General features: G+C 69.0%; 44 protein-coding genes and 2 pseudogenes (1 of these 46 running past the window's edge). 20 read left to right on the top strand and 26 right to left on the bottom strand.

The features are described from left to right. Positions 1-377: the end of a prolyl oligopeptidase family serine peptidase gene (locus ACWGJY_RS15530; RefSeq protein WP_453261318.1), read on the top strand. 1,813 nt of this gene lie to the left of the window's left edge; 377 of the gene's 2,190 nt are visible here — the last part of the coding sequence; its start codon lies off the left edge, out of view; its stop codon occupies positions 375-377. A gap of 48 nt (positions 378-425) precedes the next feature. On the opposite strand, the gene ACWGJY_RS15525 is transcribed toward ACWGJY_RS15530, so the two are convergent. After that, positions 426-1,550 (bottom strand): hypothetical protein, encoded by a 1,125-nt coding sequence (locus ACWGJY_RS15525; RefSeq protein ID WP_453261317.1) that lies wholly within the window; start codon positions 1,548-1,550, stop codon positions 426-428. A gap of 485 nt (positions 1,551-2,035) precedes the next feature. Between ACWGJY_RS15525 and ACWGJY_RS15520 the strand changes: the two genes are divergently transcribed. The 5 genes from ACWGJY_RS15520 (at position 2,036) to ACWGJY_RS15500 (ending at position 8,310) form a co-directional block, all read left to right on the top strand. Beyond that, entirely contained in the window at positions 2,036-3,070 is a 1,035-nt protein-coding gene (locus ACWGJY_RS15520) for an ABC transporter permease (protein ID WP_453261316.1), read from the top strand. A gap of 106 nt (positions 3,071-3,176) precedes the next feature. Beyond that, entirely contained in the window at positions 3,177-4,973 is a 1,797-nt protein-coding gene (locus tag ACWGJY_RS15515; protein WP_453261315.1) for an ABC transporter substrate-binding protein, read from the top strand. 140 nt (positions 4,974-5,113) lie between these two features. Continuing rightward, positions 5,114-6,085: an ABC transporter permease gene (locus ACWGJY_RS15510; protein WP_453261314.1), complete on the top strand. Its 972-nt coding sequence runs from the start codon at positions 5,114-5,116 to the stop codon at positions 6,083-6,085. 11 nt (positions 6,086-6,096) lie between these two features. Further along, positions 6,097-7,158, top strand: a complete 1,062-nt coding sequence (locus tag ACWGJY_RS15505) for an ABC transporter ATP-binding protein (RefSeq protein ID WP_453261313.1) — start codon at positions 6,097-6,099, stop codon at positions 7,156-7,158. A gap of 12 nt (positions 7,159-7,170) precedes the next feature. Continuing rightward, the gene (locus ACWGJY_RS15500; RefSeq protein ID WP_453261312.1) at positions 7,171-8,310 is read left to right on the top strand and encodes an ABC transporter ATP-binding protein; all 1,140 of its coding nucleotides are present in this window, start codon (positions 7,171-7,173) and stop codon (positions 8,308-8,310) included. Positions 8,311-8,377: 67 nt separating this feature from the next. Here ACWGJY_RS15500 and ACWGJY_RS15495 read toward each other — a convergent pair whose 3' ends face one another. The 7 genes from ACWGJY_RS15495 to ACWGJY_RS15465 form a co-directional block, all read right to left on the bottom strand. Continuing rightward, a complete protein-coding gene (locus ACWGJY_RS15495; protein ID WP_453261311.1) occupies positions 8,378-9,442 on the bottom strand; it encodes an ABC transporter ATP-binding protein in 1,065 nt (354 codons plus the stop codon). Continuing rightward, positions 9,429-10,472, bottom strand: a complete 1,044-nt coding sequence (locus ACWGJY_RS15490; protein ID WP_453261310.1) for an ABC transporter ATP-binding protein — start codon at positions 10,470-10,472, stop codon at positions 9,429-9,431. Before ACWGJY_RS15490 ends, ACWGJY_RS15495 begins: the two co-directional genes overlap by 14 nt. Positions 10,473-10,483: 11 nt before the next feature. Then, positions 10,484-11,464: an ABC transporter permease gene (locus tag ACWGJY_RS15485; RefSeq protein ID WP_453261309.1), complete on the bottom strand. Its 981-nt coding sequence runs from the start codon at positions 11,462-11,464 to the stop codon at positions 10,484-10,486. Next, a complete protein-coding gene (locus ACWGJY_RS15480; RefSeq protein ID WP_453261308.1) occupies positions 11,457-12,380 on the bottom strand; it encodes an ABC transporter permease in 924 nt (307 codons plus the stop codon). Before ACWGJY_RS15480 ends, ACWGJY_RS15485 begins: the two co-directional genes overlap by 8 nt. 27 nt (positions 12,381-12,407) lie before the next feature. Beyond that, the gene (locus tag ACWGJY_RS15475) at positions 12,408-14,027 is read right to left on the bottom strand and encodes a peptide ABC transporter substrate-binding protein (RefSeq protein ID WP_453261307.1); all 1,620 of its coding nucleotides are present in this window, start codon (positions 14,025-14,027) and stop codon (positions 12,408-12,410) included. A 357-nt stretch (positions 14,028-14,384) separates the two neighbouring features. Next, entirely contained in the window at positions 14,385-16,289 is a 1,905-nt protein-coding gene (gene typA / locus ACWGJY_RS15470) for a translational GTPase TypA (RefSeq protein ID WP_453261306.1), read from the bottom strand. Positions 16,290-16,476: 187 nt separating this feature from the next. After that, complete coding sequence (locus ACWGJY_RS15465; protein WP_453261305.1) at positions 16,477-18,870, bottom strand: ABC transporter family substrate-binding protein; 2,394 nt, start codon at positions 18,868-18,870, stop codon at positions 16,477-16,479. Between the two features lie 406 nt (positions 18,871-19,276). Between ACWGJY_RS15465 and ACWGJY_RS15460 the strand changes: the two genes are divergently transcribed. The 4 genes from ACWGJY_RS15460 to ACWGJY_RS15445 all read left to right on the top strand — a co-directional run bounded on the left by ACWGJY_RS15460 (position 19,277) and on the right by ACWGJY_RS15445 (position 23,281). Then, positions 19,277-19,576 (top strand): hypothetical protein, encoded by a 300-nt coding sequence (locus ACWGJY_RS15460; RefSeq protein WP_453261304.1) that lies wholly within the window; start codon positions 19,277-19,279, stop codon positions 19,574-19,576. A gap of 105 nt (positions 19,577-19,681) precedes the next feature. Further along, positions 19,682-20,509 (top strand): hypothetical protein, encoded by an 828-nt coding sequence (locus ACWGJY_RS15455; RefSeq protein WP_453261303.1) that lies wholly within the window; start codon positions 19,682-19,684, stop codon positions 20,507-20,509. 34 nt (positions 20,510-20,543) lie between these two features. Then, a complete protein-coding gene (locus tag ACWGJY_RS15450) occupies positions 20,544-22,487 on the top strand; it encodes a fumarate reductase/succinate dehydrogenase flavoprotein subunit (RefSeq protein ID WP_453261302.1) in 1,944 nt (647 codons plus the stop codon). After that, positions 22,484-23,281, top strand: a complete 798-nt coding sequence (locus ACWGJY_RS15445) for a succinate dehydrogenase/fumarate reductase iron-sulfur subunit (RefSeq protein WP_453261301.1) — start codon at positions 22,484-22,486, stop codon at positions 23,279-23,281. Before ACWGJY_RS15450 ends, ACWGJY_RS15445 begins: the two co-directional genes overlap by 4 nt. A gap of 108 nt (positions 23,282-23,389) precedes the next feature. Here ACWGJY_RS15445 and ACWGJY_RS15440 read toward each other — a convergent pair whose 3' ends face one another. The 6 genes from ACWGJY_RS15440 to ACWGJY_RS15415 form a co-directional block, all read right to left on the bottom strand. Next, positions 23,390-26,065 (bottom strand): SpoIIE family protein phosphatase, encoded by a 2,676-nt coding sequence (locus ACWGJY_RS15440; RefSeq protein WP_453261372.1) that lies wholly within the window; start codon positions 26,063-26,065, stop codon positions 23,390-23,392. 171 nt (positions 26,066-26,236) lie between these two features. Beyond that, the gene (locus tag ACWGJY_RS15435; protein ID WP_453261371.1) at positions 26,237-26,698 is read right to left on the bottom strand and encodes an ATP-binding protein; all 462 of its coding nucleotides are present in this window, start codon (positions 26,696-26,698) and stop codon (positions 26,237-26,239) included. A gap of 377 nt (positions 26,699-27,075) precedes the next feature. Next, positions 27,076-27,498, bottom strand: a complete 423-nt coding sequence (locus tag ACWGJY_RS15430) for a (deoxy)nucleoside triphosphate pyrophosphohydrolase (protein ID WP_453261300.1) — start codon at positions 27,496-27,498, stop codon at positions 27,076-27,078. Between the two features lie 51 nt (positions 27,499-27,549). Then, a complete protein-coding gene (locus ACWGJY_RS15425) occupies positions 27,550-27,729 on the bottom strand; it encodes an SPOR domain-containing protein (protein WP_453261299.1) in 180 nt (59 codons plus the stop codon). A 229-nt stretch (positions 27,730-27,958) separates the two neighbouring features. Continuing rightward, the gene (locus ACWGJY_RS15420; protein ID WP_453261298.1) at positions 27,959-29,641 is read right to left on the bottom strand and encodes an APC family permease; all 1,683 of its coding nucleotides are present in this window, start codon (positions 29,639-29,641) and stop codon (positions 27,959-27,961) included. Between the two features lie 246 nt (positions 29,642-29,887). Then, positions 29,888-30,640, bottom strand: coding sequence for a GntR family transcriptional regulator (locus ACWGJY_RS15415; RefSeq protein ID WP_453261297.1), 753 nt, complete (start codon positions 30,638-30,640; stop codon positions 29,888-29,890). 331 nt (positions 30,641-30,971) lie between these two features. Here ACWGJY_RS15415 and ACWGJY_RS15410 point away from each other — a divergent pair, with 331 nt between their 5' ends. The 3 genes from ACWGJY_RS15410 (at position 30,972) to ACWGJY_RS15400 (ending at position 33,283) form a co-directional block, all read left to right on the top strand. Further along, the gene (locus ACWGJY_RS15410; protein WP_453261296.1) at positions 30,972-31,718 is read left to right on the top strand and encodes a PIG-L deacetylase family protein; all 747 of its coding nucleotides are present in this window, start codon (positions 30,972-30,974) and stop codon (positions 31,716-31,718) included. Between the two features lie 187 nt (positions 31,719-31,905). After that, positions 31,906-32,061: a hypothetical protein gene (locus tag ACWGJY_RS15405; protein WP_453261295.1), complete on the top strand. Its 156-nt coding sequence runs from the start codon at positions 31,906-31,908 to the stop codon at positions 32,059-32,061. A 649-nt stretch (positions 32,062-32,710) separates the two neighbouring features. Continuing rightward, complete coding sequence (locus ACWGJY_RS15400) at positions 32,711-33,283, top strand: carbonic anhydrase (RefSeq protein ID WP_453261294.1); 573 nt, start codon at positions 32,711-32,713, stop codon at positions 33,281-33,283. A 753-nt stretch (positions 33,284-34,036) separates the two neighbouring features. Here the strand turns inward: ACWGJY_RS15400 and ACWGJY_RS15395 are convergent. The 6 genes from ACWGJY_RS15395 to ACWGJY_RS15370 form a co-directional block, all read right to left on the bottom strand. Next, the gene (locus ACWGJY_RS15395) at positions 34,037-36,100 is read right to left on the bottom strand and encodes an AIPR family protein (protein ID WP_453261293.1); all 2,064 of its coding nucleotides are present in this window, start codon (positions 36,098-36,100) and stop codon (positions 34,037-34,039) included. An 81-nt stretch (positions 36,101-36,181) separates the two neighbouring features. Then, a complete protein-coding gene (locus tag ACWGJY_RS15390) occupies positions 36,182-37,534 on the bottom strand; it encodes a hypothetical protein (protein ID WP_453261292.1) in 1,353 nt (450 codons plus the stop codon). Between the two features lie 315 nt (positions 37,535-37,849). Then, on the bottom strand, positions 37,850-38,581 hold the full coding sequence (locus tag ACWGJY_RS15385; RefSeq protein WP_453261291.1) for a hypothetical protein: 732 nt from the start codon (positions 38,579-38,581) through the stop codon (positions 37,850-37,852). A gap of 424 nt (positions 38,582-39,005) precedes the next feature. After that, positions 39,006-40,595: a type I restriction-modification system subunit M gene (locus ACWGJY_RS15380; protein WP_453261370.1), complete on the bottom strand. Its 1,590-nt coding sequence runs from the start codon at positions 40,593-40,595 to the stop codon at positions 39,006-39,008. A 26-nt stretch (positions 40,596-40,621) separates the two neighbouring features. After that, a complete protein-coding gene (locus ACWGJY_RS15375; protein ID WP_453261290.1) occupies positions 40,622-42,061 on the bottom strand; it encodes a restriction endonuclease subunit S in 1,440 nt (479 codons plus the stop codon). Beyond that, positions 42,058-45,660, bottom strand: a complete 3,603-nt coding sequence (locus ACWGJY_RS15370) for a DEAD/DEAH box helicase family protein (protein WP_453261289.1) — start codon at positions 45,658-45,660, stop codon at positions 42,058-42,060. The genes ACWGJY_RS15375 and ACWGJY_RS15370 overlap by 4 nt, the downstream gene beginning before the upstream one ends. Positions 45,661-45,888: 228 nt before the next feature. Here ACWGJY_RS15370 and ACWGJY_RS15365 point away from each other — a divergent pair. Then, positions 45,889-46,027: pseudogene (locus ACWGJY_RS15365) on the top strand (response regulator transcription factor); the annotation flags it as partial. Positions 46,028-46,093: 66 nt separating this feature from the next. Here the strand turns inward: ACWGJY_RS15365 and ACWGJY_RS15360 are convergent. The 3 genes from ACWGJY_RS15360 to ychF all read right to left on the bottom strand — a co-directional run bounded on the left by ACWGJY_RS15360 (position 46,094) and on the right by ychF (position 48,191). Beyond that, positions 46,094-46,507, bottom strand: coding sequence for a DNA-binding protein (locus ACWGJY_RS15360; RefSeq protein ID WP_453261288.1), 414 nt, complete (start codon positions 46,505-46,507; stop codon positions 46,094-46,096). Further along, positions 46,489-46,773: a hypothetical protein gene (locus ACWGJY_RS15355; protein WP_328330855.1), complete on the bottom strand. Its 285-nt coding sequence runs from the start codon at positions 46,771-46,773 to the stop codon at positions 46,489-46,491. Before ACWGJY_RS15355 ends, ACWGJY_RS15360 begins: the two co-directional genes overlap by 19 nt. A gap of 329 nt (positions 46,774-47,102) precedes the next feature. Further along, a complete protein-coding gene (gene ychF, locus ACWGJY_RS15350) occupies positions 47,103-48,191 on the bottom strand; it encodes a redox-regulated ATPase YchF (protein WP_453261287.1) in 1,089 nt (362 codons plus the stop codon). A gap of 346 nt (positions 48,192-48,537) precedes the next feature. Here ychF and ACWGJY_RS15345 point away from each other — a divergent pair. Next, a pseudogene (locus ACWGJY_RS15345) lies at positions 48,538-49,059 on the top strand (DUF6542 domain-containing protein); the annotation flags it as partial. Positions 49,060-49,117: 58 nt separating this feature from the next. Here ACWGJY_RS15345 and ppgK read toward each other — a convergent pair. Together ppgK and ACWGJY_RS15335 are read right to left on the bottom strand one after the other, a co-directional pair. Next, complete coding sequence (gene ppgK, locus ACWGJY_RS15340) at positions 49,118-50,011, bottom strand: polyphosphate--glucose phosphotransferase (RefSeq protein ID WP_453261286.1); 894 nt, start codon at positions 50,009-50,011, stop codon at positions 49,118-49,120. 95 nt (positions 50,012-50,106) lie between these two features. Beyond that, positions 50,107-51,138, bottom strand: a complete 1,032-nt coding sequence (locus tag ACWGJY_RS15335) for a 4-hydroxy-3-methylbut-2-enyl diphosphate reductase (RefSeq protein WP_453261285.1) — start codon at positions 51,136-51,138, stop codon at positions 50,107-50,109. An 83-nt stretch (positions 51,139-51,221) separates the two neighbouring features. Between ACWGJY_RS15335 and ACWGJY_RS15330 the strand changes: the two genes are divergently transcribed. From ACWGJY_RS15330 to ACWGJY_RS15315, 4 genes are all read left to right on the top strand, one after another. Continuing rightward, complete coding sequence (locus ACWGJY_RS15330; RefSeq protein WP_453261284.1) at positions 51,222-52,697, top strand: APC family permease; 1,476 nt, start codon at positions 51,222-51,224, stop codon at positions 52,695-52,697. 328 nt (positions 52,698-53,025) lie between these two features. Continuing rightward, positions 53,026-54,261 carry an exodeoxyribonuclease VII large subunit gene (gene xseA, locus ACWGJY_RS15325; RefSeq protein ID WP_453261283.1) on the top strand — a complete coding sequence of 412 codons (1,236 nt, stop codon included), beginning with the start codon at positions 53,026-53,028 and terminating at the stop codon, positions 54,259-54,261. A 29-nt stretch (positions 54,262-54,290) separates the two neighbouring features. Continuing rightward, positions 54,291-54,587: an exodeoxyribonuclease VII small subunit gene (locus ACWGJY_RS15320; RefSeq protein ID WP_453261282.1), complete on the top strand. Its 297-nt coding sequence runs from the start codon at positions 54,291-54,293 to the stop codon at positions 54,585-54,587. Positions 54,588-54,888: 301 nt separating this feature from the next. Next, positions 54,889-55,482 carry a malonic semialdehyde reductase gene (locus ACWGJY_RS15315; RefSeq protein WP_453261281.1) on the top strand — a complete coding sequence of 198 codons (594 nt, stop codon included), beginning with the start codon at positions 54,889-54,891 and terminating at the stop codon, positions 55,480-55,482. A 232-nt stretch (positions 55,483-55,714) separates the two neighbouring features. Here ACWGJY_RS15315 and ACWGJY_RS15310 read toward each other — a convergent pair whose 3' ends face one another. Further along, complete coding sequence (locus ACWGJY_RS15310; RefSeq protein ID WP_453261369.1) at positions 55,715-56,251, bottom strand: DUF4245 domain-containing protein; 537 nt, start codon at positions 56,249-56,251, stop codon at positions 55,715-55,717. A 235-nt stretch (positions 56,252-56,486) separates the two neighbouring features. Here ACWGJY_RS15310 and glpX point away from each other — a divergent pair, with 235 nt between their 5' ends. After that, complete coding sequence (gene glpX, locus ACWGJY_RS15305; protein WP_453261280.1) at positions 56,487-57,518, top strand: class II fructose-bisphosphatase; 1,032 nt, start codon at positions 56,487-56,489, stop codon at positions 57,516-57,518. Positions 57,519-57,671 lie beyond the last annotated feature (153 nt).

Raw genomic sequence — 57,671 nt, 5'->3', positions numbered from 1 at the left:
ATGTCTTCCATACCGCGGTGGTCGGCGCGCCGGTGACCGATCTGCGGCTGTACGACACCCATTACCAGGAGCGGTATCTCGGCCACCCGGACGAGGAACCGGCGGCCTATGCGGCGAACTCGCTGATCACGGACGAGGGACTGTCCGGGGCGGTGGAGCCGCACCGGCCGATGCTGATCGTGCACGGCCTCGCGGACGACAACGTGGTGGTGGCGCACTCGCTGCGGCTGTCCTCGGCGCTGCTGGCGGCGGGCCGTGGGCACGAGGTGCTGCCGCTCTCCGGGGTGACGCACATGGCCTCGCAGGAACAGGTGGCCGAAAACCTGCTGCTGCTCCAGGTCGACTTCCTCAAGCGGTCGCTGGGGATGCCTTCCTGAGGACCACACGGGCCGCAGGACGTAGCGCCTCGGGCCCGGGAGGCCGTCTCACCAGCCGGGCGGAAGCCTGGATGGCGGGGGCGGGGCGTGCGGCGGTCGCGCCTCGCCCGGGGCGGAGCCGTACGCCAGCACACCGTCCGCGTCATGGGAGACGTCCGGTACGCCGGGGCGGGCCGCCACGAAGAGCACGGCCGGCCCGGCGGCCGTCAGGAAGGCCGCGGTGCCCGCCGCCGGCCACGCCTGGGCGGGCAGCTCGGCGAGGGGGCCGGACTCCCCGGTGCGTACGGCGAAGACGAGCGCCACGGCCCCGTGCACCAGCAGCAGTGCCGCGGCGGTCATCGCCGCGGGCCTGGCCCAGGCCGCCCGGCGCAGCACCGCGGCCGCGGCCCCCAGCGCCAGCAGCGCGAGCGACGCCGCCTGCCAGTGCGCCGGGGGCTGCAACAGGGCGCGGAAGACGGACGCATCCCCGAGCAGCCCCTTGCGGTAGACGTCCCCGCCGAGTTGCCCGCACCGGTGGATCTCCCAGCCGGTCAGGGCGACGCCGGCGGCGCCCAGGAGGACGGCGGCCGTGACGGCCGGCCCTTTGTACGGCCGGCCGGGCCGCTCCGGTTCCGCTCCGTACGGTGCCGCGTGGACCACTCCGTACGCCGACGACGCCCCCCGGGGCAGCCCGCGGGCGGCGTGCCCGGTGCGCCGGCCCGTCCGGCCGCCGGGCTGACGGCCCGCCACGACCACCACGATGAGTGCGACGGCCAGGGCCAGCTGGGCCAGGACGGTCAGCCGCGCCCGCGCGGTGAGCCCGCTGTCCAGCCCCTGGAGCCGGCCCGCGCCCAGCATCCACACCAGCGGGACCCTCAGCAGTGCGGTGGCGGCAGCCAGCGACAGCAGCGCGCCCGCGGCCACGGACGAGGTGACGGCGCGGCGCAGTGCGGCGACCCCGACGGCGAGGGCGCCGAGCGCCAGCAGCGGATCGAGCGCCGAGGTGGCCCAGACGGTGAACTCCCGCGGCCGGCGGCCCTCGCCCAGCCAGGCCCACCACACATCCGTGGCGTGCCGGGCCATGGTCAGATCCCTGATGATCCAGCCCGCGGCGAGCACCGCGAGCAGCAGGCAGAGCAGTGCGCCGATGCCGCGGGCGCCGCGGGTGAGAACGCCGTCCCGCACTGTGGACACGGCCAGCCTCCCGTCCGTGTCAATGTACCCGGGTGGTCCAGGGCGGCCCCGTACCGGGGTGCCCACCGCAGGTCTACTCCAGTCCCGGCGCGGGGACAACAGACCCGCCAAGAGCGGGGAGGGAAAGCGCCCCGGCACGGCAACCGGCCGGGACGCCGCCTGGCGTCCCGGCCGGTCTACGGCACCCGCACGGCCGTACGTTGTTCATCATGGCGCGTCCGTATATCGGTGTTGCGACAGTGAAGTTGCCTTCACGTTAAAGCGATTGGTGACGATATGTCCCCCATGCCGTATATCCCGCCCACCTGTCAAGCACGCCATGGCGTCAACTTGCGCAATGTTCGCTCAAGAAGTAGACGACCTGTTCACGAGCACACCCGATCCCCTTGACTCCGCCATAAATCACTTGCGAAAGTCCGCTCATCCAGCGGTGCAATCGGTGCCGCTTCACGTTCCTAGAGAACTCGGCGCGGGGGCACTTCGCGATGACTAGTCCATCCCAGACCGCGGGGACCACGACCGACACCCCAGGTGTTGACCCCGACGGCCTGAAGAAGGAAAAGAAGGGCAAGGACGGGGAGCTTGTCGGCCGTTCCCCCGGCCAGCTGATGTGGACGCGTTTCAAACGCGACCGCACCGGCATGATCTGCGCGATCGTCGTGCTCGCCTTCTTCGTCATCGCGGCGCTGGCCCCGGTGATCAGTGCGCTGTACGGCAAGGACCCGTACACGCTCTACGGCAGCAACAATCCCAACCTCCTCGATGAATTCGGATACCCGGCGGGCGCCAACGGCGGAATCTCCCCCGAGTACTGGTTCGGCATCGAGCCGCAGCTGGGCCGCGATGTGTTCATGCGGCTGATCTACGGCATGCGCATGTCGCTCGGCATCTCGGTCGCGGTGACCATCCTGACCGTGATCACCGGCATCATCATCGGTATCACCGCCGGCTTCATCGGCGGCAAGACCGACTACTTCCTCAGCCGGGTGATCGACTTCCTGCTGGCCTTCCCGAGCCAGCTGACCTTTGTGGCCTTCATGCCGGTCGTGGTGGCGCTCTTCGTGCCGCCAGGCGACGAGACCCCGACCTATGTGCGGGTCTGTGCGCTGATCATCGTGCAGTGGTCCCTGGGCTGGATGGGTCTGGCACGGCTGCTCCGAGGGCAGGTGCTCTCCCTGCGGGAGCGGGAGTTCGTCGAGGCCGCGAAGGTCACCGGCGCCTCGCCCTGGCGGATCATCCGTAAGGAGCTGCTGCCGAACGTCGTCACTCCGGTGCTGGTGCAGGGCACCTACATGCTCCCCCTCTTCGTGACCGCGGAGGCGGGCCTGTCCTTCCTGGGCGTCGGCATCGTCGAGCCGACCCCCGACTGGGGTGCGCTGTTCCAGGCAGGCGGGCGCTTCTACGAGAACGACCCCACGTTCCTGCTCATCCCCGCCGTGGCCATGGTGATCTTCGTGCTCTGCTTCAACTTGCTCGGAGACTCGGTACGCGACGCCTTCGACCCCAAGTCCGGGCGCTGATCGTCCACTTGAGGGGGCTTGCTGTCACCCCCGCCGACCGGGCCTGTCCCGGGATGCATCGGACAGCACATCTGAACCTCAACTGACAGGCAGGTGCTTGGAACTCATGAGCCTTTCCACCCGCAGAGCAAGCGCGGTGATCGCGGCCCTGGCGGCCGGTTCACTCGCGCTCACCGGCTGCAGCGGCGGCAGCGGATCCAACAAGGACAAGGCGCAGACGGACGCGGACGCCGCGGCCCAGGCCAAGTCGATCCCGATGGGCACGGTCGCCGACTCCACCGGTCCGGCGGTCGCCGTCAAGGGCGCACGCAACGGCGGCACCGTCCGCGTGTACCAGCGTGACAGCTTCAACCACCTGGACCCGGGCCAGATGTACGTCAGCGACATGAAGGCGCTGTCGCAGCTGATCTTCCGCGGGCTGACCGCCTTCAAGCAGGACGACAAGGGCAACGCCACGGTGGTGGGCGACCTCGCCACCGACGCCGGCCAGATGTCCGACGGCGGCAAGACCTGGAAGTACACGCTCAAGGACGGCATCAAGTTCGAGGACGGCACGCCGATCACCTCGAAGGACATCCGCCACAGCATCGAGCGGCTGTACTCCAAGTTCATCACCGACGGTCCCACCTATGTGCAGACCTGGCTGTCGGGCGTCGGCACCACGTACCGCAAGGCGCTGCCGGAAGGTCCGTACAAGGGCGACCACCTGCCCAAGAGCGTGCTGGACACGCCGGATGCGAAAACCATCATCTTCCACTTCAAGAAGCCGAACTCGCAGCTGCCGTATGCGCTGACGATGCCCGGCTACAGCGCGGTTCCGGACAGCGCGAAGGACACCAAGGACGCCTACGACGTCAAGCCGGTGACCTCGGGCCCGTACAAGATCGCGTCGTTCAAGTCCGGCAAGTCCATGCAGCTGGTGCGCAACAAGAACTGGGACGCGAAGACGGACTCGGTCCGCCACCAGTACCCGGACGGCTTCAACATCACCTTCAACCACCAGGCGTCGGACTCCACCAAGCGCCTGATGGCCGACCAGGGTGAGGCCAAGAACGCGGTGAGCTTCACCAACGCGGTCGACCCCACGCTGACGAAGAACGTGCTGGACAACCCGAGCGCGAGCAAGCGCCTGGTGCAGGGCTACCAGCCCTTCGTCTGGCAGATGAACTTCAACATGGACCGCCTCAAGGACAAGAAGATCCGCGACGCGATCACCTATGCGCTGCCGGACCAGCAGCTCGTCCGGCTCAACGGCGGCAGCTACGGCGGTGAGATCGCCGGCGGTCTGCTCGCCCCGACCGTGGCGGGCTACAAGAAGGGCTACGACCCCTACGGCAAGCTCTCGCACCCCAACGGCGACCCGGAGAAGGCCAAGAAGCTCCTCAAGGAGGCCGGCAAGACGGGCATGAAGCTCGTCTACGCCTACTCCAACACCGAGTCGCGCCAGAAGGAAGCCGTCGCCATCGAGGACGCGCTGACCAAGGCCGGCTTCAACGTGCAGAAGAAGGAGGTCGACGCGGCCTCCTGGTACGAGCAGATGGGCAAGGTCGACAACGGCTTCGACATCTACATGACCGGCTGGGGCCAGGACTGGCCGGACGCCTCGACGGTCATCCCGCCCTCGTACGACGGCACCACCATCCAGGACGGCTCGTCCAACTACTCCCACGTCAACGACAAGCACGTGAACTCCGAGATCGCCCGGATCTCGCAGATCACCGACGTCAAGAAGGCGACCGAGGAGTGGCAGAAGCTGCACCAGTACATCGTGGAGAAGATCAACCCGGCCGCGCCGGCCTTCTACACCAAGGTGCTCCAGCTGTACGGCTCGAACGTCGGCGGCGCCCGCTACAACCTGGATGTCAGCTACCTCGACCCGAACACGCTGTACCTGAAGAAGTAGCAGCAGTGGTGGCTCACCGGGCCACCACCCGACGAAGGCACTCCGGACGGCGCGCACACGGCGGAACGCGCGCCCTCCGGGGCCTTCCCATCCACCCCTCACGCCCACTGCCGCCGCCGTCCTGAGAGCAGCGAACTGCCATGCTTCAATTCCTACTTCGCCGGACGTTCGGCGCTGTTGTCATCCTTTTCCTGCTCAGCGCCTTCACCTTCTTCATGTTCTTCGGTGCCGGTGACCCGGCAACGATGTCCTGCGGAAAGAACTGCACCGCGGACAACATTGCGCTGATCCATCAGAACCTCGGCCTCGACAAGCCGCTGACGACGCAGTACTGGGACTTCCTCGTCGGCATCTTCGCCGGCCGCGACTACTCCATCGGCCACTGCAGCGCCCCGTGCTTCGGCTACTCCTTCGCCACCAAGCAGGACGTGTGGTCGACGCTGCTCGACCGGCTGCCCACCACCGCTTCGCTGGCCATCGGCGGCGCCGCGGTGTTCCTGACCGTGGGTCTGGGCACCGGCCTGCTGGCCGCCTACAAGCGCGGCTCGGTCCTGGACAAGGCGCTCACCTCGATCTCGATGGTGCTGAGCTCGGCGCAGATCTACATCCTCGGTCCGATCGCGCTCGGCCTGTTCGTCTACAGCGGTCTCATGGACTCCCCCAAATACGTGGACTTCGCCTCGAACCCCGCCGGGTGGTTCATGGGCCTGCTGATCCCCTGGATCGTGATGTCGACGATCTTCACCGCGCAGTACACCCGTATGTCCCGCTCGACGATGATCGAGCAGCTCCAGGAGGAACACGTCCGGACGGCCAAGGCCAAGGGCATGTCCCGCTCGTACGTCTTCCTGCGCTACGCGTGGCGCGGTTCGCTGATCCCCATCGTGACCATCCTCGGCATGGACCTGAGCTCGCTGTTCGGCGGCGCGATGATCACCGAGTTCACCTTCCAGCTGGCGGGCATCGGCCGCCTGGCGATCGACTCCGTCACCACCCTCGATCTGCCCATGGTCATGGGCGTGCTGATCTTCAGCGCCGCCCTGATCCTGATGTTCAACATCATCGTGGACGCCTGCTACGCGTTCATCGACCCGCGCGTGCGTCTGGCCTAGGAGAACCACCAGTGACCACACTCACCAAACCCGAGGGTGCGCCGGCCCCGACCGGATCTGATGCGTTTCTCTCCGTTCGTGACCTGCACGTGCGGTTCTCCACCGAGGACGGCATCGTCAAGGCGGTCGACGGTCTCTCCTTCGATCTGGAACGCGGCAAGACGCTCGGCATCGTCGGCGAATCGGGCTCCGGCAAGTCGGTGACCAACCTCGCCGTCCTGGGGCTGCACGACCCGAAGGCCACCGAGATCGGTGGAGAAATCGTGCTGGACGGCCAGGAGTTGACCGGAGCCAGGGAGAAGACCCTGGAGAAGCTCCGCGGCAACAAGATGGCCATGATCTTCCAGGACGCGCTGACCGCCCTGTCGCCGTACTACACGATCGGCCGGCAGATCGCCGAGCCGTTCATGAAGCACACCGGCGCCACCAAGCGCGAGGGCCGGCTGCGCGCCATCGAGATGCTGACCAAGGTCGGTATCCCGCAGCCCGATCTGCGGGTGGACGACTACCCGCACCAGTTCTCCGGCGGTATGCGCCAGCGCGCCATGATCGCCATGGCGCTGGTCTGCAACCCCCAGCTGCTGATCGCCGACGAGCCGACCACCGCTCTGGACGTCACGGTCCAGGCGCAGATCCTCGACCTCCTCAAGGACCTGCAGCAGGAGTTCGGCTCCGCGATCATCCTGATCACCCATGACCTCGGAGTGGTCGCCAACACCGCGGACGACCTGCTGGTGATGTACGCGGGCCGGGCGGTGGAGCGGGGCTCCGTCAAGGAGATCCTCACGCAGCCCCGGCACCCGTACACCTGGGGCCTGTTGAGCTCCATGCCGCGGCTGTCCTCGGACGTCAACGAGGCACTGCACCCGATCCCCGGTTCGCCGCCGAGCCTGCTCAACCCGCCCTCCGGCTGCGCCTTCCACCCGCGCTGCGCCTTCGTGCAGGAGGCCGGCGGTGCCCGCTGCACCGACGAGCGGCCGCTGCTGGAGCTGGGGCGCGCCGCCGCGTGCCATCTGAGCGCCGAGCAGAAGCAGACCCTCTTCACCGAGCAGATCAAGCCCCGGCTGGGCTAGGGAGCGACCACCATGACTGACCACGTCACCCTCCCGGCGCCTCGTGACGCCGCGCCCTCCCCGGGCGAGCCGCTGCTCACCGCCGAGGGCCTGACCAAGCACTTTCCGATCTACGGCGGTTTCCCGTTCAAGCGGAGAGTCGGTGCGGTCCAGGCGGTCGACGGCGTCGACCTGACCGTGCATGCCGGCGAGAGCTTCGGCCTGGTCGGTGAGTCGGGCTGCGGCAAGTCCACCACCGGACGGCTGCTGACCCGGCTCATGGAGCCGACCTCCGGCAAGATCACCTACGCGGGCCGGGACATCACCCACTCCGGCCGCAAGGAACTGGCGCCGATCCGCTCCGAGATCCAGATGATCTTCCAGGACCCGTACGCCTCGCTGAACCCGCGGCAGACGGTCGGCACCATCATCGGTGGCCCGATGGAGATCAACGGGATCAACCCGCCCGGTGGCCGGGAGAAGCGGATCCGGGAGCTCCTGGAGACCGTGGGTCTCAACCCGGAGCACTACAACCGCTTCCCGCACGAGTTCTCCGGCGGCCAGCGCCAGCGCATCGGGGTGGCCCGCGCGCTCGCCCTGGAGCCAAAGCTGATCATCGCGGACGAGCCGGTCTCCGCACTCGACGTCTCGATCCAGGCGCAGGTCGTCAACCTGCTCCAGAAGCTCCAGCGCGAGCTGGGCATCGCGTTCCTGTTCATCGCCCACGACCTGGCGATCGTGCGGCACTTCAGCGAGCGCGTCGCAGTGATGTACCTCGGCAAGATCGTCGAGGTCGGATCCCGCGACGAGATCTACCACCGGCCGCGCCACCCGTACACCCATGCCCTGCTCTCGGCGGTGCCCGAGGCCAAGCTGGTGGAGAGCGAGGAGGAGGACCGCGAGCGCATCCGCCTCGCCGGTGACGTCCCCTCCCCCGTCAACCCGCCCTCCGGCTGCCGGTTCCGTACGCGGTGCTGGAAGGCACAGGACAAGTGCGCGACCGAGGAGCCGCCGCTCGTCCAGCTCACCGGGAACAAGGCCGGTCACCTCACGGCCTGTCACTTCCCCGAGGAGCCCACGACCGCGGCCCGGGACGAGGACATCGTCCTCGACCCGGCGCTGGCGGCCATGGAGGACATCGAGCCGGCCGGCGAGGCCGGTAGGACCGACTAGCCGGTCCCCTCGCCGCCGGCCGGAGCCGGAGCCCGCTTCCCCTGGGGGAGGCGGGCTCCGGCTTCTCTCATTCGCTCGGTACCACCTGCCGCTCCCGGGCGAAGTGACACGCCGAGGCATGCGCGGCCGGCCCCTGCGTCTGCCGGAATTCCGCGGGCACTTCCAGTGGCGGCACCACGTCCGCGCACAGCTGCCGGGCCTTCCAGCAGCGGGTGCGGAAGCGGCAGCCGGAGGGCGGGTGGGCGGGCGAGGGGACATCGCCGGCCAGCAGGATGCGGTCGCGGTGGGTGCGGGCGTCCGGGTCGGGGACGGGCACGGCGGACAGCAGGGCCTGGGTGTACGGGTGGGTGGGGTGTGCGTAGATCTGCTCCTCGGTGCCGATCTCGGCGAGCCGGCCCAGGTACATCACCGCGACCCGGTCGGAGATATGCCGTACGACGGACAGATCGTGGGCGATGAAGACGTACGACAGGTCGAACTCGTCCTGCAACTGCTCCAGGAGATTGACCACTTGAGCCTGCACGGAGACATCCAGCGCGGAGACCGGCTCGTCGGCGACGATGATCTCCGGGCGCAGCGCAAGGCCGCGGGCGATACCGATGCGCTGGCGCTGTCCGCCGGAGAACTGGTGCGGATAGCGGTTGATGTACTCGGGGTTGAGCCCCACCACATCCAGGAGTTCCTGGACCTTTCTGCGGCGGTCTCCCTTGGGGGCCACTTCGGGGTGGATCTCGTACGGCTCGCCGATGATGTCGCCGACGGTCATCCGGGGGTTCAGGGAGGTGTAGGGGTCCTGGAACACCATCTGGATGTTGCGCCGTACGGCCTTCAACGCCCGGCCGGAGAGGGTGCTGATGTCCTCGCCGCGGTAGCGGATCTGACCGGCCGTCGGCCGTTCGAGGCCGACCAGCAGCTTGGCAACGGTGGACTTGCCGCAGCCCGATTCGCCGACGATGCCGAGCGTTTCGCCCTTGTGGAGGCCGAAGGAGACCCTGTCGACGGCCCGGACCGCGCCGATCTGTTTCCTGACGACCACGCCCCGGGTGAGCGGGAAGTGCTTGACCAGGTCCCGGACCTCCAGGAGCGGTACCGGCGTACCGGCCGCCGGCCCCCCACCGTCACCGCGCGCCACCGAGGGTCTCCTTCCAGAAGTGGCAGGCGCTGGCCCTGCCGGGTCCGGCTTCGTAGAGCGGCGGGAGATCGCTGCGGCAGATGTCCTGGGCCATCGGGCAGCGCGGATGGAAGGGGCAGCCCGGTGGAATGGCGGTCAGATTGGGCGGCAGGCCCTTGATCGCGTACAGCCGCTGTCCCTTCTGGTCGAGCCGCGGGATGGAGTCCAGCAGACCGCGGGTGTACGGGTGCGCGGGCGCTTTGTAGAGCTGGTGGACGGGGGCGGTCTCGACGATCCGGCCCGCGTACATCACCGCGATGGTGTCGGCGACATCGGCGACCACCCCGAGGTCATGGGTGATCAGGATCAGGCCCATGGTGAGTTCGCGCTGCAGCTCCGCGAGCAGGTCCATCACCTGCGCCTGGACGGTGACATCCAGCGCCGTGGTCGGCTCGTCCGCGATGATCAGGTCGGGGCCGAGGGCCAGCGCCATCGCGATCATGATGCGCTGGCGCATTCCGCCGGAGAACTGGTGCGGATAGTCGCCCACCCGCTCCCGGGCCGCGGGGATGCCGACCCGCTCCATCAGCTCCAGGGCCCTGCCACGGGCCTCCTTACGGGACATCCCCTCGTGGACCTGGAACATCTCCCCGAGCTGTGCGCCGACGGTGAGGACCGGGTTCAGCGAGGACAGTGCGTCCTGGAAGATCATCGCCATCTTCGCGCCGCGGACCCTGCGCCGCTCGTCCTTGCGCAGGGTGAGCAGATCGCGCCCCTGGAAGACGATCTCGCCGCCGGTGATGAACCCCGGCGGTGAGTCGAGGATGCCCATCACGGCCTGTGCGGTGACGGACTTGCCGGAGCCGGACTCCCCGAGCACCGCCAGCGTCTGCCCCGGCGCCACCCGGTAGCTGACCCCGTTGACGGCCTTCGCCACGCCGTCCCTGGTACGGAACTCGACCCGCAGATCGCGCACGTCGAGCAGCGGCGGTTCGGCGACGGCGGTCACGTCGCCGCCCGCGGACTGCGGGTCCGCCTCCTGGTTCGTCATCTTCCCGCTCCTCAGCGCAGCTTGGGGTCGAGGGCGTCGCGTACCGCGTCGCCGAGCATGATGAACGCCAGCACCGTGATGCTCAGCGCGCCCGCGGGCCACAGCAGCATGTGCGGCGCACTGCGGATGTACGGGGAGGCCGTGGAGATGTCGATGCCCCAGGAGACGGTGGGCGGTTTCAGGCCCGCACCCAGGTAGGAGAGCGTCGCCTCCAGCGCGATGTACGTACCGAGCGCGATGGTGGCGACGACGATCACCGGCGCGACGGCGTTCGGTGCGATGTGCCGCAGCAGCATCCGTCCGTTGCCGGCGCCCAGCGCCCGCGCGGCCTGGACGTAGTCGTTCTGCTTGGCGGTGACCACGGAGCCGCGGGCGATCCGGGAGATCTGCGGCCAGCCGAGCAGCACGATGAAGCCCACCACCGGCCAGACCGTGGTGCTGGTGACGACGGAGAGGAAGACCAGGCCGCCGAGGATCACCGGGATGCCGAAGAAGATATCGGCGAGCCGGGAGAGCAGGGTGTCCCCCCAGCCGCCGAAGAACCCGGCCAGCCCGCCCAGCAGGCCGCCGAGCAGCGCCGCGCCGGTGGTGGCGCAGACCCCGACGGTGAGGGAGGCGCGGGCCCCGTAGACGACGCGGGTGTAGACGTCCCGGCCCTGGGTGTCGAAGCCGAAGGGGTGGCCGGGCTGGGATCCCTGCTGCGCCTTGGCGAGGTCCGCGCGGTAGGGGTTGCCGGTGGCGATCAGCTGCGGCCAGATCGCGATGATCACCAGGAAGACGATCACCAGCGCGGAGAGGACGAAGACGGGGTTGCGGTACAGATCGTGCCAGGCGTCGCTCCACAGGCTGCGGGGCTTGCCGAGGGGCTCCCCGCCGGGCGGCGGGGCCGCGCCGGGCCGCCGCTCCAGCGACTCCGCCTCGCCGATGGCCAGTGCGGCGGAGCCGCCGTCGCCATGGCTGACCGCTTCCTTCGGGACGTAGGACTCAGGCATAGCGGATCCTCGGGTCGAGGACGGCGTACAGCAGGTCGACGAGGAGATTCGCCAGCAGGAAGACCAGCACCAGGATGGTCACGAAGCCCACGACGGTCGGCGAATTCTGCCGCAGGATTCCCTGGTAGAGCTGGAATCCGACGCCGTGGATGTTGAAGATGCGCTCGGTGACGATCGCGCCGCCCATCAGGGCGCCGATGTCCGTGCCGATGAAGGTCACGACCGGGATCAGCGAATTGCGCAGCAGATGACGGGTGATGACCCGGTGCCGGGGCAGGCCCTTGGCGATGGCCGTACGGACGTAGTCGGCGCGGACGTTCTCCGCGATCGAGGTGCGGGTCAGCCGGGTCACATAGGCGAGCGAGACCAGCGCCAGCACCAGTCCCGGCAGCAGGAGTTCGTTCAGCGGCGCTTCCGGGGCGACGGACGGCGCGGCCCAGCCCCACTGCACCCCGAACAGGAACTGCAGCAGATAGCCGCTGACGAACGTCGGGACGGACACCACGACAAGGGTGAGGACCAGCACCGTGGTGTCGATGTCCCGGCCGCGCCGCAGCCCGCTGAACACCCCCAGCACGATGCCCACCACCATCTCGATCACGATGGCGACGATCGTCAGCCGGAGCGTGACGGGAAAGGCGGAGGCCATGAGTTCGGTGACCGACTGGCCGTTGAACGCGGTGCCGAAGTTCCCCTGGAAGATCTGCCCCATGTAGTGCACATACTGCTTCCACAGCGGCTCATCGAGGTAGAGGTCGCGGCGGATCTGCGCGGCGGTGGCGGGATCGGGTGCCCGGTCGCCGAACATCGCGGCCACCGGGTCGCCCAGCGCATAGACCATGAAGAAGATGAGGAACGTGCTGCCGATGAACACCGGGATCATCTGAAGCAGCCGCCGGATCACATAGCGTCCCATGAAGCGCCAACCTCCCTCACACCGCCGTCAGTTGACCTTGATTTCGTTGTAGACCGGCACGCTGAACGGATTCAGCGACACATTGCTGATCCGGTCCGAATAGCCGCCGCTGCCGTTCTGGTACCACAGCGGAATAGCCGGCATCTGCTGGGCGAGGATCTTCTCCGCGTCCTGGAATTTCCCGACGGCCTGGCCGGAGTCCGTTGCCGCGTTCGCCTCGTTCACCAGCTTGTCGAAGGTGTGATTGCTGAACTTGCCGTCGTTGGACGAGGCGTTGGTGTAATACAGCGGCTGCAGAAAATTCTGGATCAGCGGATAGTCCATCTGCCAGCCGGCCCGGAACGGCCCGGCCATCCGCTTGGCCGTGATCTTGTTCCGGAAGTCGGCGAAGGTCCCGACCGGGTCCCCGACACAGGCATTGTCGTTCCCCAGCGACTTGTTGATGCTGTTGCAGACGGCATCGATCCAGTCCTTGTGGGACCCCGTATCGGCGTTGTACGTGAGGGTCATCTTCCCGCCGGGAATCCCGCCGCCCTCCTGGATCAGCTGCTTGGCCCCGGCCGGGTTGAACACACAGGAATCGCCACACAGCCCCGCCTTGTACCCGCCACCCGCCCCCAGCACCGGCGAGGTCCAGTCCGTGGCGGGCGTCCGGGTCTTCTGGAAGATCTCCCGGGTGATCTGGTCCCGGTCGATCGCCATCGAGAGACCGCGCCGCACCTTCTCTGCGCCGGGGTGGTTCCACCTCTTGTCGTACATGGGGAAGGTCAGGGTCTGGATGATCCCGGCCGGCTGATTGATATAGCGGCCCCCGAGATCCGACTTCACATGCGTGAGCTGCGCGGCCGGCACATCATCGACCAGATCGAGATTGCCCGCCTGCAGATCGGTATAGGCGGTGTTGTTGTCCGTGTAGACCCGCAGATCGATGCCGCCGTTACGCGCCGGATCGGGGCCCGGGTACTTCCCCCACTTCCGCATCCGCAGCACGGACCCCTTCTCGTAGGAGTCCACGAGATACGGCCCGTTCCCGACGGGCTTCCGGATCCAGGCGTCATGGTTGCGGAAGAATGCCTGCGGGAGCGGCATGAAGGCCGAGTAGCCCAGCGTGTCCGGCCAGCTGGAGAACTTCTGGTTGAGCTTGACGGTAAAGGTCTTGTCGTCCTTCACCACCAGACCCGACATGGCCTTGGCCCGCGGGCTCCCGCTGTCCGGATGCACCTGCGCAAAGCCGTCGATGTATTGGAAGAAAGCCGCGTTCTTCTGCTTGTTGCCGAGCAGCGCCCCGTAATTCCAGGCATCCACGAAAGACTTGGCGGTGACCTTCTCACCGTTACTGAAGGTCCAGCCGCGCTTCAGCTTCACGGTGAAATTCCGGGAATCCGCCGTCTCGATCCGGTCCGCGATCACATTCTCCGCCGCACCCGTCTTCGGGTTGTAGCGCTTCAGCCCCCGGAACAGCATCTCCAGAACCTTGCCGCCCTGGACCTCATTGGTGTTCGCCGGCTCCAGCGGATTCTGCGGATCACCCCAGGACGAGCTGACCACCCCGGAACGGCCGGCCCCCGCGCCGCCCCCGCACGCCGTGGCCACGAGGGCGACGGCGAGGGCGCAGACGCCCCACTTCGCGCGCGTGGCTCTCCGCATGACGCCTCCTCAGGTCCGGATCATGCCTATCCCACATAAGATCGCAAAGGGGGACGTAGCGCACTTCGGCGGTGGCTGCCACTGCTCCGAAAACCTGAGAAAACCCTCGGATGCCCGAGCGGGAACGGGAACGGGAACAGATCGGGAACGGGAACGACACCGGATCGGGAACGGGAACGACACCCGATCGGGAACGGGAACGACACCCGATCGGGAACGAGTCATACCACCATCCTGCCGCCGCCCACTGACAACGCCGTCCGCGGACGGACCCCACCGCCGCCCAGGACGGCGAAGGGCGCCCCTCACGCGGAGGGGCGCCCCATCACTTCGCGCCGGGATGCCCGGCGGCAGGCATTACCGCTTGGCGCGGGACGCGGTGCGGCCGCGCTCCTTCTGGTCCAGGACGACCTTGCGGATGCGCACGGCCTCCGGGGTCACCTCGACGCACTCGTCGTCGCGGCAGAACTCCAGGGACTGCTCCAGGGAGAGCTTGCGCGGCGGGACGATCGCCTCGAACGAGTCGGCCGAGGAGGAGCGCATGTTGGTGAGCTTCTTCTCCTTGGTGATGTTGACGTCCATGTCGTCGGCGCGGGAGTTCTCGCCGACGATCATGCCCTCGTACACCTCGGTGCCCGGGTCGGTGAAGAGCACACCGCGCTCCTGGAGGTTCGTCATCGCGAAGGCGGTGACGGCACCGGCGCGGTCGGCGACCAGCGAGCCGTTGTTACGGGTCTTCAGCTCGCCGAACCACGGCTCGTGGCCCTCGTGGATGGAGTGCGCGATACCGGTGCCGCGGGTGTTGGTCAGGAACTCGGTACGGAACCCGATCAGACCGCGGGACGGGACGATGAACTCCATGCGGACCCAGCCGGAGCCGTGGTTGGACATGTTGTCCATCCGGCCCTTGCGGGTGCCCATGAGCTGGGTGACGGCGCCCATGTGCTCCTCGGGCACATCGATGGTGATGCGCTCGATCGGCTCATAGGTCTTGCCGTCGACCTGCTTGGTGACCACCTGCGGCTTGCCGATGGTCATCTCGAAGCCCTCGCGGCGCATCTGCTCGACCAGGATGGCCAGCGCCAGCTCACCGCGGCCCTGCACCTCCCAGGCGTCGGGGCGCTCGGTCTCCAGCACGCGCAGCGAGACGTTACCGATCAGCTCGCGCTCCAGGCGGTCCTTGACCTGGCGGGCGGTGACCTTGCGGTCCTTGACCGCGGACTTGGCGTCCGCGCCCTTGCCGGTGCCGCCGCGGCCGACCAGCGGGGAGGTGTTCGTCCCGATGGTCATGGAGATCGCCGGCTCGTCGACCGTGATCAGCGGCAGCGCGATCGGGTTCTCCGGGTCGGCCAGCGTCTCGCCGATCATGATGTCGGGGATTCCGGCGACCGCGCAGATGTCACCGGGGCCCGCCTTCTCGGCGGGCTTGCGGGTGAGCGCCTCGGTCATCATCAGCTCGGTGATGCGGACGCTGGAGACGGTGCCGTCGCGCTTGATCCAGGCGACGGTCTGCCCCTTCTGCAGCTCGCCCTGCTCGACCCGGAGCAGCGCGATACGGCCGAGGAAGTTGTCCGCGTCGAGGTTGGTGACGTGCGCCTGCAGCGGGGCGCTCTCGTCGTACTCGGGGGCCGGGACGTGCTCCAGGAGCGTGGTGAAGAACGGCTCCAGGTTGGTGCTGTCGCCCGGGACCGTGCCGTCCTCCGGCTTGGTCAGCGAGGCGACGCCGTCACGGGCACAGGCGTAGACGATCGGGAACTCGATCTGGTCCTCGTCCGCGTCCAGGTCCAGGAACAGGTCGTAGGTCTCGTTGACGACCTCGTCGATCCGGGAGTCGGGGCGGTCGGTCTTGTTGATGCACAGGATGACCGGCATCCGGGCCGCGAGGGCCTTGCGGAGCACGAAGCGGGTCTGCGGCAGCGGACCCTCGGAGGCGTCGACCAGCAGGACGACCGCGTCGACCATCGACAGACCACGCTCGACCTCGCCACCGAAGTCGGCGTGGCCGGGGGTGTCGATGATGTTGATCGTGATGGGGTCCCCGCCGTCCTTGGGGTGATACTTCACCGCCGTGTTCTTGGCGAGGATCGTGATGCCCTTCTCACGCTCCAGGTCGTTGGAGTCCATCATCCGGTCGTCGAGCTTCTCGGCGGCGTGCTCGGCGAACGATCCGGCCTGCTTGAGCATGCCGTCGACGAGGGTGGTCTTTCCGTGGTCGACGTGGGCGACGATGGCAACGTTACGAATGTCGTGACGGGTGGGCATACTGGCGGCGCTTCTCCCGGAATCGTGGGTGGCGACGCGTCCATCCGGTACGCGCGCCCGCCGGGCATCTCAGCACGCCACGGCCTCACCCCATGGTACGTGGCTGCGGCGGCAGCAGCCGCCGCAGCCCGTCCATATAGCCTCTGACTTGCTATTTCTTGCTCTTTCCGAGCACTGGTGAGGGCCCTTACTTCGTGTAGCCGATGTCCTGGAAGCGCGGCGTGGCGAAGCCGAAGGCGCCGACGTTGGCGAGCGACTTCTTCGTGGCGACCAACTCGGGCCGCTGGTAGAGCGGAATCGATCCGGCGGCCGCCCAGATCCGGGCGTCGGCCTGCGCCATCAGCGTGCGCGCGGAGCCCTCGTCCAGCTCGGAGGTGGCCTGGTCGAAGAGCTGGTCGATGTGGTCGGTGCCGACCCGGGTGTAGTTCTGCTCGACGGTCAGCGAGCCGTCGGGCGCGGGCTGCGGCTTGGCGTAGATCGGCCGGGCGTCGGTCGCCGGGTAGGCGCTGCCGGGCCAGGAGTACAGCGCCAGGTCGTAGTCGCCGGAGGCGATGTGGTCCTGGAAGTAGCTGGCATCGGAGACCCGCTGGAGGGAGGTCTGGATGCCGATCTTGCCGAGCATGGCGGCGATCCGCCGCCCGACGGTGCGCAGCTGCTCGGAGCCGGCGCCGTCGGGGAGCACGAAGCGCAGGGTGAGCGGCCTACCGTTCTTCTTGACGGCGGCGGTCCGGGCCTCCTTGTGGCCGGCCGGACGTGGTGCGGCCGCCGCGTCACCGGGCCGCTCGGCGGCCGCGTGCCGGTGGCCCGGGTGGCCGCCGGCCCCCGGCAGATGCGGGGCCTGTCCCGTCTCGATCAGCTCGGCGGCGCCCAGCGCCTGGGCCGCGCGCTTCTTGTACCGCTGGTACTTGGCGTACGCCGCGGACTCGGTGTCACCGTTCGCCTCGTCCTTCTCGCCGGCGGCCGCCTCCTTGTAGAACGAGGCGCTCTGCCGCAGCAGGGCCGCTTGCTGAACCTCGGAGCCGACCGCGCCGGTGAAGGACAGCGGGGCCTGGGCGGCAGCGGGCCGGACGCCTTCTTCCTGGTCGCCCCTGGCGGGCGGGGCGGCGTGACCGCGGCCGGAACGTGCCGGGTTGCGGTCGTCTGCGTCACCGTCCGCGCGGTCACCGGCGGACTCGTCCCCGTAGCGGTCGTCGGACGGGTCGAAGCCGTCCTCGTCCCCGTCGGCGCCGTGCCGTGCGTCAGGGGCCGGTGCGCCCGCCTTCTCGCCGGCCTGCTGGCGGTCGGCGCCCTCGCTCTTCCAGCCGGCGTCCGCGAGCAGCGCCTTGGCCGCCCCGGTGTCCTGGCCGCCGAGCGCGTCGCTGTGGTCCTGGTAGCCGTACTGCTCGGCCATCAGCAGATGGCTGCCCAGCGGCCTGGACGGCAGGTCGAGCGGCTTGAGGACGGCATCCGCGAGCGCCTGGCGGTCGATGGCGCGGGCCACCGCGCGGCGCACCCGGTCGTCGGCCAGCGGCCCGCTGCTGCCGTTCAGGGCGAGCTGCGTGTAGGCGGGCTCCAGGGCCTTGCGGACGGTGTAGCCACGCAGCACGCTGTTCTCCGCGGCGGCAGCCTTGGCGCCGGACCGCTGCCCGTCGCCCCGCGGGCCCGCGTTGCCGTCGCCGGGCTTCTTGGGTGCGCCGGACGCGGCACGGCGGGCGGACGCGACGCGCTTCGCGGCGACCTGGTCGACCGCGGCGACGTCAATGCTCCCGTCGGCGAGCGCCGCGGCCCGCTTGTCGCCGGGCAGCGACTCCAGCACGATCTTCTTGAGCATGGCGGGCTCGCCCCACCACTTCGGGTTGCGGACGAGGACGACGCGCCCCTCCTCGGCGTCCCGTTTCTGGACCAGGAACGGCCCGGCGCCGACCTTGAGCTGCTCGCGTGCGCCGTCGTTGAAGGCGTCGGCGCTGCCCATCACGCTCTTGGGGTAGAGCGGGGTGAACAGGGACCGCCAGTCGGCATAGGGCCGGGCGAAGGTGACCTTGACCTCGTGGGCGCCGGCGCCCTGCTCGACCTTGCCGATCCGGTCGTAGCCGGCGTTGCGGGCGGTCCAGAACGCATTGTCCTTCCCGCGCAGCGCGGACCACTGGGCGATGAAGTCGGCGGCGGTGATCGCCGTGCCGTCGCTCCAGCGCGCCTTGGGGTTGATCTTGTACGTGACGATCTGTTTGGGGTCGCGGGTGCTGATGTCCGCGGCGTCCAGGTAGTCGGCGTTGCGCTGCGGTCTGCCGCTCGCGTCGATGGTGAACATGCTCGGCAGCACCGCGTCGGCGATCCGCGTGGTGGTCGCGTCGGCGTCGGACTGGAAGGTGTTCAGGGTGCCGGGCATCGCATCGACGGCCCAGCGCAGGGTGCCGCCGTTCTTCAGCTCGCCGCGGGGTGCGGGGGCGATGTCCTGGGACGTCGCGACGGAGGTCTCCCGGGCCTCGTCGCTGCATCCGGCCAGGGCCGGCAACGGGAGCAGCACGCCCGCCGCGACGAGCGCGGCGCAGCGGCGTCTGCGGCACGCCGCGCGGCGGCCTGCGGGGTGGTCGTGGTCGGTCATGACGGTTACCTCCGGGCTCGCCCGCGCCGCGCCGCGCGCCGCCTGGGGCCTGACCGGCGCACCACGTTCGGCCGACTTTGCGGCTCATCACATCTATGGCTCCCCCACTGAAGGCGACCGCGCCCGGACCGGCCGCCCGACACGTCGGCCACGCCGCCAAGGCCACCCGCCCGGCCCAACAACAGGCCCCTGACAAGGGCGGAAACGGAGCCGTGCGGGGATGCGGACAGTCCTGCACACCAGCGCTTCCCGTACCGGCGTTCGAGGTACGGCGGGGCGCATGGTTGCCGAAACGCACCGGTTCGAGTCGTAATCGCGCCCGACCCCTTCCCAACGCCTACTGTGACGCGCGACACTCTCGGGCGCATGAGATCGCCCACCACACCTTCAAAAGTGAGGGCACGTTATGTCCCTTCAGGACGAGTTGACGGCGGTTGAACGCAGCCTGGACGGCCTGGTGCGGTCGGTGGGAAGGCTGGAGACGCAGCTCGGCGGCGGCCTGGACATCCGCCGGGTGCGCAGCGACGCGGACCATCTGCGCGAAAGCCTCACCCTGCTGAAGCAGAGCGTGGCGGCCGGTCCGCCCCGCCGTCAGGCAGCCGTCATCGGGGAGATGGTGACGATCCCCGACGCCCCCTACGACGCGGCGCTGTGGACCGACGCCGAGGACGAGGGACTCGGCTCCAGGAACGGTCACGCGCCCTGACGCCGCCTCACGACCCCGCCGTCCGCCCCTCATCCCGTTCCGCCCCGCCCCGGCGGTGCCCTCGCCACCCCCGCCCCGACGGAGCGCCCTTCACGGAGACCGACGTTGGCCACTGGCACCGAACCCTCCTCACCAGCCACCGCGACCGGCGTGCACACCACCTCGCGCGCCGCCATCCCCGCCCGCCATCTGCGCACCGACCGCTGGTGGCTGGCGCCGGCCGGCACCGCCGCCGGGCTGTTCGCGTTCATCGTCTACTCGACCTGGCGGGCGTTCTCGAACGCCGACTACTACCACGCGCCCTATGTGTCGCCGTTCTACTCGCCCTGCCTGGCGGAGAACTGCCGCACCATGCGCGGCGGCCCCAACTGGGAGATCTTCGGCAGCTGGTGGGGCCTGTCCCCGGCGCTGCTCATCCTGATCTTCCCGCTGGGCTTCCGGCTGACCTGCTACTACTACCGCAAGGCCTATTACCGTGGCTTCTGGGCCTCGCCGCCGGCCTGCGCGGTCGCCGAGCCGCACAAGAAGTACACCGGTGAGACCCGCTTCCCGCTGATCCTGCAGAACATCCACCGCTACTTCTTCTACTTCGCGGTGCTGGTGGCGGGTGTGCTGACCTACGACACGGCGCTCACCTTCCGCGACGAGCACTACGCCTGGGGCCATATGGGCCTGGGCACCCTGCTCTTCCTCGTCAACATCGTGCTGATCTGGGCGTACACCCTCTCCTGCCACTCCTGCCGGCACATCATCGGCGGCCGGGTGCGGCACTTCTCCAAACATCCGGTGCGCTACCGGCTGTGGGGCTGGGTCGGCAAGCTCAACGAGCGGCACATGCTGCTCGCGTGGTCCTCGCTGATCAGCGTGGCCGTCGCGGACTTCTATGTCTTCCTGCTGGCCGGCGGGGCCGTCACGGACCCGCGTTTCTTCTGACGACAGCATCTCCTAAGGAAAGGTGTGCCCTCTGATGGCGCATGTGGACCGGCAGGCATGGGACGTGGTCGTGGTGGGCGCCGGCGGCGCCGGACTGCGCGCTGCCATCGAGGCCCGCGAGGCCGGCATGCGGACGGCCGTGATCTGCAAGTCCCTGTTCGGCAAGGCCCATACGGTGATGGCCGAGGGCGGCATCGCCGCCAGCATGGGCAACGCCAACGAGCACGACAACTGGCAGGTCCACTTCCGCGACACCATGCGCGGCGGGAAGTTCCTCAACCAGTGGCGGATGGCCGAGCTGCACGCCCGCGAGGCCCCGGACCGGGTGTGGGAGCTGGAGACCTGGGGCGCGCTCTTCGACCGCACCGCGGACGGCCGGATCTCCCAGCGCAACTTCGGCGGCCATGAGTATCCGCGCCTCGCGCACGTCGGCGACCGTACGGGCCTGGAGCTGATCCGCACCCTCCAGCAGAAGATCGTCTCGCTGCAGCAGGAGGACGAGAAGGAATCCGGCGTGTACGACGCCCGGTTGAAGGTCTTCCAGGAGTGCACGGTCACCCGGGTCCTCAAGACGGACGGCAAGGTCTCCGGCGCCTTCTGCTACGAGCGGGAGTCCGGCCGCTTCTTCGTTCTCCAGGCCCCGGCGGTGGTGCTGGCCACCGGCGGCATCGGCAAGTCCTTCAAGGTGACCTCGAACTCCTGGGAGTACACCGGCGACGGGCATGCGCTGGCGCTGCTGGCCGGGGCGCCGCTGATCAACATGGAGTTCGTGCAGTTCCACCCCACCGGCATGGTCTGGCCGCCGTCGGTGAAGGGCATCCTCGTGACCGAGTCCGTCCGCGGTGACGGCGGGGTGCTGCGCAACAGCGAGGGCAAGCGCTTCATGTTCGACTACATCCCGGACGTCTTCAAGGAGAAGTACGCCCAGACCGAGGACGAGGGCGACCGCTGGTACGAGGACCCGGACAGCAACCGCCGCCCGCCCGAACTGCTGCCCCGCGACGAGGTGGCGCGCGCCATCAACGCCGAGGTCAAGGCGGGCCGCGGCTCCCCGCACGGCGGTGTCTATCTGGATGTCTCCACCCGGATGCCGGCCGAGGTGATCAAGCGCCGGCTGCCGTCGATGCACCACCAGTTCAAGGAGCTGGCGGATGTGGACATCACCGCCGAGCCGATGGAGGTCGGCCCGACCTGTCACTACGTGATGGGCGGGGTGGACGTGGACCCGGACACCGCGGCGGCGGCCGGCGTGCCGGGCCTGTTCGCGGCCGGTGAGGTGGCCGGCGGGATGCACGGCTCCAACCGGCTGGGCGGCAACTCGCTGTCCGACCTGCTGGTCTTCGGCCGCCGGGCGGGCCTGCACGCGGCCGAGTACGCGGCATCGCTGACCGAACGGCCCACCCCCGACCCGCTGCAGATCGACGCGGCGGAGGCGGAGGCACTGCGCCCCTTCAGCGCCGAGGTCATCGAGGCGGAGACCGGCCGCGAGCCGGGCCCGGCGGAGAATCCGTACACCCTGCACCAGGAGCTCCAGCAGTCGATGAACGACCTGGTCGGCATCATCCGCAAGGAAAGCGAAATGTTCGAGGCCCTGAAACGGCTGGCCGATCTGCGGGTCCGGGCCCGGCGGGCGGGCGTCGAGGGGCACCGGCAGTACAACCCGGGCTGGCATCTGGCCATCGATCTGCGGAACATGCTGCTGGTCAGCGAGTGTGTGGCACGGGCGGCGCTGGAGCGCGAGGAGAGCCGGGGCGGACACACCCGCGACGATCATCCGGCGATGGACCGCACCTGGCGCAACATCAATCTGGTCTGTGAACTCGCCGATCCGCAGGGCGATGCACGGGCCGCCGACGCGGCGCTGGGCCAGATCCGGCTCTCCCGCCGCGAGACCCCGCCGATCCGCCGCGACCTCCTGGAACTCTTCGAGAAGGACGAGCTGGCGAAGTATCTGACCGACGAGGAGCTGAGCCGGTGAGCGTGTCGCAGGAAGAGCAGCAGTCCGGCGTCTACCAGGCGCACTTCCGGGTGTGGCGGGGCGACACCGGCGCCGGGGGCCTGGAGGACTTCACGGTCGAGGTGCACGACGGCGAGGTGGTGCTCGACATCATCCACCGCCTCCAGGCGACCCAGGCCCCCGATCTCGCCGTGCGCTGGAACTGCAAGGCGGGCAAGTGCGGTTCGTGCAGCGCGGAGATCAATGGCCGGCCGCGGCTCATGTGCATGACCCGGATGTCGGTCTTCGAGCGTACGGAGACGATCACGGTCACGCCCATGCGGGCCTTCCCGGTGATCCGCGACCTGGTCACCGATGTGTCCTTCAATTACACCAAGGCCCGTGAGATCCCGGCGTTCGTGCCGCCCCCGGAACTGGGCCCCGGTGAGTACCGCATGCAGCAGGAGGACGTGGGCCGGTCACAGGAGTTCCGTAAGTGCATCGAGTGCTTCCTGTGCCAGGACACCTGCCATGTCGTCCGCGACCACGAGGAGAACAAGGCCGCCTTCGCCGGTCCCCGCTTCCTGATGCGGATCGCCGAACTCGATATGCACCCGCTGGACGCGGCACCGGAGTCCGGTCTCGACCGCAAGGCCACCGCACAGGACGAGCACGGACTCGGCTACTGCAACATCACCAAGTGCTGCACCGAGGTCTGCCCCGAGCACATCAAGATCACCGACAATGCGCTGATCCCGCTGAAGGAGCGCGCCGCGGACCGTAAGTACGACCCGCTGGTGTGGCTCGGGAACAAGATCCGGCGCCGTAGCGAATGACCGGGCGGGGCGAATGACCGGGCGGGGCGAATGACCGGGCGGGGCGAATGACCGGGCGGGGCGGGCTGCGGGGTGCGGGCACCCCGCAGCCCGCAGCCGGCCCCCTCCTCAGAACAGACTCAGCAGCGCTTCCGCCGGGTCCACCGCCGCCGACTCCCCGTCCGGCAGTTCGAGTTCGAACCACACGGTCTTGCCGCGCGGGGTGCGGCGGCTGCCCCACCCCTGGCTCAGCAGCCCGACCAGCTGCAGTCCGCGGCCGCCCTCGTCGGTGTCCCGGGCGCGGCGGCGGCGCGGCTGGGCGAGATCGGCGTCCCAGACCTCGCAGACCAGGGTGCGGTCCAGCAGCAGCCGCAGCCGGATCTCGCCGTGGCCGTGCCGCAGCGCATTGGTCACCAGCTCGCTGACCAGCAGCTCCGTGGTGTCGACCAGCTCCTGCAGGCCCCAGTCCGTCAGCTGGTCACGGGCCAGCTCACGGGCGCGGGCCACCGAACGGGCCTCCGGCGCCAGACCCCAGTCGCCCACCGCGTCCTTGGGCAGCCCGTGCACCCGTGCCATCAGCAGCGCGATGTCGTCCTCGCCGTGCGAGGTGTCCATGGCGCTCAGGACCTGGTCGCAGGCGTCCTCCAGCGGGCGGTCGGCGTGCGAGAGGGCCGTCCGGAACGCCTGCAAGCCCTCCTCCAGCGGATGGTGCCGGGACTCGACCAGGCCGTCGGTGTACAGCGCCAGCAGCGCCCCGTCCGGCAGCTCGACCTCGATCTCCTCGAACGGTTCGCCGCCGACGCCCAGCGGCATCCCCGGCGGTACGTCGAGCAGCAGCGCGTCCTCGCCGTCCTCCACCACCACGGGCGGCAGATGCCCGGCGTTGGCGAACGTACAGCGCCGGTTGACCGGGTCGTAGACGGCGTAGACGCAGGTGGCGAGGTAGACCTCGGAGAGATCGGCGGTACGGGCGGAGCGGCGCGGCTCCCCCGCGGCGTCGGCGGCCCCGGACCGGCTGCGGGCCGAGCGCGCGGTGGACGACCGGCCGTCGCCGTCACCGCCGAGCCCCCGGGCGATCTCGTCGAGGGCCGAGAGCACCTCGGCCGGCTCCAGGTCCAGCAGCGCCAACGTCCGCACGGCGGTGCGCAGTTCCCCCATGGCCACGGCGGCGCGCAGCCCGCGCCCCATGACATCGCCGACGACCAGCGCGGTGCGGTGGCCCGGTAGCTCGATGACGTCGAACCAGTCGCCGCCGACCTCGGTGGCGGTGGTGCCGGGCAGATAGCGGCAGGCGATGTCCAGACCGGCGGCCTCGGGGTCACCGGGCGGCAGCAGGCTGCGCTGCAGTATCAGTGCGCGCTCGTGCTCACGGCGGTAGAGGCGGGCGTTGTCGATACAGACCGCGGCGCGCGCGGCCAGTTCGACGGCGAGGGCGGTGTCCCGCTCCCCGAACGGCTCGCTGCCCTTCGTACGGGAGAACTGCACCAGTCCGACGACGGTGTCCCTGGCGACCATCGGGACGGCGAGGGTGGAGTGCACCACCGCGCCCAGCTCCGGCCCCTCGTCGCTGTCCCGGCCCGGGATGATCTGGGCGTGGGCGGTCCGCAGGGCGCCCGCACAGGGGGAGTTGAAGGGGTAGCGGTGGACGGCGCCGACCGCGACCGGGCCCGACGCGTCGCCGGGGACACCGGGTGCGGTGGCGAGCGGGGCGTCCGACACGGCACTGGCGAAGGCGACCCGGCGCAGCTCCGCGCTGCCGTCGCTCATCCCGGGCCGGGCCTCGTCGCCCGACAGCAGGCCCTGGTAGAGGTCCACCGAGGCCAGGTCGCAGAACTGCGGTACCGCGACGTCCAGGAGGGTGCGGGCGGTGGTCTCCAGATCGAGGGAGTTGCCTATCCGGGCGCCGGCTTCATTGAGCAGGGCGAGGTTGCGGCGGGCGCTGGCGGCCTCGCGCTCCGCCCGCCGGCGGCCGGTCACATCGGCGGCCAGCGCCGCGACGCCGATCGGGCGGCCGCTGGCGCCGTGCAGCCGGTAGAGCGACACCGACCAGCGGCGGCGGTCCTCCTCGCCGGGCGCCATGCCGACCAACTGCATTTCGGTGACCGGCTCGCCGGTCTCCAGGACGCGCCGCAGCGCGGCGGTCATCCGCTCGGCCTCGGAGCGCGGCAGGAAGTCCTGCGGGCCGCAGCCGCGGTACTTGCCCGCCGGGCCGCCGAAGACCGTGGCGAACCGTTCGTTGACCCGCAGCAGCTTCAGATCCGTACCGAACAGGGTGAAGCCCATGGGAGATTGACCGAAAACGGCCTGTGAGGCGGCGAGGTCGGTCTCGATGCCGCGCAGCGCCCGGACGTCGACCACGAGACAGACCGCGGCCCGCTCGCCGTTCTCGTCGCGCGAGGGCATCACATAGATCTCGGCGAGCCCGTCGGCGTCCGCGCCCTCTTCCCTGCGGTAGGGCACCAGGCCGGTCCACTCCCGGCCGTCGAGTATCTCGGACACCTTGCGGCGCCCGGTCGCCCGCAGCTCACGGGGGACGAAGGCCTCCACGGGGTCCTTGCCGAGGGCGTAGCGCGCGGGGATGCCGAGCATGTGCTCCGCCCGCTCGCTCCACTGGTCGATCCGCCCGTCGGGGCCGAGCGAGAAGGAAGCCACGCGGATGTAGTCGTAGATCGACCCGGGCCGGCTGCTCTGCCATATCGGCGGGCCTTGCAGCTCGCGCGCGCGCGGAAGGCCAGCTGGTTCACCGGAGCCGTCCGCACCGCCCTGACCATCGGCCTGTGCGGGTTCTGCCCCGCCAGATGACATCTCGCTCACGAGCCCCGTCCCCTCCAGCTCATCGTGCCCGGACCGGACCAGCCTGAGTATCCAGCACCTCGGCTATCCGGAACACGGTCTTCACGATCACAGCACAGTCTCGATCGCAGCCCACCCACAGGATGTCGATGAATTGGCAACGATCAGTACCCCACCTGTCTCCTAACCAGCCACCGACAGCTCGAACCACACTGTCTTGCCACTCTTTCCGCGACGGGTCCCCCAGCGCCGCGAACTGCATGCGACCAGCTGCAATCCACGGCCTCCCTCGTCGTCGGGAGCGGCGTCGCGCTCCTGTGGCGGGTCGGGCAGCGGATCGGAGACCTCGACGAGCAGCCCGTCGGTTTGCAACAGCACCATGCGGACCCCGATCGGCCCGCTGGCGTGCCGCAGGGAGTTGGTGACGAGCTCGCTCACGAGTAGTACGGCCATATCGGCGGCGCCGTTCAGCCCCCAGTCGTCCAGCACCTGCCGCACTGCCGTGCGGGCCGTGCGCACCGCACCGGGGTCGGCCGGAAAGCTCCATTCGGCAGTGGGTGAGCCGGAGACCTTGGCGCGCCTGCGGACGTTCCCGGGACCCGACTCCGGGGCCCCTGCCGCTGCGCTGTCGCTCACGCCGATCACATCCCAGCCCGATGGCATCCCGTCGTCCTGTCTGCAACGAGGGGGTCAATCAGGGCATACCCGATATCCAGGCCTCAGTACCGCCTGCAACGGTGCACTGTGGCACAAATGAAACATATCGGCGCACTGGGGCAGGGCAGCCGAAGCGGCGGCCGGGGAGGCGCGCCAAAGAGCCCCGTGCGGGTCGGCGGGAGCGGTCGCGCGGACCGGGGAGCCGCACACCCCGGCGCGGGCCGCGTACGGGGCGGTGCGGGCCGCGTACGGGGCAGTGCGGGCCGCGTACGGGGCAGTGCGGGCCGCGTACGGGGCAGTGCTGCCGCGTACGCTCCGGCCGCACGCTCGGCTCTCCCGCATGACGGCCGACGGCCCTACGGGCTCTACGGCCGCACGCCCGCCGCCCCGGCCGTCGACGCCAGCCGGCGCATCGCCTCGGCGACCGCCGGGCGGTCCTGGTCCAGCCAGTCGACCTGGGACTCCTCGCCGGGCAGCAGCCAGCGCAGCTCATCGTGATCCTGCAGGGGCCGCGGCACCCCGGACACCAGCCGGGCCGTCCACACCTGCAGGACATAGCCGGGCCGCAGCACCCATTCGCCCGGAATCCGCTCCAGGACCGCGGCCTCGACACCCAGCTCCTCGCGCAGCTCCCGCTCCAGCGCCTGCACGGGTGTCTCGCCGTCCTCCACCTTGCCGCCGGGCAGCTCCCAGCGGCCGGCCAGAGCGGGCGGTGCGCTGCGCCGTGCGGCCAGCAGCCGCCCGCGCTCACACACCGCTCCGCCCACCACTACGCGCACGGTCGTCATGCGCGGCAGCCTACGTCCCCCGTCTTTGTCCCGCTCCCCGCCCGCCGCTCCTCAGGTCGCCGCCCGGTCGGCCTTCTCGACCACATAGAGCTGCTGGTGGCCGCGCGTTTCAAGCCGGTCGGCCACCCGCTCGGCCTCCGCCCGGGTGGCATAGCGGCCCACCCGATACCGGTTGCCGCCTTCGTCCTGGCGGATGACGAGCCAGGGGAGCACGGCTCCACCGTCGGTCATTGCACCTCTCCGTCCGCCATGTTGCGCGCCGTCGCACGCCCCTGGTCTGCTGATGCCGAAATCGCAATCCGCATATGCCCGAGCCTACGCCCGACCTTTACTCACCGGAGATGGATTTACACAAAGAGATACCGAACCGGCCACCCGCGGGCCCCGGCGTACCGGAAGCGGCCTGCGAGTGGCCGGTGGACCCGAGGAGCTCGGGCGGTGTACGGGTGGTGCGGGCGGCTCAGGCCCCGACGGGCGCCTTGGCCTCTTCGGCCTCGGCCTTCTCCGCCTCCTGGAGCTCGGCCTCGACCTCGACCAGCGACGGGTTGCGCCAGGAACTGCGCACGCCCCAGTAGTAGAAGGCGAGGCCGATCAGGGCGACCAGGACGATGTCCCAGCCCTCCGGCAGATAGCCCTTGCCGCCGAAGTCCTTGCCGCCCAGGTACGAGACAGCGGCCATGACCAGCAGATACGCCACCATCCAGGCACCGGCCTTGAGGTGCGGACGCAGACCGGCCCACGGCTTGCGGCCCTGGGTCAGCGGCTTGCCGATCTCGTACCAGGCCCAGACCGGCAGCCCGACGGCCATGATCAGGATGACCTTGCCGGTCAGCGGCCAGCGGCCCCAGTACAGCACCAGCGAACCGAAGACCATCGCGATCGGCGCGATGACCGGCATCGCCCGCAGCTTGACCGGGCGGGTGAGGTCCGGCGAGAGCCGGCGCAGCGACATCACGGCGACCGGACCGGTGATGTACGAGATGACCGTGGCGACCGAGACGATCTCGGCGAGCGATCCCCAGCCGCGGAAGACCGCGAGGAACAGGAAGGCGATCGCGAGGTTGAGCAGCAGCGCCGGGCGCGGCACACCGGTCTTCTTGTCCACCTTGCCGAAGATTCCGGGCAGATGGCCGTTCTCCTGCACGCCGTGGATCATGCGCGAGGTGGTGGCGGCGTAGATCATGCCCGTACCGGACGGCGAGACGAAGGCGTCCGCGTACAGCAGCAGCGCCAGCCAGTTCAGGCCCCAGGCCACCGCGAGGTCGGCGAGCGGCGAGTTGAAGCCGAGCGAGGCCCAGCCGCCGCCGGCGGTCAGCTTGTCACCCGGCACCGCCATCAGGTACGCGACCTGGAGTGCCACATAGATGACCAGCGCGATCACGATCGACCAGATGACGGCCTTGGGGAGCGACTTGCCGGGGTTACGGGCCTCGCCGGCCATGTTCAGCGGGGACTGGAAGCCGTTGTAGGCCCAGACGATGCCGGAGACGGCGACGGCGGTGAAGACGGAGCTCCAGCCGTTGGGCGTGAAGCCGCCGTGGTGGACGATGTTGCGGGTGTCGAAGTGCGCCAGCATCAGCGCACTCGCCGTCAGCACCGGGACGACGACCTTGAAGACCGTGATGGCCGTGTTGGTCTTCGCGAACAGCGAGATCGCGAACCAGTTGAGGAAGAAGTAGAAGATCAGCAGGACGCTGGCGAGCCCGACGCCGGTGCCGGTCAGCTCCGTGCCGTCGTAGAGCGCATGCGCCCAGCCGAAGCTCCAGGAGCTCATGTACTGGACGGAGGCGGTGGCCTCACCCGGGATGACCGAGACGATCGCGATCCAGTTCGCCCAGGCCGCGAGGTAGCCGGCGAGCGAGCCGTGGGAGTACTGGCCGTAGCGGACCATGCCGCCGGCCTTCGGGAACATCGAGCCGAGTTCGGTATAGGTGAGCGCGATCGTGAGAGCGACGAGCGCACCGATGATCCAGGCGAGGATCGCGGCCGGGCCGGCAATGGCCGCGGCGCGTTCGGCCCCGAAGAGCCAGCCGGAGCCGATGATGGACCCGAGACCCGTGGCGGTCAGGGCGATGGTCCCGAGGGACCGGCGGTAATTCGAGTGCGAGCCCTGCTCCGCGCTCGGGGTCTTCGTTGTGGTCACGTGCTGGTCTCCTGGTCTTCCCCCGTGCCGTGCACAAACTTCGCCATCGTAAGAGCGATTCGGGGCTCCGGCTTCCCACAGCTGGTAAAAAAAGCCGCCCAGTTGAGGGTCTGTGAGTTATCCAACACAAGATTCCAGCCAATTTTCCAGGATGAAACCGAGCAAATCGGACACGTGGCTGAGAACCAAGGCCGAACTCAGGGCGTCTCGCGCACGCGCACAGGAGGGAAAGGGAGAGGGCTGCGACTACTTCACCGGCAGGTGGTAGGCGACCCGGTAGCGGTCCGCGAGGGTGACGACATCGGCCGTCTCGACCGGCCTGCCGCCCGCGTAGTACGTACGCGAAACGACCAGCGCCGCATGTCCGGGCACTCCGCCCAGCGTCATGGCCTCCTCCGCCAGCGACGGCCGCGACCCGACCTCCTCGACGACGTTGTCCACCACCACATCGATGGCCGCCATCCGCTCGACCACCCCGCGGCCCGCCAACGGCCCCTCCTCCGGAAGCATCACCGGCGTCCGCCCCGTCACCTCCAGGGGCTCCCAGGACGTCGAGAGCATCGACGGCTCGCCCTCCGCCCGGAAGACGTAGCGCGTCCGCATCACCTTGGCGCCCTGCGGGATGCGCAGCCGGGCCGCGACCGCCGAACCCGCCGCCTCCTGCTCGCTGCTGGACTCCCAGGTGCCCCGCACCCGCTCGTCCGTCTGCTCCTGCCGGAACGGCGTACAGCCGCCTGCCGCATGGAAGCCGACGCGGGCGATACGGCGCGGCACGGGCTGCTCGCGCACATAGGTGCCCGACCCCGAGCGGCCCTCGACCAGCCCCTCGGCCATCAGGACCTTGCGCGCCTCCAGGGCGACGGTGTCCGAGACCCCGTATTCCTCGCGGATGCGCGCCTGGGACGGCAGGCGGGTGTGCGGCGGAAGCACCCCGCTGACGATCTTCTGGCGCAGGTCGCCGGCGACGCGGAGGTACGCGGGCTGCTCACCGAAAGGCACATGCCCCTCCCAACAGCTTGACAGTCAGCAACAGCGTGGCAACCGCGCGTTGCCGACCGCAAGCTTGGGCCAGATATTCACCTGATGTGATGAAACCCAGCTCAGCCCGTGTAAAAGGCCGGGAACCGGCACCGGAGCCCCTCGCCACCCCACCCCGCGCCACCCCACCCTTTCCTTCCACCCGGTAGCCGCCCCCCATACATGTCACGATCGAAACGGGACCACGTTCGAAGACGGCGCCCGAAACGCCGCTCAGCTGACGGAAGGCGGCACCCGGCGCCCGGCGCCCACCACACGGGACGCGGAATCAGGACGGGAAGGAAGGGATCCCATGCCCGCCGAACCCCATCTCTCCCCCATGCCCAGGGACTGGCAGCGGGCGCTCGCTGTCGTCGCCCACCCCGACGACCTCGAATACGGCGCCGCGGCCGCCATCGCCGAATGGACCGCCGCGGGGCGCGAGGTCAGCTACCTCCTGGTCACCCACGGTGAGGCCGGTATCGACGGGCTCGCGCCGGCGGAGTCCGCCGTGGTCCGCGAGACCGAGCAACGGGCCGGCGCCGCGCTGGTCGGTGTGCACACCGTCGAATTCCTCGACCACCATCACGACGGCATCATCGAGCCCGGCCGGCCGCTGCGCCGCGACCTGTCCGCGGCCGTCCGGCGCCACCGCCCCGAGCTCCTGCTCACCCTCAACCACCACGACACCTGGGGCGGCGGCCACTGGAACAGCCCGGACCACCGGGTGGTCGGCCGTGCCGTCCTGGACGCGGCGGGCGACGCGGGCAACCGCTGGATCTTCCCCGAGCTCGGGGCGAAGGGCCTGGCGCCCTGGAACGGCGTCCGCTGGGTGGCCGTGGCGGGCTCCCCGCACCCCACGCACGCCGCCGAGGTCGGCCCCGGCATCGACCGTGCGGTCGCCTCGCTGGCAGCCCACGGCGCGTACATCAAGGGCCTGCGCGGCGCCGGACAGGACCCGCGCGACTACGCCCGCACCTTCATCGAGCAGATGCTGCGCACCGGCGGCGAACGCTACCGGGGCCACCCGGCCACGCTCTTCCAGCTCTTTCCCCGCTGAGGCGGGTCCGCAAGGAGGGCAATTCCCGGCACCCCGGGGTCGCCGGGTGGCGTACGTCGGCTGCCCCGCGCGACCTCGGGCTCCGCGGTCCCATCCGTCGATATCGCGGCGGTATGCCCCTTCCCTAACCTCGTGCCGTCAACGCAACACCACCACGACGAAGGGACGTTGCGTCATACGCAAGCTCATGGCCGCCACCGCGGCCGTCGGCGCCGCGCTCACGCTCGGCGCCACCGCGGGCACCGCCGACGCCGCCGGCACATCCGACCCGTGGACCGAGCCCTGGAAAGAGAGCGTCGCCGGGGCGCACGGATCCGGCACGGTGACCACTGTGTGGCCCTGACGCGACAGCCGGACGCCCGCCAATCGGCCGTCCGACCCTGGGGGCCGGAGCCCGGACTCCACCCGGGGAGCCCCGGCCCCGCAGGCCCCGCCCCTCCCGGCACCCGGAGAGCCCGCGCGAAGTCCCCCGTGCCACCACCGGCCACACCCCTCATTGGCCCGCACCCTCGACCTTTCACCTACCTTCACCCACCTTTGCCTACTTTTTCCCACTCCTGCCTTATACCTATCTTTCGACGCCACGCCGGGAGTCCGGTGCACACCCGGGGCAGCACGGGCCGGGGCAGCACGGGCCGGGGCACCGCCGACCGGGCCGGTTCTGTGGGCCGTCGGTGGCACAGCGGGCCACGTCCGCTGGCGCCTACCGTCGAACTCCCCCTCCGCGCTGAACAATCGCCCTGGCCAGGACGTACGCACGCGTCTCAGCTGACTGAGGGGAACGACCGATGGACGGAGCGGGACAGCCGGATCGCAGGGCGCTGCTCGCCGGCGGACTATTCGTCGCCACGGCGGCACTTACGGCGTGCTCATCGACAAGCACCGACCCGTTGCCGGCCGGCGCCTCACCGCAAGGGCGGCCGGCTTCGCCACAGGGGCAGCCGACTCCACCACCACGGCCGACCACGCCCGCAGCCGCCTTCACACGGCTGATGGACGGCAACGAGCGCTGGGTGAGCGGAAACCTCCAGCATCCCGACCGGGACCCGGACCGGCGCCAGTTCGTGGCCCAGAAGCAGCAACCCTTCGGATCGGTCCTCTCGTGCATCGACTCCCGGGTGCCGCCCGAGCTCCTCTTCGACACCGGGCTGGGTGACCTCTATGTCATGCGCACGGGCGGTGAGGCGGTCGGCCCGGTGGTCACGGGTTCCGTGGAGTACGGGCCCATGACCAGCGGCACGCCGCTCATCGTGGTCCTGGGGCACCAGCGTTGCGGCGCCGTCGAGGCGGCGTACAAGTCGCTCAGGGACGGCAAACCACTGCCCGGCAACCTGGAGGCGATCGCCAGGGCACTGCGGCCGGCATACGAGCAGACAGTCCGCAAAGGCGGCGGTGCCGACCCGGTCGACACCATGGCCCGCGCCCAGGTCACACTGACCGCGGCCGACCTGCGCTCCAACCGGGACCTGGCACCACTCGTGAAAAAGGGCACCCTCGCCGTGGTCGGCGCCTACTACTCACTCGACACCGGCAAGGTGGAAGTCCTGGCCGGCGCACCGTCCTGACCGCCCGGACGAGACGGCCACCCATACGAGACGGACACCCGTACGAGACGGACACCCGTGGTCAGGCCGCGCCCAGCACAAACGGACATGCGCGGTCAGGCCGATGCGCACAAACGGACTTGCGTGGCCAGACCATCGTGCACGGACGAAGCCGCCCCGGAGGCGCCCCGGAGGCGCTCCCCGGCAACGGCGGGCCGACGCCACACCGGCACGGAACGACGGAACCACGGAACACGGACGGGGCCGGGCTCGCCTGAGCCCGGCCCCGTCCGGCCTGCACACACGCCGGACGTCCTCACGTGCCGGACGGCCTCACATGCGGATCGCACCGTTCACACGTGGAACTCCACCACAACCCGTCTGACCTGCGGAAATGCTAAGTCATCCCAGCACCATCCCAGCATGGGATTTACGACAAAGTACAACTGCGCTCAGGACCGCCAACGCTACACAACAGCGGAAGCAGGTGACGGGGGTACGGCTGCATGAGTGTGCCGTCGTTTGCGATCTCGGAGGCGACCATGGTCATCCGGAGCGGGATCGCGGCGGTGCTGTCCGCCCCGGGCTCTCACCACCTGGCCCACATACCGGCGAGGCCGTGCCACCCTGTGCGATCCCGAATCCATTCCACTGCTGCGGGAACCCCGCATCCTGACGTCGCTCCAGGGGAAGTGCAGGGGACCCCCTCAGCCGCCTGCGCAGTCCGGAGGGGCCTCCCCCTACTGACCTCCTACTGGCGCAGTGCACCGGCCGTCAGACCTCATCCTCTGCCTCTTCGCCGTGGATGCGCTGAGCCAGATCCCACAGGCTCAGGCCCTCCGACTGATACCAGCGAGCCGTTCCCTGATTGGCCACGGGCCGCTCGTCCCAGTCGGCATCCGCCCACATCTTCGACACCAGACCGGACGGCGAGTACTGCTGCTCGTCGTACGCCCACAAGATCGGCTTGGTCCGGTGATTAACCCAGGTCGCCTGGCGTCGCCTTTCGTCTTCAACAAGCCACTCTTCCATGGCGTCACGCTCGGGCTCGTTCAGGGCTTCGTACCGGAGGGGGGCTCCATCCTTGATGACACGCCGGTCGACCAGGAGCGGCACGGTGTTCGGGCGACGCGGCTTGCGCTCCTTCGTGGGAGGTTCGGGAACGGCGACGCCATCGGCCAGATCGCCGAGGACACGCTTCGCGAGTTCCGTACATGTCTCCGCGGTCTGGAAAGCAGTCCTGATTTGGGGACGCGGCCCGTAACCGGTCACGATCTGATGGGTCAGCCGACGGACCAGTTCCGGCACCAAAGCAGGAATCTTCTCCAGCACCTCGCTGTCCCAGTCGAAGTCGGGGTCATCAATACTCGAGGCGCCGAGATGCTGGAAAATCAAGTGGGTTACGAGAAAGCTCCCATGCTCCGTGGTCGCAGCCTCGCGGCTGTTCCCCCCACTGCCCAGCTCGTAGACTGCGCTCCTTGCCGCGCGCAGCGTGAGTACAGAGCGCCACACCTTCTGCGGGGAGGGTTCGCGTTTGAACAGCACGGTGTGGCTGCCCTTGGAACCTTGCTCCCAAAGATTCTCCGTGGAGCTGGCAGCCCGGGCGGCCTGTTCTGCATCCGGATGCAGGCAGGCAAGGGCGAGGGCAAGTTCGTCCAATGAACAACCGGTCTCGGGTGCAGCGACCGGCTCACCCCTCTTGATCACGTACTGCTTGCGCAGCTCGGCGCGCAGGTTGGCCTTGATCGCCTGGTGTACGGGTTCGAGCGCGATGTGATCGCGCTGTTCAATGGCGTTCTGCCGATTCGCTGCCTGCGAGACCTGGACGCCGAACTTCCGGTCCTCATATGTATTGATGACCTTGATACTCAGAGCGGCATGGGCCGCAGCCTCACCGTCATCATGCATGGCTCTGGCGACTGCCCGTACCGTCTGAGCACCGTTGACGATGCTCGCCCCTGTCACGGTGAGAGTGGTCGGCCTGCTCTGCGGTGCCTTGGCGCTGTCGTGCTTCGCCGTAAGCGAGTCGCAGATCATGGTGATGCCGTTGTTCAAGTGCCAGAATCTGGTGGGATCGGACGTAAGAGTCTGACCAATCTCCGCATTGGTGACGGTGGTCCCGAGCGGAGCGCGGAGATTCTGCTCGAACAGACCGGTACCGTGCGTCTCGTACCACTCAGCGACGCTCTCGGCGGAGACCGTGCCCTGATACGCCTCGAGCGGTCCTTTTTGCTGGTACCAGTCGTCAAGACGTACACCTAGGCGGATCGGCTCCGGCCGAAGGTCCGCATGAATCTGATCGTGGAAGTCCGCGGCGTACAGCACCTCGACGCTCAATCGGGCGCCGTGCTTGTTGAACTCCTCGAGGGCATTGTCGAGAACCTCGCATGCGGGCGGAGAGGGCTCCACGGTACCCATCAGCGCGATGACCAGAATGGCTCTCTCGTTGACGATAAGCGGCCTGGCCTCCAGGGCCAGGGCGCCCGCACGTTGGTTGAACTGGTCGTACAACTCGTTTTCGATCCGGTTGAGACCATCCACCATCGCCTTGGCCGCATCCACATCGAACGTAGCCGTGCCCTTATCGCTCCACTTCGCTTGGACCAGCAGAGCCTGACCACTCTCCGGCAGGGGGGCGATGGCATCCATTCCTTGATCCGCGATGCCGTCCGTCACGAACCGGGCTGCCTCGGCCACGCTGCACTTGGCCACGCGTCGTACCGCCAGGGCTGCGAGGGCACGGGAGAGGAAGCGCTGTTCGTAATTGCCCCCACGGAAGTGGGCAATATCGCTGTCATCTATCACCCCGTCAAATGTCTCGTGCAGCTGCTCGCGCACCTGCGTTACCTGGCGAGGTATGTCCGCGCCTGAGGTGGCCATTGATGGTCGCCTTCCCACTGGTGGTGTCTTCTTGATCGCCTAGACCTGCGTCTTGATACCCGACCCGTTGCCACGCTGCCGGAGACTGAAGTCCACGACGACCAAGGCAACACCAGCCGTGTCGATCGTGGCTTCCACCCAGCCCATGGCCACCTCGAGGGGTACACGTCGCGCGCCGAGCCAACCGTCGCGCACCAGTCGGGCGAAGTCGGTCGGCACCAGGTGGCGGGTGAGCGCGCCCACGGGTGGGCCGGGGAGACTGGTCTCCCCGGCGGCCGAGATTGCAGCGGTGACTTGGTCGTAGGGGTAAATCGCACCGGAACTCGTACGGTGCAGAGCCACGGTGAATGGCACCGGCTCATGAATGCGGAGAAAGAGAGGGTCTTCCAGCAAGCTGTAATCGTCAGCACTCTCCCGAGCGCGTCTCGGGAGGCGACGAACACGACTGTGGAACTCATCCAGCCTGTGCCGGGCGTCAGACGAAAAGAGTCCGTTCGGGTCGGGACGCACGTAACGTAGTACGACGAGCGTCTGGGTCTCGACGTGACAGTAGTAGGCGTCGAGGGAGCCCTCCCGACCATCCGCCACCCGCCGATCGGTTATCGACGTGACCTCAAAGTCATAGCTTCGGATACCTCCGCCACTTGCAAACGTTCGGACGACGGTCTCACCGATGCCGCTGAACCTCGCCCCTACCCAGCCACGGATGTCGTCAAGCGTCGGCTGAACTGCAGTCCCTGTTAGCCCGCTGATAAAAGCTCCGTGGGCGGCTGTCTGGTCCCAAAGGTGTACCTCCGAGAAGTCATTCGGGGCCAACCCGGCGATCTTGGCGAAGAGCAGCAGAGCGTCGCGCTCATCACGCCATCGTAGTTCGCCCTCACTCCATCCTTCGGCTTCGTCGAGCAGAGGCATCAGCCTCCGAACTTCGGCCTCGACATCAGGGGAAATCCGCCGCAGATTGGCGAATATGGTGTCGGCGTCGACTGTGACAGGACCACTTTCCGGTAACGATTTGGAGAGGCTGGAGTCTTGCTCGCCACCAGTGCACCAGAGCCCTGAGACAGGAACAATGCCTCGAAAGCTTCGCGCACGGGTGACGACGACCTTCCGGTCGCGGTCGGTCTCATGAGCAGGGCGCACGATTCCCAGCCCCCAGATGCGCTCAGGGTGCTCCCCGCCACCTCCATCACCCTGCTGGCCGGCAGGAGCAAGCAGGATCGCGAGGTGTGACTTCACCTCAGGCCAGGCACGGCAGGGTTGGGAGTAGGACCTTTCCTTGGCGTGATCGGCATCGAGCAGACCGAGCAAGTCGTTGTCAGGGCGCAGAATCGCCAGCCGCGGCGATCTCGCCGGAGACGGAAGGTCTACCCGCCTTGATTGTGCGAATGTCATCTACTCCCCCGAACCACCTGCCACCACACCGAGCCAGGCTCAGGCGGATGGTAGCGCACCAGCTTCAGCTTCCGCCCTAAAGCCGGCCCCCCCCTGAGAAAGCTGCTGGGGTGCCCCGCCAAAAACATACAGCCCATCCCGCACCCGTGTGCACGCCACGAACAACAGGCACCGCTCGGGGGGGGCTTGTTCTTGGGCCTTCCTGTACGAGCGCATCACGCAGAACGTTCTCAAGAGGCGGTCGCATGGCCAAAGCCTAATCCGGAGGGTTCACAAGGACCCGAGGACGAGTTCGCAGGGCTCGATGACGAACACTCAGTCGATGTGCAACTGATCTCCATCTGGCGCTTCCGAAGCCGCGGTCGAAGCCGGATGCCCTGACGTCTTGGACACGTCCCCCTCCAGCGCATAGGCAAGCGCGAGTGCAATCCGCTCGATCCAGTTGAGGGCGTCCGTGACATCAGCCTCGCCGATCTGGCGGCGCTGCTTCAGGTCGCCGTCGATCAGATCCGCGTCATGTGCGATCTGGTTGCGCCGGCGGAGCAGCAGGATGTACTGACCGCGCAGCCGCTTCTCGTCGTATGAAGTGCGGTACTGACTCCACCGGTTGACCCACTTCGCCGCCACCCGCCACACCTTGACGTCGGTGACGAGCGACATCACCTTCGCGATGGCATCAGGGTTCTGCAAGGTCTGGCGGGCGATGTCCTGGCGCACCCGCTCCGCGACCACCTCGGCGGTGGTCGATTCGCCCCGCTGCACCCTCTCCAGGTAGTGCAGCGGCAACGGGTAGTCACGGAGCTTCCGCGGCATGTCCGGGTCGTCCTTGGCAGCTTCCTCGGCGACCCGGCGCAACACCTCTTCCTGCACCCAGTGTTCGAGGGCAGCGATGGACTGCACCCAGGCGGCTCGGTAGAAATCGCCGGTATCGATGCCCTTGGGGCTGAGCACCTCCAGCGCCTGCCCGGCTCGTACCATCTGGCGTGCGTACGACAGGTTCGTGACGAACGACTCGAACTGACGGGTCTGAGGACGTGCGATGGCCATGCATACCTCTGTGCGGCGCGTGGTAGGACGGGGAACTTTGGAACGTGAACTCCTGATGTTCCCTGTACCGCAGAGGTATCAGTCAAGCGGCTTCAAGGATCACGGTCGGTTTGTGGCTCGATCTGATCGGTTCGGCCCTTCACTCTATTGCCGCAGGATTCCGTGACGGCGGGCGAGCAACCATGGCCAGTTGCAGAAGCGTGTGATGGCCGATCAGACGTGGGGCCAGTCCACCGCCGGAGCCGTAGACGACGTAGCAGGATTTGCCATCGGCGCTGTCGTAGGGGATGTAGCGGGGTTTGCCGATGGGTGTCCGCCGTTGTGGCTGTCGCGGCTGCGGCATCATCGGGCCAGCGCCTCGTCGAGACGGAGGCACTTCGCATTGCAGCTCTTCGGCGCCGTGACAACGAACCTTCGGCCGTCGTCAGGCCTCTTCCGCCTCCGTTACGTCCACATCCGCGCCCAGGGACTTCGCGATGGCTGTGAACTCGGCGAGGGCGGACTGAAGATCGCGCACGATCTCCTCGGCGATGACCTCCGGCTCCAGGTCGCTGTCCGCGTTCTCCAGGGCCGGGTCCTTCATCCACGTGATGTCGAGGTTGACCTTGTCGCGCGCCGTCAACTCCTCGTACGTGTATGGCTTCCAGGGGCCGTTGTCGTCCTCATCGGCGACCCGGGCGGAAATCGGCTCGCCCGCCTTGTACTTGGCGACGAAGTCGTCAAGATGAGGGCGGGTCAGCGGGCGCTGCTTCATGGTGAAGTGCTGGCCGGTGCGGAAGTCGTAGACCCAGGTGACGGTGGTGTGCGGTTTGCCGTCGGCGCGCGGGGGCTTCTTGTCGAAAAAGAGGACGTTGGCCTTGACGCCGCCCGCATAGAAGATGCCGGTGGGCAGGCGCAGGATCGTGTGCAGGTCGAACTCGTCGAGCAGCTTGCGTCGGACCTTCTCGCCTGCGCCGCCCTCGAAGAGTACGTTGTCCGGCAGGACGACGGCCGCCCGGCCGTTCACGGCGGTCAGCGACATGATGTGCTGGAGGAAGTTGAGCTGCTTGTTGGTCGTGGTGGCGGTGAAGTCGTCGCGGTCGTACTGGGCATCCTCCTTCTCCAGGTCGCCGTCCTGGCCGATCACGGTGATTGCGGACTTGCGCCCGAAGGGCGGGTTGGCGAGGACGAGTGAGGCGTGCCGGCCGCTCGGCTTCTCTGCAAGCGCGTCGCCGACGTCGATCAGGCTCGGGCCGTCGCTCTTGCCGATGCCGTGCAGGAGCATGTTCATGGCAGCGAGGCGGGCGGTACCGGTGACCAGCTCGTTGCCCCAGATCTTGCGGCCACTGTCGTACGCCTTGCGGGCCTCAAGGTCCATGTCCTTGATGTGGTGCCGGGTGATGTACGTGTGCGCGGCGATCAGGAACCCGCCGGTGCCGCAGGCGGGGTCGGTGATGGTGTCGTCCGGACCGGGCCGGGTCACGTCCACCATCGCGTCGATGAGCGCGCGCGGCGTGAAGTACTGGCCGGCGCCGGTCTTGGTGTCGGACGCCCCCTTGGCGAGCAGCCCCTCGTAAGCGTCGCCCTTGAGGTCGGTGCCGGTGACCGTCCACTCCTCGCGACCGATCAGCTCGACGACCAGCTTTTCGAGCAGCGCGGGCTTGGTGATCCGGTTCTGCGCGTCGGCGAAGATCGTGCCGATGGTGGTGTGGGGCTTACGGCCCAAGTGCTCCAGGATGGCGGGGTAGTGGGCTTCGAGTTCCGCTCCGCGCTTGCTGACGAGGGACTTCCAGTTGTAGTCCTCCGGCACGATGCCTCTAAGGTCGCGGCCCTCCCACGGGTCGGTCTCGATCTCGTCGACCATTTTCAGGAAGAGCAGGTACGAGAGCTGCTCGACGTACTCGATGGTGGACATGCCGTTGTCACGGAGGACGTTGCAGTAGTTCCAGAGCTTGGCGACCAGGGTGTTGGTCTGCGCGGCGGCCTTCTTGGACTTGGGTGTCTCGGTGAGCGGGACGCCCTCGGCGGAGGGGATGACTGCGTCGTCTTGGGCGGGGGCGGTCACTGGAAGAGCTCCTGCTGAACGGAGGTGACGGGGGCGGAGGTTGGGGCGGGGGGGGCCTCGGTCGCGGCGGCCGTCGTTTTGCGAGGGCGCATGGTGCGCTTGGTTGTGCGGGCGGGTTTGGCGGCGTCACGCTCGGCGGTGATGCGGGCGAGGAGGGTGGTGGCGGGTTCGTCAGCGGGGTTCTGGAGGAGCAGGTTGCCGGTAAAGGCCTTCCGGAGCAAAGCCCGTTCCAACGAGCGAGATCGTCTCAGCGCATGTTCAGCAGAGGTTCGCACCGCATCCATTTGGCTGAGCTCAACCTGACGGCGTCGAACGATCGCACGTTGTTCCTCAAGGCTGGGCAGCGGGAACTCGATTGATTCCAGAATCTGCTGATTCACCTTGTAGATTCCGGCCGTTGTGCGGGCGCTCCCCTCGATCTGCCGTCGAACGACCCGGGTTCCCCAGATCAGCGACAAGAACTCGGGCATGATGCTCCCGGCGTCAGCCCGGACGCGAATCATCGTATCCGGGAAAGCGACCCCTTCTTCGACAATTCCGACCAATCCGCCTCGCCCCACTAGACCGATCGAACCATTTCCTCTGGAGATCAGGAAGTCATCCTTCTTGACAAGGAAGGGCCGGGCGTCAACCGAATCCCACGCCCCTTCCTTGAATTCTCCGAGGTCAATTCGCCCATCCTTGAGCGCAGTCAGTCGAAGGACCGGGAATCCACCTGTCAAAGTCTTCACCGATCGCCCGTTGATCAGAGGCGACGCGAGGACATCCTTCAACCTCGCAACCTTTGTGACCGAGCTCAGCGAAGCCGTCAACAGGTTGGAACCCAGCGCATCCATGCGCTTGAGTGACCTTGCGGCACTTTCCCTAGCCGCGTCGAGCCGGGAGAGTTGCTCTTCGAGGGCCTCTACGATGCGGTGCTGTTCGGCGAGCGGCGGCACGGGGATCGGGATCTGCCGCATCGCTGCCATGCCCAGCCGCGGGCGCCCGACTCCCTTGATGAGTCCTCCTGCGTAGGACTGCGTCTGAGGTGCTCTCAACGCGTACAGGAGCCATTTCGCATGGATCTCGGAATGAGGTCGCGCTCTGATGACGTCCGCCTTGACGATGGCTGGCTCATCGAGCTTCGGCATCAGTGCGACGCGTGGGAGCTTCTCACCGAGCGAAGCCAGTAGTAGATCGCCCTCACGCGCCTCATGCGCCCTCAGTGTCTCGAAGTGTTCAAGGCTGATATATGCGCGCTCATCGCGAAATTCCCCGTCCCCCACGTTCTGAAGACGAATAACCCGAGCTCCTGAATCCGTGTAGTGCGCGGACTTCAGGTTCGACCCGAACGGGCCATCCGTGATCGCACGCGCCTCGCAGGACAGAGTCTCTTCGAGGGCTGCCCATGCCCACCCCTCCGGCAACCCGCCCGCACCTGCACTCAACGTACTCAAGCCAGTTCCTGATTCAACTCGTCCAGCAGTTCCAGCGCCCGGTCCTTGTCACCGAAGGCATTCGCGAAGCCGCGCCCGCCACCCTTCTCCGAGAAGGGAATGTGGCCGAAGTCCTCGCGTTCCATGCCCACGTCCACCGCGATCGCGTCCTTGATGCGGGTCAGCCACCACATCTGTTCGTCGGTGAACTCCGCACCCGCTTGCCGCTGCCGCAGCAGCCAGCCCTCGAAGCGCTCCTCGACCACCGTACGGTACGGGCGCAGTTCGTCGTCTGCGCCGAGCGTGTAGCGGGCCAGGTTCATGAGGTCGCCGAGGCCGGCCGATTTCGACAGGGATTCCGACGCCTTGCCGAGCAGGTCGTAGTGGTCCCATATGACCTTCGGGGTCCACGTCCGGTTGGTGGCCTTGATGGTAGGGAGCAGCTCGCGAAGATGGGCCCGTGCCTCCTGCGGGCGGACCCGCGATCCGCTGCCGAGGATCACCTGAAGTGCGATCGCCTCCGCCGCCTGCTCGTCGCGCCGGCGGCTGTCCAACAGCTGGCGCCACTCGGCGAGTTCCTTCTCCGCGCGTTCTTCGCGCGGGATCTCCTTCAGCCGTATCCCGACCTCGGTTGTCGCGTCGTACGTCAGGTCGTGCTGCTGCTTGATGCCGACGATCAGCTTGCGGAGCCCCGGGTGCGTGGTCAGGACCTCGACCGCGTCTTGGACGAGGCGCCGGGCCTGGTCCGCGCCGCCCTCCCGGTACGCCCGGTCCTGGGTGTCGACATCCACCGCGTCCGAGATCCGGCGGACCAGCTCGCCGAGTGGGACGCCGCCCGATGCCTGCTTGATCTGCTCACGCTCCTCCTCGGTGAGCTTGCGGTCCAGGCGGGCCAGGCGACGGCCGAGCGTCTCGGCCTGTTCGGCGGTGAGGGAGCGGCTGCCCGCCTTGTCCATGAGCTTGTCCGTGCTGAGGGCACCGGTGTCCGGCGGCAGCATCGGCCGGGTGTCGACCAGCGGCGACGCGGTGACGCCCACCGCGTCGACCAGGACGAAACGGTCCTTGGCGAGGTCGGTCGCCGCCTCCGGCGTCACCGCCTTCAGCTCGTCGGCGTCAATCGTGCGGGAGCCGCGCCCCTTCATCTGTTCGAAGAGGACGGGGCTGCGTACGGCCCGCAGGAATATCACGCATTCCAGGGCGCGGACATCCGTCCCCGTGGCGATCATGTCGACGGTGACGGCGACCCTGAGCAGCGGCGAGTTCCGCAGGTCGTTGACGAGCTGCTCAGGGTCGTCGCCCTTGTTCCGGGACCGGTAGGTGATCTTCTTGGCGAAGGCGTCACCGCGTCCGAAGACCTCCTTGACCTGCTTCAGGACCTCGTCGGCGTGGTCGTCGCTCGCCGCGAAGACAAGCGTCTTGGGTAGTTCGGCACGGCCCGGGAACCAGCGCTGCCAGTTGTTCTTGTAGGCGGTGAGGACGGCCCTGATCTCGTCCTCAGTGATCACCGTGCGACCGATCTGGCCGACCGTGTACGCGAAGTCCTCGTCCAGTTCCTCGTACCGCTGGGTGCGGGTCTTGCGGTCGCGGATACGGACCGTGGTGCCCTTCTCGATCTTCGCGCCGCCCGCTTCCCGTACCGAGGTGTCCATGGTGACCACGTCGAAGTCGACGTTGACGCCGTCGGCGACAGCCTGCTCGTAGGTGTACTCGGAGACCAGGTTGTTGTCGAAGAAGCCCTTGGTCTGGCGGGTGGGGGTGGCGGTGAGGCCGACCAGGTGGGCGTCGAAGTAGTCGAGGACGCCGCGCCACAGGCCATAGATGGAGCGGTGGCACTCGTCGATGACGATCACGTCGAAGGACTCGATGGGAACGTCCGCGTTGTACTCGACACTGACCGGGCGGTCGGTCATGTAGTTCTCGTCGAGGGTGGAGGCGTCCTCGCGGTCCTCGGCCTCGCCCGTGTCCTCCAGTGGCTCGCCCTTGAGGAGGGAGTACATGCGCTGGATGGTGGAGACGACTACGGCGGAGGTCTCCTGGAGTCCGGTCCGGCCGAGCGTGTCGACGTTGTACAGGTCGGTGAACTTACGGTTCTCGTCCGGGGCACGGTACTTGTCGAACTCGGCCTTGGCTTGGCGGCCGAGGTTGTTCCGGTCCACGAGGAAGAGGATTCGGCCCGCGCCCGCATGTTTGAGCAGCCGGTATGCCTCAGTGACGGCGGTGTAGGTCTTGCCCGCCCCGGTGGCCATCTGGATCAAGGCGCGCGGCTTGTCCTGGCCGAGGGAGTGCTCAAGGCCGATGATCGCTTCCTCCTGCGCCGCGCGGAGGTCGTGGGTCTCCAGGACCGGGAGCCTGGTGCGCAGGGCGGCACGGAAGGTGGGAGAGTCCGGGCGCTCGGTGGCCCGCTTCATCCAGGCAGCGAAGGTCTCGGGCCGGTGGAAGGCGAAAACCGAGCGGGAACGGGCGTGCGGGTCGAGGAGGTTGACGAAGAACGTCTCTGCACCGGTGGTTGCGTAGCGGAAGGCGAACGGTTCCTGATCGCGCCAGACCGCCAGGGAGTGCTCCTTGAGGACACCGGCCGCGTACCGCTCGTTCTGGGCGAGGGCCCCGGCCAGGGCGATGCCCTCGCGCTTGGCCTCGATGACGCCGACGATCATGCCGTCGACGTAGAGGACGTAGTCGGCGCGGCCGGTGGCCAGGGTGAACTCGCGGACCGCGACGCCCTGGGAGGCGAGCGGGTTGAGGTTGTCCTTGTCCTGGACGGTCCAACCGGCCTCGGCAAGCATTTCGTCGATACGGAAACGAGCCTGCACCTCGTTGAGCGGTTCGGGCCGCTGTGCACGGGCGACGATCGCCTCGCGGGCAGCGGCGGCGACCGGGCGGGGCTTCAGCCGCTCCTGGTTGTAACGGCTCCGCTGCTCGCTCCTGAGCCGCTCGATCTCCTCCCGATAGCTCGCGGCCAGTGCTTCCGACTCGGCGCGGGCCTGCTCGGCGGCCGCGGTCAGTTTCTCGGCCTCCTCCCGGCCGCGCTGCTCGGCCTCCAGGCGGTCGCCGACCTCGCCGAGGCGGGTGCGGGACTCGGCGAGGGTGCGCTGGTGGTGGCCGAGCGCCTCGCGGAGCTCCTCGAGCTCGGCGGGCCCGGCCGCCACGTCACTCGGCAGCCGCGGCGGTACGAACGCAGAGATTTCGCGGACGCCGTCGATCGCACGGGAAAAGAACTGGCCGAGCTGGAAGCAGAGTTCGACGGCCTTGAGGGCCTTGCTGGTGTCAAAGAGATGGTTGTGCGCGGCGTCGTTCCGCCCCCGGCGAAGGGTGTCGAAGGCGTCCCGGGTGCGGCCCGGCAGCAGACCGGCCCGCTGGAGCCCGGCGAGGCGGTCGACCTGACGGGTCCCTTCGACCCGCACCCCTGCCCGCTGGACCAGCTCCTCGGCAAGCACCTCTCCGAACTGGCCGGACGCCACGTAGGAGACATTGGGGTTGGTGAAGACCGACTGCTCTGCCTGGGAGCCGTAGATCGCGAGCAGGGGCTGCATCACGTAGAGCCGCCCGAAGTTGGGAGACTTCCGGGCCGCCGTCTTCAGCTGCTCCGGGACTTGCTCACGACGCCGTGCCTGCCCACTCATACGCTGCCGCTCCTCGACCAGGCCACATCCGGCCCTCACCTGTGACAAGATCTCTCAGCCTATGTCTAACCGAGCGCTCCGCTCTGGCAAATGAACCGATCACGACAAGATCGACGGCACACGCACCCCGTCGCCTATGCAGAGTCGGATCACCGACGCACTGCTCGCGGGTATCCGCACCCACGGCCGCAGGCGAAGCCCTCCTCTCACCGGAAGCCACCCATCGGCGAGATCGCCGAAGAACTCGTCCTCAGCGTCCTAACCGTACGCACCCACATCCAGCGCGCAAATAGCCAAACTCGGCGCCCGCGACCGCGCCCAACTCGTCGTCATCACCTACCAGAATGGCCTGGTACGGCCTGAATGACGGTGCGCCATACGTCTGGGGCGAGACCGACCCAAGAGCCTTCCGGACCACTCCCGACCGCAGAAATCAGACCGCCACGAGCCGGACCCGATCGCCGCAGAGCTTAACCATGTCGTCGATATCGGAGGTCAACATGACCACCGGGCGGTGCTGTCGCAGCGCGGCCTCGGCGACCGCCGCATCGATCGCGTACTTATGCCCGTGCAAACCAGCATCCATCAGCAACTTCGAAGCCACCCTCGCCTCCTCGTCGCCCACCGGTACCACGCGCAGTCCGGAGAGCACCCAGTTCAGGCGGGACTTGTTCGTACGAGCGTGAACGGCCTCGATGATGGTGAGCGCACTGATCGCGACCTCCATACCGCGCGAGCGCGCCTCGGCGACCAGGGCCACCACCTGCTCGTCGTCGGCGAGCATCTTCGAGAGCCCTTCGCTGTCGAGGACCAGCGTCCCCTCGTGACTCAGCTTGCGGCGGGCCACTCGCCCTCCTCGGCGAACACCTCGTCGAAGACCTGCCGTGCCCGCTGACGAGCCTGCTCGGAGACCGGCCCCTTGCGGCTCTCGTAGTCCGCCAAATACTCGTCGAGGACCTGCCCGCGCAGCTCACGCTCGACCGCCTCAGCGATAAACGCGGAGAACTCCCGCTTGCCCACCCGCGCCCGGATCGCCTCTGCGGTCCCTTCGGGCAGCGACAGGCTCACCCGCGTCGCCGGCCCTTCCCCGATGCTGTACGTCGTCTCACCCATACCCCCGAGTATGTCAAAAGAGTAGGAAAAGTGCTACGCCCGGACCTGCGTGGAGCCTCAGAGTCGTGAAGAAGGTGCGCACATGGAGCCTCTCCCGCTCGCTCCCACATCGGGCAGCGCAACATCCGAAACCCAGCACGGGCGTTCCCATCTCATCCCAGCACAATCCCAGCACGGTACGGATGACCAGGGATGATGACAGGTGACGAGGGGTCAGCCATCCCAGCACCATCCCAGCACGGGAAAAAACAAAGGGCCCGTCTCCGAAGAGCCGGACCCCTTCTGACCTGCATGTTTGCCAGATCAGCGACGTGGTGATGTGTCACCCACTACACATTGAACCGGAACTCCACCACGTCCCCGTCCTGCATCACATAGTCCTTGCCCTCCATGCGGGCCTTGCCGGCTGCGCGGGCCTCGGCGACCGAGCCGGTGTCGACGAGGTCGGCGAAGGAGATGACCTCGGCCTTGATGAAGCCCTTTTGGAAGTCGGTGTGGATGACGCCGGCGGCCTCGGGGGCGGTGGCGCCCTTCTTGATGGTCCAGGCGCGGGTTTCCTTGGGGCCTGCGGTCAGGTAGGTCTGCAGGCCGAGGGTGTTGAAGCCGACGTGGGCGAGGGTGGCCAGGCCGGGCTCTTCCTGGCCCACGGACTGGAGGAGTTCCAGGGCCTCTTCCTCGTCCAGCTCGGCGAGGTCGGCCTCCAGCTTGGCGTTCAGGAAGATCGCCTCCGCGGGGGCGACCAGGGCGCGCTGCTCGTTCTTGAAGTCCTCGTCGGTCAGCTCGTCCTCGTCGACGTTGAAGACGTAGAGGAAGGGCTTGGTGGTGAGGAGGTGGAGGTCGTGCAGCAGCTCTTCCCTGCCGGAGCCCTGGACGATGCCCGCGGCGAAGAGCGTGTCGCCCTTCTCCAGGATCGCCTTGGCCTCCTCGACCGCCTTGACCTTCGGGGCCACGTCCTTCTTGATGCGCGACTCCTTCTGGAGACGCGGCAGCACCTTCTCGATGGTCTGGAGGTCGGCGAGGATCAGCTCGGTGTTGATGGTCTCGATGTCGTCCTTGGGCGAGACCTTGCCGTCGACGTGGACGACGTTCTCGTCCTTGAAGGCGCGGATGACCTGGCAGATCGCGTCGGACTCGCGGATGTTCGCGAGGAACTTGTTGCCCAGGCCCTCGCCCTCGGAGGCGCCGCGGACGATGCCCGCGATGTCGACGAAGTCGACGGTGGCCGGGAGGATCTTCTGGGAGGAGTAGATCTTGGCCAGCTCGGCCAGGCGCGGGTCGGGGACGCCGACGACGCCGACGTTCGGCTCGATGGTGGCGAACGGGTAGTTGGCCGCCAGCACGTCGTTCTTGGTCAGGGCATTGAACATGGTCGACTTGCCGACATTCGGCAGGCCGACGATTCCGATCGTGAGCGACACGTGGCGACTCGACTTCCGAGCGAGAGACGGTGGGGTGGGCACGGCCCCGGGGGCCGATCCACCAGTCTACGGGGCGGCCGGGCCCGAGCCGCCGCCACCGGGACCGGCCGCCCCCGCCCGGCCCCCGGCTCCGGACGAATCAGCACCGAGCTCGGCCCAAAGCGCGTGTCCCGTAACCGGTTAATCCCACTTAGCGGCCTACCGTTGGCGAGTGGAGCAACACGAAGCGCGCACCCCCCAGCACAGCCCGCCGCGGTCCGCACGGCCGCCCGCGGGCCAGGACGCCCGGCTCCCGCGCCCCGCGGAGGCCGTGGCCCCCGATCCCGACGACGACTTCCTCACCGCGATGCGGGCCTCCGGGTTCGCGTCCGTACCGGCGGCCGCACCGTCGGTCGTCCATGCCGCGGCGCGCGGTCCGGCGCAGGCCGGGCCCGCCCGTGCGCCCGGCCGGGCCCCCGTGGCCGCGGCACCCGGACGCGCCCCGGCCCCACCGGAGGGCGTGGAGTCCGCGACCGTCTACCGGGCCCGGCCGCAGCGCCCGGTACCCGTCCCGCCGCCCGCCCTGCGGCGCCGGATGCCGGCGGCCAAGCTCACCGGCCTCGGCTGCTGGCTGCTGGCGACGCTGGCGCTGCTGGCCTTGGCGTTCCTCGACCGGCTGCTGTTCGGCGGCGCACCGACCGTGTACGGCGTCGGCTATCTGCTGGTCGGCATCGGCGCAGCGGTGTGGGTCAGGCCGTACGACCTGGTCGTTGCGCCGGTCACCCTGCCGATCGCGTTCACGCTCGGTGCGCTGCCGATCCAGCCCGGCACGGGCGGGTTCGACGGGCTGCTGATGGGCGTCTTCACCGTCCTCGCGCTGAACGCGGGCTGGCTCTATGCCGGCACCCTGGTCTGCGCACTGCTCGCGATCGTCCGCCGGCTGCTGATCACCGTCCGGCGCCGGGCCGGCCGACCGGCGAGTCGACCGCAGAGCGGAGCGCGCGGTCCGCAGGACCGGCCGTCGCCACGGACACCCGACCGGGGGCGGCCGCGGCCGGGGAACCGTCCACGGCAGGTGGCCCGCCAGCCCGAGCGGCGTACGCAGCCATCGCGGCCCCCACAATCCCCGCATTGTTCTGCAGCTGAGCCGGCACGATCTCCGCGCTGATGTCCTCGATCAGCGGCAGGAACTTCTCCGCCTTGCGGCTCACCCCGCCGCCGATCACGAACAGCTCGGGCGAGAAGAGCATCTCCACATGGGTCAGGTACTTCTGGACCCGGTGGGCCCAGTGCTGCCAGCTCAGCGCCTCGTCCTCCTTGGCCTTGGTGGAGGAGCGCTTCTCGGCGTCATGGCCGTGCAGCTCCAGATGGCCGAGCTCGGAGTTGGGCACGAGACGGCCGTCGGTGAACAGGGCGCTGCCGATGCCGGTGCCGAAGGTGAGCACGATGACCGTGCCGGTGCGGCCGCGGCCCGCGCCGAAGCGCATTTCGGCCAGCCCGGCCGCGTCCGCGTCATTGAGCACCGTGACGGGACTGCCGCCGGACTCGCCGCCCAGCCGCGAAGTGAGCAGGGCGGCGGCGTCGAGGCCGATCCAGCCCTTGTCGACATTGGCGGCGGTACGGGTCGTCCCGTTGGTGACCACACCGGGGAAGGTCGCACCGACCGGCCCCGACCACCCGAAGTGGTCCACGACCTGCTTGACGCCGTCCGCGACCGCATCCGGGGTGGCCGGATGCGGGGTCAGCACCTTGTGGCGCTCCTCCGTCAGAGCGCCGCGCTCCAGATCCACCGGGGCACCCTTGATGCCCGATCCGCCGATGTCCACACCGAAGACCTTCATGGGAAAAGGCTAGGCGTCGGTGGGGCGGCGCGCCCCCGGGATGGGGCGAGGGGCGGCCCGGAATGGCCCGGAATACGCAGCGGCCGGCGGCGGGATCAGTCGTCGGTGGCCGCCTCGGCCTCGGCGCGCAGATCGCGGCGGAGCTCCTTGGGCAGCGAGAAGGCGATGGACTCCTCGGCGGCCGTGATGGTCTCGACGTCCTCGTAGCCGCGCTGGGCGAGCCAGTCCAGGACACCGTGGACGAGGATCTCGGGGACGGAGGCACCGGAGGTGACCCCGACCGTGCCGACGCCCTCCAGCCAGGCCTCGTCGATCTCCTCGGCGTAGTCCACCAGATGGGCGGCGCGGGCGCCGGCGCCGAGGGCCACCTCGACCAGGCGCACCGAGTTCGAGGAGTTCTTGGAGCCGACGACGATGACGAGATCGGCCGCGGCGCCCATCTGCTTCACCGCGGTCTGGCGGTTCTGGGTGGCGTAGCAGATGTCGTCGCTGGGCGGCGAGAGGAGGTTGGGGTAGCGGCCCTTGAGGGCGTCGACCGTCTCCATGGTCTCGTCGACCGAGAGCGTGGTCTGGGAGAGCCAGACGACCTTGTCCGGGTCGCGCACCTCGACGTTGGCGACGTCCTCGGGGCCGTCGACGAGGGTGATGTGCTCGGGCGCCTCGCCGCTGGTGCCGACGACCTCTTCGTGGCCCTCGTGGCCGATCAGGAGGATGTCGTAGTCCTCCTTGGCGTAGCGGACGGCTTCCTTGTGGACCTTGGTGACCAGCGGGCAGGTGGCGTCGATGGTGGCGAGCTTGCCGCGCTTGGCCTCTTCGTGGACGACGGGCGCCACACCGTGTGCGGAGAAGATGACGATGTTGCCCTCGGGCACCTCCTCCGTCTCGTCGACGAAGATGGCGCCCTTCTTCTCCAGGGTCTTCACGACGTACTTGTTGTGGACGATCTCGTGGCGTACGTAGACGGGGGCGCCGTACTGCTCAAGGGCCTTCTCGACGGCGATCACGGCGCGGTCCACACCCGCGCAGTAGCCCCGGGGGGCGGCGAGCAGGACCTTGCGCGGGCCGCTGCGGCGCGAAGCGTCTTCGCCCGGGGTGGCGGCGGGCGTCGGGCTGGGCGAGGAAGTCATGCGTCCCATCGTAAAGGCGTGCCCCGTCCCGGAAGATCGCGCCGTGGTCCCAGACTGAGGGCGGCACGGAGCGAGGAGGCAGGATGCCGGGCACGAGCGGCGGCACGGGCGGGGAGGGGGCGGCCGGCGAGGGGACGGGCGGCGGAGCGGGCACCGCCGCCGGCCGGGAGGGGGCGGCCGGCGGCCCCGGTGCGCTGCGGCGGACGCTGACCTTCCGGGACCTGGTCGTCTACGGGCTGCTGTTCATCGCCCCGATGGCACCGGTCGGGATCTTCGGCACGCTGCAGGCCACGTCGCACGGCGCGGTCACCACCGTCTATCTCGTCGCGACCGTCGCGATGGCGTTCACCGCGTACTCCTACGCCCAGATGGTGCGGGTCGCCCCGCAGGCCGGGTCGGTCTACACGTATGCCCGGGTGGGTCTGGGCGAGGGCGCGGGGTTCGTCGCCGGGTGGATGGCGATGCTGGACTATCTGCTGATCCCGGCGGTGGCGTATCTGTTCTCCGGGATCGCGTTGCATGCGCTGGTGCCGTCCGTGCCCGCGTGGGTGTGGACGGCGCTGGCGGTGGCCGTGACGACGCTGCTGAACCTGTGCGGCGTACGGGGGGCGGCGCGGGCCGGTTTCGCGGTGCTGGCGATGGAGCTCGTGGTGCTCGCGGTGTTCGTGGTGTCGGCGGTCGTCGAGCTGATCGTGCACGGGGCGCAGCGCGGCTGGGCCGAACCGCTGACCGGCGAGGGCGGCTTCTCGGCCGATGCGGTGTCGGCCGCGGTGTCGGTGGCGGTGCTGTCGTATCTGGGCTTCGATGCGATCGTGTCGTTCGCGGAGGAGGCCGCGGGCCCGGCGGCCACCGGGAAGGGCGGCCGGGGGCCGGACCGGGTGGCGCGGGCGGTGCTCACCTGTCTGGTGACGGCCGGTGTGCTGTTCGCCGTGCAGACGTATCTGGCGGCGCTGCTGATGCCGATGAGCGCGGCGGAGCTGGCGGCCCGGCCCGGGGAGCAGGGCGGTGCGTTCTACGTCACGGTCGAGGCGGCGGTGGGCGGATGGCTGCACGGCCTGGTGGCGGCGAGCAAGGCCGTCGGCGCGGCGTTCGCGGCACTGGCGGGGCAGGCGGCGGCCGGCCGGCTGCTGTTCGCGATGGCCCGGGACCGGCGGCTGCCCGGGGCGATGTCGAAGGTGGACGCGGGCAGCGGGGTACCGCGCCGGGCGTTGCTGGGGGCGGCCCTGGTGACGCTGGTGGCAGCGGTGTGGGCGGCCCGCAGGGACGACGGGCTGGACCAGCTGTCGTCGGTCGTGAACGTGGGGGCGCTGACCGCGTTCGGGCTGCTGCACGCCTCGGTGATCGGCTGGTTCTGGTTCCGGGTCCGCGACGCGGCCGGGGCGCGGAACGTGCTGCGGCATCTGGTGGTGCCGTTGCTGGGGCTGACGGTGGTCGTCGCGGTGATGGCCAAGGCCTCCGCCACCGCGCAGGCGGCAGGCGGAATCTGGCTGGTGGTGGGGCTGGTGGTGCTGGCGGTGCAGTACGGGAGGCGGGTGCGGGCGGAGGGACGGCGGGGCTGACGGGGCGGAGGCGCGGCTGAGAGGCGAGGGCACGGGCCGGTGCGGGCGGGCGGGCGGACGGGCGGACGGGCGGACGGGCGGACGGGCGGACGGGCGGACGGGCGGACGGCGGACGCTGACGGGGCGGAGGCGCGGGCCGGTGCGGACCGGCGGACCGGCGGACCGGCGGACGCTGACGGGGCGGAGGCGCGAGCCGGTGCGGGCGGGCCGGGAGGGATCTGACTGACGGGTGTGGGAGGCCCCGGCGGGTGCCGCCGCGGAGCCGCCGGGCCGGCCACCCACCGCGCGAGCGCCGCCACTGTCAGTGCCCGCCGCTAGTCTCGCTCGTATGGCTGTTTCTACGTCCCCGGAAACGCCGATCCCGGTCGGCGAGGTGTCCCGGCTCATCGGCGGTTGGATCGACCGGCTCGGCGCGGTGTGGGTCGAGGGGCAGATCACCCAGCTCTCGCGGCGCCCCGGCGCGGGCGTGGTCTTTCTGACGCTGCGTGACCCGTCGTACGACATCTCGGTGAGCGTGACGTGCTACCGCCAGGTCTTCGACAAGGTCGCCGACGTGGTGAGCGAGGGCGCCCGGGTGGTGGTGCACGCCAAGCCGGAGTGGTACGCCCCGCGCGGCCAGCTGTCGCTGCGGGCCGCCGAGATCAAGCCCGTCGGGGTCGGTGAACTCCTCGCCCGGCTGGAGCAGTTGAAGAAGTCGCTGGCGGCGGAGGGGCTGTTCGCGGCGGACCGCAAGAAGCCGCTGCCGTTCCTGCCGCAGCTGATCGGGCTGGTCTGCGGCCGGGCGAGCGCTGCCGAGCGGGATGTCCTGGAGAACGCCCGGCACCGCTGGCCGGCCGTCCGCTTCGCGGTGCGCAATGTGCCCGTGCAGGGGGTGCATGCCGTCCCGCAGGTGGTCGCGGCGGTCCAGGAACTGGACGCGCTGCCCGAGGTGGACGTGATCATCGTGGCGCGGGGCGGCGGCAGTGTGGAGGATCTGCTGCCGTTCTCCGACGAGCAGCTGGTCCGGGCCGTGAGTGCGGCCGTGACCCCCGTCGTCTCGGCGATCGGCCATGAGCCGGACACCCCGCTGCTGGACCTGGTCGCCGATCTGCGGGCCTCGACGCCGACGGACGCGGCGAAGAAGGTGGTGCCCGACGTGGGCGAGGAGCTGGCCCGGGTCCAGCAGCTGCGGGAGCGGGCGCTGCGCGCCGTCGACGGCTTTCTGCAGCGGGAGGAGCGGGGGCTCGCGGCGGCGCTGCAGCGGCCCTCCATACAGCGGCCGCAGCGGATGGTCGAGGACCGCGAGGAGCAGGTCACGGCGTTGCTGGAGCGCGGCCGGCGGACCGTGGGGCATCTGCTGGACCGCGCCGACTCGGAGCTGACGCACACCCTGGCCCGGGTGGTGGCGCTCTCCCCCAAGGCGACGCTGGAGCGCGGCTACGCGGTCCTGCAGAAGCCGGACGGCACGGCGGTGCGCTCTCCGGACGAGGTCGGCGCGGACGACGGGTTGCGGGCCCGGGTGGCCGAGGGTGAGTTCCGCGTGCGGGTGGACGGCGTCCCGGGCGCCGTCACACCCCCCGAATAGTGCACACACAGACTCTTAGGGTGGCAGACATGGCGAAGGCGAAGACGGACGGCGCGGCGGACGCGGAGCAGGGCGCGGCGGCCGGTGCGGCGGCCCGGGTGGAGTCGGTGGACTCCACGCTGGGCTATGAGCAGGCGCGGGACGAGCTGATCGAGGTCGTCCGCAGCCTGGAGGCGGGAGGCACGACGCTGGAGGAGTCGCTCGCGCTGTGGGAGCGCGGCGAGGCGCTGGCGAAGGTCTGCCGGCGCTGGCTGGACGGTGCGCGGGCGCGGCTGGACGCGGCGCTGGCGGAGCCGCCGGACGGGCCGGAGGCGGAGCGCGCGTAGCGGCGGGGCGCGCGGAGCGGCAGACCACGAGGAACGGCGGAGGCCGAGGCGAAGGCGGAGGCCGGGCAGGCCACGGCGTAGCGGTGGCCCGCGCCCGCGAAAGGCCCCGAGCCGGCCGCTTCCGCCCACGAAGGGCGAGGCGAATCACTGTGAACCGCCTCACAACACCCCCGTTTTAGTTGAATTTTAATCTATCCGGATTACAGTGGTTTCCCGTATCGCCCCCTGTAGTGGCTGCATGATCGCTACCGTCTGCAGCACCACAGAGCCTGAAACCCCGCTCACTCACCGAGGTGCCCTTATGTCTCTCGCCCTTGACGCCGCCGCTCAGGACCTCCTGTTCCGGGAGGCCCGGACCGCCAACACGTTCACGGACGAGCCGGTGACGGACGAGCAGGTCCAGGCCATCTACCACCTGGTGAAGTTCGGCCCGACCGCCTTCAACCAGTCGCCGCTGCGGATAACCCTGGTCCGTTCCCAGGAGGCCCGTGCGCGCCTGGTCAACCACGCCATGGGCGCCAACGGCCCGAAGACCCTCAGCGCGCCGCTGACCGCGATCCTCTCCGTGGACCTGGACTTCCACGAGAAGCTGCCGCAGCTCTTCCCGCACGCCCCGGGCATCAAGGACGCCTTCTTCTCCGAGGCCGCGGGCCGCGAGGTCGCCGGTACCCAGAACGCCACCCTCCAGGCCGGCTACTTCATCGTCGGCATCCGCGCCGCCGGCCTGGCCGCCGGCCCGATGACCGGCTTCGACTTCACCGGCATCGACAAGGAGTTCTTCGGCGACGGCAAGCAGAAGTCCTTCCTCGTCATCAACCTCGGCAAGCCGGGCACCGACGCCTTCTCCCCGCGTTCCCCGCGGCTGGCCTTCGACGAGGCCGTCGCCACCGTCTGAGCGGACTCTCCACGGCAATCCCGCCGAGGTGTGGCAGGAAACCCGCCGAGGTTCCGCAGCAAACCCGCCGAGGTCACACGGAAGCCGCCAACGTTCCGCGGGCACCCGTAAGGGCTTCGCAGGGACCCCGCAGCGACGCCGGCCGGTGGAAACGACGAGGCCGCCGCACCCTCCCGGGTACGGCGGCCTCCTCGCTGTCCTGACCGGCGTCCGCGCCGTTCAGCCCTTCTTCTCAGCCCTTTTTCGCCACGAGCGCGGCGGCCAGATCGGCGAGCCGCCCGTAGGGCGCGGTGCCGGTGATGACCGTCGTCACCCCGGGCTCCTCGCGGACCAGCGCGTTGTACTTGTCGCCCTTGTAGCGGTCCCACTTCTTGCTGCCGACGGCCTGCTTGCCCTCGGCCTTGGCCGCGCCGAGCGTGACGTCCTTGATGAACTTCCGCGGCATGGCGTCGCTCTGCTCGACGGACGCGTACTCCTGCTCCGGGTCGAGCATGCCCAGATGCCAGGCACCGCCCTTGCCGTCGTCACTCGCCTTGTACGAGACGGAGGTGGCACGCCAGGTCTTGGGCAGCCCCTCGGGCGCGGCGACCGCGTACGGCGCCGCCCGCCGGGCCGTGACCAGCTCGACGCGGTAGTCGACCGCCTTGACCGCGTTCTTCGCCGCGTCGGCGCTCTCGTCGTGCGGGATGAAGATGTAGATCGCCCCGACCAGGGCGCCGATCACTGCCAGCGACAGGACCATGTCCCGCACCGTTTGCCTGCCTCGCATACCTGCCACGCCCCTATGGTCCCCCATCCCCGCAGCGGCCCTGACAGGCCCCCCGGCAAAGACCGTCACACGTGCGGACGGCCAGGGGACGGCTCCTCCGGCTGTGCTCATGCGTAGGGCCCACTGCTCATTTTGGCGGCCTGGAGATACTGTGAACCTCCGGGGGAAACCCCCGCACCCCCGCACAGCCACCCTCATTCCCTCACGGCCGTCGCCGTTCAGAAAGGTGCGCTCGATGAGCGAGCATCATCTCCCGTCCCAACTCGAGGTCAGCCCCGAGGCGCCGGACCGCAACCTCGCCCTGGAGCTCGTCCGGGTGACCGAGGCCGGCGCCATGGCGTCGGGCCGCTGGGTGGGGCGAGGTGACAAGAACGGCGCGGACGGCGCGGCGGTCAAGGCCATGCGCGCCCTGATCCACACCGTCTCGATGAACGGCGTCGTGGTCATCGGGGAGGGCGAGAAGGACAACGCCCCGATGCTCTACAACGGCGAGCGCGTGGGTGACGGGACCGGCCCGGAGTGCGACGTGGCCGTGGACCCGGTGGACGGTACGACGCTGACCGCCAAGGGCATGGCGAACGCCGTGTCCGTGATGGCGGTGGCCGAGCGCGGCTCGATGTTCGACCCGTCCGCGGTCTTCTACATGGACAAGCTCGCCACGGGCCCGGAGGCGGCGGACTTCGTCGACATCACGGCGCCGGTGGCCGTGAACATCAAGCGGATCGCCAAGGCGAAGAAGTCCGCGGTCGAGGATGTCACGGTCGTCATCCTGGACCGGCCCCGCCACGACGGCCTGGTCAAGGAGGTCCGGGAGGCCGGGGCCCGGATCAAGTTCATCTCTGACGGCGATGTCGCCGGCGCGATCATGGCGGCCCGCGAGGGTACCGGCGTGGACCTGCTGCTGGGCATCGGCGGTACGCCCGAGGGCATCATCGCGGCCTGTGCGCTGAAGTGTCTGGGCGGCGCCTTCCAGGGCAAGCTGTGGCCCAAGGACGACGAGGAGCGGCAGCGGGCGCTGGACGCCGGCCACGACCTCGACAAGGTGCTGGAGATCGGCGACCTGGTCCGCGGCGACAACGTCTTCTTCGTCGCCACCGGCATCACCGACGGCGAACTGCTGCGCGGGGTCCGCTACCGCGCCGAGAACGCCTACACCCAGTCCCTGGTGATGCGTTCCAAGTCCGGCACCATCCGCCAGATCGACTCCCAGCACCGGCTGTCCAAGCTGCGTGCCTACAGCTCGGTGGACTTCGAGCGCCCCAGCTAGCGGCCGGCCGCTAGGGCCTGTGTGTGGTTGTGATCAACCTTCGGGTTCCGTCCCCGCATGGGGACGGAACCCGGTAGGAAGCTGGGTGTGACGCGCAGGCAACTCACCGACAGTCAGTGGAAGTTCATCGAGCCCTATCTGCCGATCGGTGGG

This window comes from Streptomyces sp. NPDC054765 (genome assembly GCF_053612065.1).
The sequence above is the reverse complement of the archived record's forward strand: the minus strand, read 5'-3'. Positions and strand labels throughout refer to the sequence as shown.

What these genes read in the sequence shown, in the direction of transcription:
- ACWGJY_RS15320 (WP_453261282.1), top strand. Translation starts at nt 54,291, where the DNA reads ATGGCGAAGGCGAAGACGGACGGCGCGGCGGACGCGGAGCAGGGCGCG.
- ACWGJY_RS15315 (WP_453261281.1), top strand. Translation starts at nt 54,889, where the DNA reads ATGTCTCTCGCCCTTGACGCCGCCGCTCAGGACCTCCTGTTCCGGGAG.
- ACWGJY_RS15465 (WP_453261305.1), bottom strand. Translation starts at nt 18,870, where the DNA reads ATGACCGACCACGACCACCCCGCAGGCCGCCGCGCGGCGTGCCGCAGA.
- ACWGJY_RS15400 (WP_453261294.1), top strand. Translation starts at nt 32,711, where the DNA reads ATGGACGGCAACGAGCGCTGGGTGAGCGGAAACCTCCAGCATCCCGAC.
- ACWGJY_RS15440 (WP_453261372.1), bottom strand. Translation starts at nt 26,065, where the DNA reads ATGTCATCTGGCGGGGCAGAACCCGCACAGGCCGATGGTCAGGGCGGT.
- ACWGJY_RS15485 (WP_453261309.1), bottom strand. Translation starts at nt 11,464, where the DNA reads ATGCCTGAGTCCTACGTCCCGAAGGAAGCGGTCAGCCATGGCGACGGC.
- ACWGJY_RS15475 (WP_453261307.1), bottom strand. Translation starts at nt 14,027, where the DNA reads ATGCGGAGAGCCACGCGCGCGAAGTGGGGCGTCTGCGCCCTCGCCGTC.
- glpX (WP_453261280.1), top strand. Translation starts at nt 56,487, where the DNA reads ATGAGCGAGCATCATCTCCCGTCCCAACTCGAGGTCAGCCCCGAGGCG.
- ACWGJY_RS15425 (WP_453261299.1), bottom strand. Translation starts at nt 27,729, where the DNA reads ATGACCGACGGTGGAGCCGTGCTCCCCTGGCTCGTCATCCGCCAGGAC.
- ACWGJY_RS15330 (WP_453261284.1), top strand. Translation starts at nt 51,222, where the DNA reads ATGCCGGGCACGAGCGGCGGCACGGGCGGGGAGGGGGCGGCCGGCGAG.
- ACWGJY_RS15310 (WP_453261369.1), bottom strand. Translation starts at nt 56,251, where the DNA reads ATGCGAGGCAGGCAAACGGTGCGGGACATGGTCCTGTCGCTGGCAGTG.
- ACWGJY_RS15355 (WP_328330855.1), bottom strand. Translation starts at nt 46,773, where the DNA reads ATGGGTGAGACGACGTACAGCATCGGGGAAGGGCCGGCGACGCGGGTG.
- ACWGJY_RS15460 (WP_453261304.1), top strand. Translation starts at nt 19,277, where the DNA reads ATGTCCCTTCAGGACGAGTTGACGGCGGTTGAACGCAGCCTGGACGGC.
- typA (WP_453261306.1), bottom strand. Translation starts at nt 16,289, where the DNA reads ATGCCCACCCGTCACGACATTCGTAACGTTGCCATCGTCGCCCACGTC.
- ACWGJY_RS15385 (WP_453261291.1), bottom strand. Translation starts at nt 38,581, where the DNA reads ATGGCCATCGCACGTCCTCAGACCCGTCAGTTCGAGTCGTTCGTCACG.
- ACWGJY_RS15335 (WP_453261285.1), bottom strand. Translation starts at nt 51,138, where the DNA reads ATGACTTCCTCGCCCAGCCCGACGCCCGCCGCCACCCCGGGCGAAGAC.
- ppgK (WP_453261286.1), bottom strand. Translation starts at nt 50,011, where the DNA reads ATGAAGGTCTTCGGTGTGGACATCGGCGGATCGGGCATCAAGGGTGCC.
- ACWGJY_RS15450 (WP_453261302.1), top strand. Translation starts at nt 20,544, where the DNA reads ATGGCGCATGTGGACCGGCAGGCATGGGACGTGGTCGTGGTGGGCGCC.
- ACWGJY_RS15480 (WP_453261308.1), bottom strand. Translation starts at nt 12,380, where the DNA reads ATGGGACGCTATGTGATCCGGCGGCTGCTTCAGATGATCCCGGTGTTC.
- ACWGJY_RS15500 (WP_453261312.1), top strand. Translation starts at nt 7,171, where the DNA reads ATGACTGACCACGTCACCCTCCCGGCGCCTCGTGACGCCGCGCCCTCC.
- ACWGJY_RS15510 (WP_453261314.1), top strand. Translation starts at nt 5,114, where the DNA reads ATGCTTCAATTCCTACTTCGCCGGACGTTCGGCGCTGTTGTCATCCTT.
- ACWGJY_RS15515 (WP_453261315.1), top strand. Translation starts at nt 3,177, where the DNA reads ATGAGCCTTTCCACCCGCAGAGCAAGCGCGGTGATCGCGGCCCTGGCG.
- ACWGJY_RS15390 (WP_453261292.1), bottom strand. Translation starts at nt 37,534, where the DNA reads ATGACATTCGCACAATCAAGGCGGGTAGACCTTCCGTCTCCGGCGAGA.
- xseA (WP_453261283.1), top strand. Translation starts at nt 53,026, where the DNA reads ATGGCTGTTTCTACGTCCCCGGAAACGCCGATCCCGGTCGGCGAGGTG.
- ACWGJY_RS15410 (WP_453261296.1), top strand. Translation starts at nt 30,972, where the DNA reads ATGCCCGCCGAACCCCATCTCTCCCCCATGCCCAGGGACTGGCAGCGG.
- ACWGJY_RS15405 (WP_453261295.1), top strand. Translation starts at nt 31,906, where the DNA reads ATGGCCGCCACCGCGGCCGTCGGCGCCGCGCTCACGCTCGGCGCCACC.
- ACWGJY_RS15370 (WP_453261289.1), bottom strand. Translation starts at nt 45,660, where the DNA reads ATGAGTGGGCAGGCACGGCGTCGTGAGCAAGTCCCGGAGCAGCTGAAG.
- ACWGJY_RS15520 (WP_453261316.1), top strand. Translation starts at nt 2,036, where the DNA reads ATGACTAGTCCATCCCAGACCGCGGGGACCACGACCGACACCCCAGGT.
- ACWGJY_RS15490 (WP_453261310.1), bottom strand. Translation starts at nt 10,472, where the DNA reads ATGACGAACCAGGAGGCGGACCCGCAGTCCGCGGGCGGCGACGTGACC.
- ACWGJY_RS15430 (WP_453261300.1), bottom strand. Translation starts at nt 27,498, where the DNA reads ATGACGACCGTGCGCGTAGTGGTGGGCGGAGCGGTGTGTGAGCGCGGG.